The organism is Streptomyces sp. NPDC001781, assembly GCF_053596035.1.
Genome location: NZ_JBSFFI010000031.1, coordinates 1 through 57,333, shown reverse-complemented (window position 1 = coordinate 57,333; position 57,333 = coordinate 1). Strand labels below are relative to the sequence as shown.

Here is a 57,333-nt window from a genome sequence, read left to right as displayed (position 1 = left end):
ACCGAGCCCGGAACCCGGCGGCTAGCATTCCCGGACGAGCGTGGGACGCGCCGGGGTGTGGACCTGTGACCAGGTCCGGGAGGGGAGAACGACTTGAACGTGCGGCCGATATCGGGGGCTTCGGCAGGAACTCGGCACAGGAGTCGTAAGGGGCTGGCGCTCGTGGCGGGGGCGCTCGTGCTGTCGCTGGCCGCCTGCGGCGGCGGTGAGAGCGCGGACAGCGGGTCGGACAACGCCAGGAGCAAGGACGGCCAGGACAAGCAGTCCTCGGCGGCCGTCACCATCGCGCCGCGGTCCGGCGCCAAGTCCGTGGACACCAGCGGCGCGCTGCGCGTGAAGGTCGCCGGGGGTCGGCTGACCAGCGTGGTCGTCAAGGACGGCAAGGGCACCGAGGTCGACGGCACGCTCGCCAAGGGCGGCGCCGCCTGGACCCCGGCCCGTCACCTGGCCGCCGCCACCAAGTACACGGTGCACGCGGTCGCCGAGGACTCGCGGGGGCGCAAGGCCGCCGAGGACTCCAGCTTCACCACGCTGACGCCCGAGAACACGTTCATGGGCACCTTCACCCCGGAGGACGGCTCCACCGTCGGCGTCGGGATGCCGTTCTCGCTGCGTTTCACCCGCGGCATCACCGACCCGGCCGCCGTCGAGAAGGCGATCCGGATCAGGACCGAGCCCGCGGTGCCCGTCGAAGGCCACTGGTTCGGCAACGACCGCCTGGACTTCCGTCCGGAGAGCTACTGGAAGCCCGGCACCAAGGTCACCGTCGACCTCGACCTGGACGGCGTCGAGGGCCGCGACGGGGTCTACGGCAAGCAGCGCAGGACGGTGAGGTTCACCATCGGCCGCAGCCAGATCTCCTACGTCGACGCCAAGAAGCACACCATGAAGGTCGTGCGGGACGGCAAGCCCCTCAAGACCCTCCCGGTCACCACCGGCAAGTCCGGCTACGAGACCTGGAACGGCGAGATGGTCATGACCGAGAAGCTCGCCGTGACCCGGATGAACGGTGAGACGGTCGGCTACGGCGGCGAGTACGACATCAAGGACGTGCCGCACGCCATCCGTCTCACCGACTCCGGCACCTTCATCCACGGCAACTACTGGGGCGGCGACGCCTTCGGCAACTACAACGCCAGCCACGGCTGCGTGGGCCTGCGCGACGTGCGCGGCGGCTACGACGGCGGGGTCCCCGCGGCCTGGTTCTTCAACAGGTCCATGGTCGGTGACGTGGTCGTCGTGAAGAACTCCCACGACCGCACGGTCGCCCCGGACAACGGCCTCAACGGCTGGAACATGAGCTGGGCGGACTGGAAGAAGTAGGCGTCCCGCGCGACGGGCCCGGTGCTGTGGGGAACGGCACCGGGCCCGTCGGCGTCCGGGTCTCTCGTCCGGACCCCGCTCCCTGACCCGGCCTGGTCCGAACGAGTGTCCCTGGCGGCCGTTAACCTGCTGCGCATGACCGTGAATCTCGAAGTCGCCGAAGGCGTCGGCACGCTGCGCCTGGACCGGCCGCCGATGAACGCCCTGGACGTCGCCACGCAGGACCGGCTGAAGGAACTCGCCGAGGAGGCCACGCGCCGCGAGGACGTACGCGCCGTGGTGATCTACGGCGGGGAGAAGGTGTTCGCGGCGGGCGCGGACATCAAGGAGATGCAGGCGATGGACCACACCGCGATGGTCCTGCGCGCCCGCGGCCTCCAGGACGCCTTCACCGCCGTCGCCCGCATTCCCAAGCCCGTCGTCGCAGCCGTCACCGGGTACGCGCTCGGCGGGGGCTGCGAGCTGGCGCTGTGCGCGGACTACCGGATCGCCGGGGAGAACGCCAAGCTGGGCCAGCCCGAGATCCTGCTCGGCCTGATCCCGGGCGCGGGCGGCACCCAGCGGCTGCCCCGGCTGATCGGCCCCTCCAAGGCCAAGGACCTCATCTTCACCGGCCGCATGGTCAAGGCCGACGAGGCCCTCGCCCTCGGCCTGGTGGACCGGGTCGTCCCGGCCGGCGAGGTGTACGAGCAGGCGCACGCCTGGGCCGCCCGGCTCGCCCAGGGACCGGCGCTCGCGCTGCGTGCCGCGAAGGAGGCGGTCGACGCCGGTCTGGAGACCGACATCGACACCGGGCTCACGGTGGAGCGGAACTGGTTCGCGGGGCTGTTCGCCACCGAGGACCGCGAGCGGGGGATGCGCAGCTTCGTGGAGGAGGGGCCGGGGAAGGCCAAGTTCCTCTGAGAGGTCCGCGAAGGGCTCGGCGGATCTGAGGAAAACCCTGGCAGCCCTTGCGGCTGACGCGTCGTCTGGTTCGGGTCTCTCGGCGGGCCGGCTTATGGGAGCCTTAACGGCACCTTAAGCCTGCCTCGCCGAGGGAGCCGCACGATTGCCCGGAAACGAGCCGTCGCCGCAGGTCGACCGGGCTGCCGCCGACCGCTACCTGCCCCTGGCATATGCGCAGAGCAAGAAGCAGACCGGGGGCGCACGGGGGGCGTATTCCCTCGGATCGGCCCCGGAGGTGCACCGGGACGGCCATCATGGGTTCATGGCGGGGCTGGATGGCATCGATCAGCCACGGGGACACGGCCGTTCTGCCACGGCGCGTTGGTCGCCCGCGGTCGAGGACGAACAAGGGCTCAGAGCACTGGAGTTGTTCGGCAATCCCGCGGAGGCGGAGGTTCCGCTCCCGTCGCGTCCCGAGTCCGCCGCCACCGCGCGCAGGCTCGCCCAGATCGTCGTCCTGCGGCACTGGGGGCTGACCCCCAAGCTGACCGAGGACGCGGTGCTGCTCGTCTCCGAACTCGTGGGCAACGCCGTACGCCACACCGGTGCCCGGGTGTTCGGGCTGCGGATGCGCCGCCGGCGAGGCTGGGTCCGGGTCGAGGTGCGCGACCCCTCGCGGGGGCTGCCCTGTCTGATGCCGGTGCAGGAGACGGACGTCAGCGGACGGGGACTGTTCCTCGTCGACAGACTCGCGGACCGCTGGGGCGTCGACCTGCTGCCCCGGGGCAAGACCACCTGGTTCGAGATGCGCGTGGGCGACCGCTAGTGCGGTGACCGGAAAGGTTCACCGGCTCGCGGCGTCCGGCACGGCACCTCCAGTCACAGCACCTCCAGTCACAGCACCAGGGACCGCCCCGGGAGCCGTACCGTCACCGCGACCCGCGAATGTCCCCAGAGTGGGGAAATCGGCAGTTTTCTTACCTTATGCCCCTTAAATGGTGCGGGTGACCACGACCAACCGACGCGAAGTGCTGCGCGCGGGTGCCGGGCTCGTCGCCGGGGGTGCGCTCGCCGCCGGATGCGGAAGCGGCCAGGACACCCCGCCCGCCGCCGATGCCTCCGCGTCCGACCCACCCGCCGACGCGTCCGGCCGGCCCGCTGCCACCGCGCGCACCGCGCCCGCCCCCCGCGCCTACGCCGGGCAGCCCGCCCAGATCACCCACGGGCCGCGCAACCGCTCCCGGGTCGCCCTCACCTTTCACGGCCAGGGCGACCCCCACCTCGCCGAGTCCTTGCTCAGCACGGCCGAACAGCGCGGCGCCCGGCTCACCGTGCTCGCCGTCGGCACCTGGCTGGACGAACACCCCGCCCTCGCCCGCCGCATCCTCGACGGCGGCCACGACCTCGGCAACCACACCCAGCGGCACGTCGCCGTCAACGCCATGGCCGAGTCCGAGGCACGCCGCGAGATCACCGATTGCGCCGCACGCCTGAAGGCGCTCACCGGATCCGTCGGAACCTGGTTCCGCCCCTCCCGCTCCCCGACCGCCTCCCCGCTGGTCGCCGGGCTCGCCCGGGCCGCGGGCTATCCGCACGTGCTCTCCTACGACGTCGACTCGCTCGACTACACCCGTCCCGGTGCCGACGCCATCACCCGCAAGGTCCTGGCCGAGGTGCGTGCGGGGTCGGTGGTGAGCCTGCACTTCGGCTACCCCGACACGGTCGCCGCCCTCCCCGCCGTACTCCACGAACTCGGCCGGCGCCGGCTGCGCGCGGTCACCACTACGGAGCTGCTGAGCTGATGCAACCCACACGAGCCGCCCGCCTCTTGGCCGCCGGAGTCGCCCTGACGCTGCTGTCCGCGTGCGGAAGCGGCACCCGGCACCGCGAGGACGCGGCCCTCGCCAGCAAGCCGGCGGTCCAGCCGGAGCTGAAGAAGCAACAGGTGAGCGTGTTGCCCGGGATGCCCCCGGTGCAGGACGTGAACGATCTCTACGCTGCGGACCGACCCAACCGGCTCTCGCCCGTCGTGAAGGACTTCCCCTCCAGGGTCTACGTCCCCAACACCAACTCGAACACCGTCACCGTCATCGACCCGGCGACCTACCGGGTGCTGGAGACCATCCCGGTCGGCCGTCAACCGCAGCACGTGGTGCCGTCCTGGGACCTGAAGACGCTCTGGGTCAACAACGACCTCGGCAACAGCCTGACCCCCATCGACCCGCGCACCGGTAAGGCCGGCAAGCCGGTCGACGTGCACGACCCGTACAACCTGTACTTCACACCCGACGGCAAGTACGCCGTCGTCATGGCCTCCAAGGACCGCCAGCTCGTCTTCCGCGACGCGCACACCATGAAGATCGTCAAGACCGTTCCGGTGAGCTGCTCCGGCGTCAACCACGCCGACTTCTCCATCGACGGCCGGTACTTCGTGGTCTCCTGCGAGTTCAGCGGCGAACTGCTCAAGGTCGACACGGCGCGGATGGAGGTCATCGCCCAGCAGAAGCTGCCGCACAAGGGCGCCATGCCCCAGGACGTCAAGATCTCCCCGGACGGCAAGCTGTTCTACATCGCCGACATGATGGCCGACGGCGTGTGGATCCTGAACGGCGACACCTTCGACCAGCCGAAGCTGCTCCGCACCGGCAAGGGCGCCCACGGACTGTACGTCAGCCGGGACTCCCGGGTGCTGTACGTCTCCAACCGGGGCGAGGGCACCATCTCCCTGTTCGACCTCACCCGGAAACGGCTCACCAGGAAGTGGCGCCTGCCCGGTGGCGGCAGCCCCGACATGGGCGGCGTCTCGGCCGACGGCAAGGTGCTGTGGCTCTCCGGCCGCTACAACTCCGAGGTGTACGCCATCGACACCCGCACCGGTACCGAACTGGCCCGTGTCAAGGTCGGCAGCGGCCCGCACGGCCTCGCCGTCTACCCGCAGCCCGGACGCTACTCACTCGGCCACACCGGCGTCTTCCGCTGAACCGCCGCCGGCCGTCCGCGGGCGGGAAGACGCCCCGCGCCTCGAGCATCTCTGCCAAGGTCTCCGCCACCGCGCTCCTCCGCTCGTACCGGCCGCCGTCGGCCGGCGGGCCCGGACTCGCAGACGTGATCGACGTACGGCACCCGGCTCTCCCCGTCCGGGTGGCCGCGGTACGGGCCGCGTGCGGGGGCCGTTAATCTGACCAGCGGCAGTTTGCCGACACGGTATGAGAAGTACGAGCACAGAGGGGCGGATCGGTGGCGGACATCGAGGAAGCACGCAAGCAGTTCCAGCGGATCGACGCGGACGGCGACGGGTTCATCACCGCGGCCGAGTTCAAGTCCGCGCTCGCCCAGCAGGGCGACTTCAACGTCACCGAGACGGTCGCCGAGGCGATCATCAAGACCCGTGACATCGACGGCGACAAGGTGCTGACGTTCGACGAGTTCTGGGCCTACCTGAACAAGTGACGTGCCCGGCAGGGGTGTCCGCGCCGCGCGGACACCCCTGCCGTCACCTCCCGGTCGCCCACTCCCTGAGCGCGGCCTTGCTGGAGAAGTCCGCCACGTTCTTGTCGTGCGGCTCCGAGGTGTACTGGTGGAACCTCCAGTCCGCCTTGATCCGGGGCTTTCCGGCGCTCACGTAATCGGCGATCCACAGCCCGTCGCCCGCGTACGACGTGGTGTCGATGTTCAGCCAGTAGTCCCGGTTGGTGTACAGCACCACCCGGTTGTCCGGCCGCAGACCGCGCAGCTTGCGGATGAAGCTGTCCTTCTCCGCGTTGCTCGCGTGCGTGCCGTCACCGGTGACCTCCCAGTCGACGGCCAGGATGTCGCCCGGCCGGTCGGGGGCGTGGCTGAGGAAGTACTCGGCCTGGTCGGTGAGACTGCCCGGCCACAGGAAGTGGTAGAAGCCCGTGACCAGACCCGCGTCCCGCGCCGTCTTCGTCTGGGCCGCGAGTCTCGAGTTGACGTACGAGCGGCCCTCCGTCGCCTTGATGAAGGCGAACGAGAGTCCGTCGGTGTCGTACGACGAGGACTGATACGCGCTGACGTCGATCCCATGGAGCATGAAGGTGTTGTGCCCCCGGCGCCGCCGCTCGGAACATCCCGCTCCGCGCGTGTCGGCGACCCGCCCAAGGAGGCTTCGCCGCAGGCACGGTGACGGCCTTCGAGGATCCGGTCACAGCACTAGCGCGACCTGAGCACGTAGGCCACGAGGCCGGCGGCCAGTGCGGCGCCGACCACCGCGTACAGCGTGCTCCTGTCGCGCCGAGGGGTCTGGAGCGGGGCGCGGGAGACGACCGGAGCGGCGGGGGCCTCGCCCTGGACGACGTCGGCCACCACGACGGAGATGTTGTCCCTGCCACCCGCGCCGAGGGCCAGCTCCACCAGCCGGTCGGCGGCCTCCTCCCGGCCGGGCAGGCCGAGCGCGGCGGCGAGTTCCGCCTCGGGAACCAGGTCGGAGAGGCCGTCGGAGCAGAGCAGGAAGCGGTCGCCGGGCAGCGTCTGGAGGCGGCACAGGGCCGGGCTGAGCGACTCCCCGCCGACCAGCGCCTTCGTCACCATCGACCGCTGCGGATGCGCGAGCGCCTCGGCGGGGGTGATCCGGCCGTCGTCCAGCAGGGTCTGCACGAGGGAGTCGTCACGGGTCAGCAGCACCAGCTCACCGGCGCGCATCAGATACGTACGGGAGTCCCCGACGTTGGCCACGACGAACTGGTCGCTGTCCGCCTCCATCAGCACCGCGGTGAGCGTGGTCCCCATGCCCTCCAGCTCGGGCGAGGTCCGCACCGCGTCGGCGATGGCCCGGTTCCCGGCGAGTATCGCCCCGCGCAGCGCCTCCACGGGCTCCGCCCGCGTCCGCTCCGGCTCCAGCTCGGCCATGTGCGAGATCACCACGGAGCTGGCCACCTCGCCCGCGGCGTGCCCGCCCATCCCGTCCGCCACCACCAGCAGATGCGGCGCCGCGTACACGGAGTCCTCATTGACTTCCCGGACCAGTCCCTTGTCACTGCGGACCGTGAACCGAAGGCTCAGAGACATGCTTTCTCCTGGCAGGCGAACCCGCCCCGACGAGGACACCACTCATCGCTGCGGGACGGAAGAACAGGGGGAGTTGAACTACAGACACCATGCCCGGACACACCGCGTCGGACGCCTGTGAGTTCCTCCACTCCTCGGCTGCGACGGCGGGCCGGCAACGGCTGGGAAACGTTCGCAGGGAGGCACTCCGCTCCCGATGACCGTGGCGCCTGGCATGCCCACTCGGCGCGTTCCGCTGCCGATCCCCGACCTCGCACCCGTGGCCTCGGGCACGGACACGGTACGGCGGCACGGGGGCTGAGCAGCGGCGGCTGAGCGTCCGGAACGGCGTGGAGCGGGACTCAGCTCCGCTCGCCCTGCTGCCAGTCGCGCCAGCGGATGCGGGGCTTGTCCAGCACCTCGCCGAGCGTCCCCCACTCGTCGCGGCCCAGCCGGGACAGGGGGCGCAGCCGCCCGATGTCCGGCAGCCCGTCGTCGGCGAGCGCCTCCTCGCTGACCACCGCGTGGACCACCCGCCCGAACACCACCGTGGAGTCGCCCAGCGTGAGCAGGCTGTGCAGCTCGCACTCCAGCGCCGCCGGGGACGCCGCGACCCGGGGCGGCCTCACCCGCAGCGAGGGCTCGGGTTCCAGTCCCACCGCGCCGAACTCGCTGACGTCGGACGGGAAGTCCGTCCCGGTGTCGTTGATCTCCCTGAACAGCCCCTCCGGCGCGAGGTTGACCACGAACTCCCCGGTCTCCTCCACGTTCCGCAGCGAGTCCTTGCGGGTCACCGAGGTGAACTGCACGATCGGCGGCTGCACACAGGAGACCGAGAAGAACGAGTGCGGAGCGAGGTTCGGCCGGTCCGGGTGGTCCTTCGGGACCGTGGAGACCCACGCGATCGGGCGCGGAACCACCACCGAGGTGAGGAGCCGGTAGAACGCGTGCGGGGCCATGGCCGAGGGATCGAAGTCGGTGCGCATGATCCCCAGTATTCAGCCCCCTCCGGCCCCGCACACCAGGCGCCCCTCAGCACTCGATGATGTTCACCGCCAGCCCGCCCCGCGCCGTCTCCTTGTACTTGACGCTCATGTCCGCGCCCGTCTCCTTCATGGTCTTGATGACCTTGTCGAGGGAGACCTTGTGGGAGCCGTCGCCGCGCATCGCCATTTTCGCGGCGGTGACCGCCTTCACCGAGGCCATGCCGTTGCGTTCGATGCACGGGATCTGGACGAGGCCGCCGACCGGGTCGCAGGTCAGGCCCAGGTTGTGCTCCATGCCGATCTCGGCCGCGTTCTCCACCTGCTCGGGGGAGCCGCCCAGCACCTCGGCGAGCGCGCCCGCCGCCATCGAGCAGGCGGAGCCCACCTCGCCCTGGCAGCCGACCTCGGCGCCGGAGATGGAGGCGTTCTCCTTGAAGAGCATGCCGATCGCGCCGGCCGCCAGCAGGAAGCGGACCACGCCCTCCTCGTCCGCGCCGGGCACGAAGTCCATGTAGTAGTGCAGGACCGCCGGGATGATGCCGGCCGCGCCGTTGGTGGGCGCGGTCACGACCCGGCCGCCCGCCGCGTTCTCCTCGTTCACCGCCATCGCGTAGAGGGTGATCCACTCCATGGCGTGCGCGAGCGCGTTGCCCTCGGCGCGGAGCTGGCGGGCGGAGACGGCGGCGCGGCGGCGGACCCTCAGGCCGCCCGGCAGGATGCCCTCGCGGGACATGCCGCGGGCCACGCACTCGCGCATCACCCGCCAGATCTCCAGCAGGCCCGCCCGGATCTCCTCCTCGGTGCGCCAGGCCCGCTCGTTCTCCAGCATCAGCGCGGAGATCGACAGACCGGTCTCCCTGGTGAGCCGCAGCAGCTCGTCACCGGTGCGGAAGGGGTACTTCAGCACCGTGTCGTCCAGCTTGATCCGGTCGGCGCCGACCGCCTCCTCGTCCACGACGAACCCGCCGCCGACCGAGTAGTACGTCTTGGTCAGCAGCTCCCGGCCCGAGGCGTCGTACGCCCAGAGGGTCATGCCGTTGGCGTGGTAGGGCAGGGTCTCGCGGCGGTGCAGGACGAGGTCGTCGTCGAAGGAGAAGGCGATCTCGTGCTCGCCCAGCAGGCTGAGCCGGCCCGCCTTGCGGATCGCCTCCACCCGGTCGTCGGCGCCCTCCACATCCACCGTGCGCGGGGAGGCGCCCTCCAGGCCCAGCAGCACCGCCTTGGGGGTGCCGTGACCGTGGCCGGTGGCGCCGAGCGAGCCGTACAGCTCGCAGCGGACGGCGGCGACGGCGTCCAGCACTCCCTCGTTGCGCAGCCGGCGGGCGAACATGCGCGCCGCGCGCATCGGGCCGACCGTGTGGGAGCTGGACGGGCCGATGCCGATCGAGAACAGGTCGAAGACCGAGACGGCCACGGTGACTCCTCAATACGAACAGGTACAAAAAGTTATGCGGACACAGCACGGGTGCCCCGCCCACCGGCAGTGGGCGGGGCACCCGGACCACGGAATACGGGGTACTACTCGCCCAGCGCCGGATACAGCGGGTGCTTATCCGCCAGCACCCGCACCCGGGCCGCGAGCGCTGAAGCGTCGTAGGACGGCTTCAGCGTCTCCGCGATCACGTCCGCGACCTCGGTGAAGTCCTCGGCGGTGAAGCCGCGGGTGGCGAGGGCGGGCGTGCCGATCCTCAGGCCCGAGGTGACCATCGGCGGGCGCGGGTCGTTCGGGACCGCGTTGCGGTTGACCGTGATGCCGACCTCGTGCAGACGGTCCTCGGCCTGCTGTCCGTCCAGCTCCGACTCACGCAGGTCCACCAGGATCAGGTGCACGTCCGTGCCGCCGGAGAGCACGTTCACCCCGGCCTCGCGGGCGTCCGGCGCGGTCAGCCGCTCGGCCAGGATGCGGGCACCCTCCACCGTACGACGCTGACGCTCCGCGAATTCCGCCGAGGCCGCGACCTTGAAGGAGACCGCCTTGGCGGCGATCACGTGCTCCAGCGGGCCGCCCTGGAAACCGGGGAAGACCGAGGAGTTCAGCTTCTTGGCGAAGTCCTTCCTGGCCAGGATGATGCCGCCGCGCGGGCCGCCGAGCGTCTTGTGCGTGGTGGAGGTCACCACGTCCGCGTGCTCGACCGGGTTCGGGTGCAGCCCCGCCGCGACCAGACCGGCGAAGTGCGCCATGTCCACCCACAGGTACGCCCCGGCCTCGTCCGCGATCCTGCGGAACTCGGCGAAGTCGAGCTGCCGGGGGTAGGCCGACCAGCCGGCGATGATCACCTTCGGGCGGTGCTCCTTGGCGAGGCGCTCCACCTCGGCCATGTCGACCAGGCCGGTGTCGCCGTCCACGTGGTAGGCGACCACGTTGAACTGCTTGCCGGAGAAGTTCAGCCGCATCCCGTGGGTGAGGTGGCCGCCGTGCGCCAGGTCGAGCCCGAGGATGGTGTCGCCGGGCTGGGCCAGCGCGAACAGCGCCGCCTGGTTCGCGGAGGCCCCCGAGTGCGGCTGGACGTTGGCGTACTCGGCGCCGAACAGCTCCTTCACCCGGTCGATGGCGATCTGCTCGGCCACGTCGACATGCTCGCAGCCGCCGTAGTAGCGGCGGCCCGGATAGCCCTCGGCGTACTTGTTGGTCAGGACCGACCCCTGCGCCTCCATCACCGCGAGCGGTGCGAAGTTCTCGGAGGCGATCATCTCCAGGGTCGACTGCTGGCGGCGCAGCTCGGCGTCGACCGCGGCGGCGATCTCCGGGTCCAGCTCGTGCAGGGGCGTGTTCAGGACGTCAGTCATACGGCTTCTGGCTCCTCAGCCGGCGGTGTAGGCGGTGTACTCGTCGGCGGTCAGCAGGTCGGCGGGCTGCTCCGCGACGCGCACCTTGAACAGCCAGCCGCCCTGGAAGGGCTCGGAGTTCACCAGCGACGGGTCGTCCACGACGTCCTGGTTGACCTCGGTGATCTCACCGGAGACGGGCGAGTACAGCTCGGAGACCGACTTGGTGGACTCCAGCTCGCCGCACGACTCGCCCGCGGTGACCTCGTCGCCGACCTCGGGAAGCTGCACGAAGACCACATCGCCGAGCGCGTTGGCCGCGTGCTCGGTGATGCCGACCGTCGACGCGCCGCCCTCGGCGGCCGACAGCCACTCGTGCTCCTTGCTGTAGCTCAACTGCTGCGGGTTGCTCATGACCTGAATTCTCCTGTACGCGAGGACGTGCTCGTCGGGGGAAAAGGGCTCGAACCGCTGAAGAGCGGGTGAAATGTGCGCAGGGTCACGCCGGAGACCGGCCGGACCCGGGGCCAGTGTCTACTTGGCGCGCTTGTAGAAGGGCAGCGCCACGACCTCGTACGGCTCGTGGGTGCCCCGGATGTCCACGCCCACCCCCGCGCTGCCGGGGGCGGCGTGCGCGGCGTCGACGTAGGCGATGGCCAGCGGCTTGCCGAGGGTGGGGGAGGGGGCGCCCGAGGTGACCTCGCCGATCACCTTGCCGTCCGCGACGACGGCGTACCCGGCACGCGGCACCCGGCGGCCCTCGGCGACGAGGCCGACCAGCACGCGCGGCGGCTGTGCCTCGGCGCGCTCGGCGGCCTTCGCCAGTGCCTCGCGGCCGACGAAGTCGCCCTCCTTGCCGAACTTCACCACGCGGCCGAGACCGGCGTCGAAGGGGGTCAGCCCGGTGGTCAGCTCGTGCCCGTACAGCGGCATGCCCGCCTCCAGGCGCAGGGTGTCCCGGCAGGACAGCCCGCAGGGCACCAGGCCGGCGCCGGCGCCGGCCTCCATCAGCGCCTCCCAGAGCTGCGGCGCGTGCTCGGGCTTCACGAACAGCTCGAAGCCGTCCTCGCCGGTGTAGCCGGTACGGGCGATCAGCGCGGGGACGCCCGCGACGGTGCCGGGCAGCCCGGCGTAGTACTTCAGGCCGTCGAGGTCGGCGTCGGTGACGGCCTTGAGGATGCCGGGGGACTCCGGGCCCTGCACGGCGAGCAGCGCGTAGGCGTCGCGGTCGTCGCGGACCTCGGCGTCGAAGCCGGCCGCGCGCTCGGTCAGCGCGTCCAGCACGACCTGGGCGTTGGAGGCGTTGGCCACGACCATGTACTCGTGCTCGGCGAGCCGGTAGACGATCAGGTCGTCCAGGATGCCGCCGTCGGCGCGGCAGATCATGGTGTAGCGGGCGCGGCCCACGCCGACCGAGGCGAGGTCGCCGACGAGGGCGTGGTTCAGCAGCGCCGCCGCCCCGGGGCCGGTCACCGTGATCTCGCCCATGTGCGAGAGGTCGAACAGCCCGGCCCGGGTGCGCACCGCCAGGTGCTCGTCGCGCTCGGAGCCGTAGCGCAGGGGCATGTCCCAGCCGGCGAAGTCGGTCATCGTCGCGCCGAGCGAGCGGTGCACGGCGTCGAGCGCGGTATGACGGAGTTCGGTGCTACTCATCGGTCGTCTCCCAGGGGCAACGGGGGATGGGGCGAGGAACGTTCCTCCCCATCTGTCATCGGAACCTGAGAGGTTCGCCATGACCCTCCCCCGGCGGGGGGCGTCACTGACTTGCACCTTGGGTGGGGCCACCACGACAGCGGCCCGCTTTTCAGATGTGCCTCGCCCGCGCGGTAACGGTGCCTGAGAGATTCAAGGGAGGGACTTGCTCCTTCGGCGCCCCGGATGGGGACTCTCCCGCGCGGATTCAAACGGCCGGTATGCAGTTGGCGGGCACATCATCGCACGGCGGCGCCCGGCCCTGAAGGGGCCACCGGCTGTGACATGCCCGTAGCCGTTCCGGGACCCGTCCGGGCACCGCGCGCATTACCTTCTCTTTACACGGGCTGGGCAGGGACGACCCGAGCCCACTGGGGGAGGGACGATCACGGTGAACAGGAGCACGGTGTACGCCACGACCACCGGCATCCCGGTGCGGCAGCGGCTCGGCGCGAGGGCCCGGGAAGGGGCGGAGCGCCCCGCGCCGGCCGTCCGCGACCTGCGCGACCGCCCCGGCGGCGGCCCCCGCACCCTCCGCTTCGGCCCGCGCGACCTCGCCGTCGTCACCGGCCTGCCCGGCAGCGGCAAGTCCACCCTGATGCGCCGTACGGTCCCCGGCCGCCGCGTCGACTCCCAGGACGCCCGCGACCGCTGGGCCGCCCGTCTGCCCGCCGCGCTGCCCTACGCGCTCTACCGCCCACTGGTCCGCCTCGCCCACTACGCCGGGCTGCGCCGCGCGCTGGCCTCCGGCGAGGGCGTCGTGGTGCACGACTGCGGCACCCAGCCCTGGGTGCGCTGCTGGCTCGCCCGCGAGGCGCGCCGCAGAGGCGGCACCCTGCACCTGATCCTGCTCGACGTGTCCGCCGACACCGCCCGGCGCGGCCAGCGCGAGCGCGGCCGGGGCGTCTCCCGGTACGCCTTCCGCCGTCACCGCGGCACCACCGCCCGCCTGCTGGACGCCGTGGCGCGCGGCGGGAGTCCCGCCGGCTGCGGCTCGGTCGTCCTGCTGGACCGCGCCTCGGCGGACGGCCTGCGGCGGATCGAGTTCGCCGCGTGAGCGCGCGGCCGCACCGGATAGCCTTCTGCACCACAGCATGACTCCCAGCAGGCGGTAGGCACATGGACTTCCCGGCGGACCTTCCCGCGGACCTCCCGGCACAGGCACACCCCCACCCGCACGGCGGTTGGCCCGGCAACGAACTGGAGGAGGTCCTCTCCGCCTCGCTCGGCATACCCGCGGCCGCCGCCCGTCTCATCGAGGTGCTGGCCCGAAGCTTCGTCTGGATACCCCTGCCCAACGGCGGCGGCCCGCACAGCGGTCCGCTCGACCTGCCCACCGTCGAGATCGACGGCCAGGTGTACGTCCCGGTGTTCAGCTCCGAGGAGCAGTTCCGGCAGTCGCCCGGCGGGCACCTCCCGCACACCGTCGCCCCCGCCGTGGAGTTCGCGCGCGGACTGCCGCCGCAGGCGGGCGTCGTCATCAACCCCGGTGGCGTGGTCGGGCTCCCGCTGCCGCCGGACGCGGTGGCCGCGCTGTGCCGGGCCGGGGGCACCCCGCTGGACGGTCCGGCCTCCGGCGGCCGGGTGCGGCTCTTCGAGCCCGACTGGCAGGAGGACCCGGTGGACTTCCTCGCCGGCGCCTCCGCCGAGTTCGCCGCGACCGGCGTGGTCCTCAGCGCCCGGCGCTGCCTCGCCGTCATCGAGAACGCCGACCCGGTGCTCTTCGTCGGCGTCGAACTCGCCCACTGGGAGGGTGACGCGCGGGCCGTCCCGCTGGACGCCCTCGGCAGGGCCCTCGGCCGCGCCCCGGCCCCCTGGCCCGTCAACCTGGTCCTGCTGGACGCCACCCAGGACCCGGTGGCCGACTGGCTGCGGATGAACGTGCGCCCCTTCTACCAGTTCGGCAACTGAGGCCCCGAGGCTCGCGGGGCCCGCGCCGGTGGCGCTTAAGCTGTCCCCACACGCGGGGAACTTGCAATGAAGGGGCGGTAGGACAGGTGAGCGCGAGCCCAAGCGGCAGCGTCGAGCGCATGCTGCGCCAGGTCACTCCCGGACGCTACGACGCCTACGAGGCACTGCTGCGCGCCCTCGCCACCCCTTCGTCCGGCCAGGTCTGGATGCTCCTGTGGCACGGCCAGTCCGGCTCCCCGGACGCGCAGTACGGGAATATGCAGGTCGGCGGCTTCGGCTACGCCCCCTGCGTGACCTCCGCCCAGGAGCTCTCCGCCAGCGGCTGGAGCCGGTCCTACGAGGTGGTCGACAGCCTCGACGTCGCCCGCACCCTCTACCCGGAGCACTACGGCCTCTGGCTCAACCCGCACGCCCCCGGCGGCGGCGTCGGTGTCCCCTGGCTCGACCTGCGCCGCATCGCCACCGGCCTGGACCGCCAGCCGGCCGGCCCGCTGCGGCTGTCCGAACCAGCCATCGAGGTACCGCAGTTCTACGCCCTGCTCGCGCAGAACGCCCACCGCACCCCGGCCCTGCGCTCCCTGCGCCGCGCCTGGGTCCAGCCGGCTCTGGGCGCCCCCTACCTCGCCCTCGGCCTGGACGTGTACGAGTCGACCCCGGCCGCGGTGGACTCCGTCCGCGCGATGATGCAGCAGTCGGTCGGCGCGGTGCCCGAGGGCCTGCCGGTCTCCACGGTCGCCATGACCGACGACTTCGACCCCGTCGTCCTCTGGATGCGCGCCAACTCCCGCCCGTTCTACGACCGCGAGGCCCACGGCGCGGTGGCTCCGGTGGGCGGGGCGTACTGATCCCCGCTCCTGGCCAGCGTGTTCGCGACGGCCACGGAGCAACACAACGCGTGTGAAGCAAATGTGACGACTCATGGGCGCCCGCGGGTGTCCACGGCGCCTCCGCCCGCGTAGACGGGCGCTGCTACGAACCCATCCGCGCCGAATGGCCGGTGTGCCCCAACTGGCCACTATTCGATAATAGTTACCCGCGGATCGGATAACGGAATCCGCTGGAACGCATCACAGTTGCGCATACTTTCGCGGTCAGCTCTGGCGGGTGATCGCGACCAGGTTGAAGACTCCCGGTTCAGAGCACGAAGTGAAGACTTCGTGATCGAGGCAAAGCGACAAAGCCGCGATCAGCGGCAGGCACAGGCCGGTCACCACCGGCGAGAGGGGTCAGGTCACTGTGACCGCACCGATCGAGACCACCGGAGCCGAAGCCGAGGTACAGCCCGAGGCTGTGCTCGACGGCGCCGGCAAGGGACGGATCGAGGGTCGTTCTCTCGGGCAGATCGCCTGGTCCCGTTTCAAGAAGGACAAGGCGGCCGTCGCCGGAGGTGTCATCGTCATCCTCCTGGTCCTGATGGCGGTGCTCGCCCGGCCGATCCAGGCCGCCTTCGGGCTCGACCCCAACGCGTTCAACCAGGACCTGATCGACCCCAACACCTCGCTGCCCAAGGGCGCTTGGGGTGGCATGAGCCTCGACCACCCGCTGGGCGTGGACCCGAAGTTCGGCCGTGACACCGCCACCCGCATCCTCGAGGGATCCTGGGTGTCGCTGGTGGTCGCCTTCGGCGCCACCATCCTGTCCAACGTGATCGGCGCGATCCTCGGTGTGGTCGCCGGCTACTACGGCGGCCGGGTCGACTCGGTCATCAGCCGGCTGATGGACACCTTCCTCGCCTTCCCCCTGCTCCTCTTCGCCATCGCGATCTCGGCCACCCTCCAGGGCGGCGCGTTCGGCCTCACCGGCCTGCCGCTCCACCTGAGCGTGCTGATCTTCGTCATCGGCTTCTTCAACTGGCCCTACCTGGGCCGGATCGTGCGCGGCCAGACCCTCGCCCTCCGCGAGCGCGAGTTCGTCGACGCCTCGCGCGGCATGGGCGCCAAGGGCCCGTACATCCTCTTCCGCGAGTTGATGCCGAACCTGGTCGGCCCGATCATCGTCTACTCGACGCTGCTGATCCCGACCAACATCCTCTTCGAGGCGTCCCTGAGCTTCCTCGGCGTCGGCATCCAGCCCCCGCAGGCCTCCTGGGGCGGCATGCTCCGCGACGCGGTGAACTTCTACCAGGTCGATCCGCAGTACATGATCGTTCCCGGTCTCGCCATCTTCCTGACCGTCCTGGCGTTCAACCTGCTGGGCGACGGTCTCCGCGATGCTCTCGACCCGCGCAGCCGCTGACGTCTGCCGCGACGAGTCCACCAGATTTCCGACAGTGAAGGGGAAAGCGCCCATCATGCGAAGGTCAGCGCTGGCCGCGATAGCGGCCATTGGCTCCGCGAGTCTGCTCGTTGCAGGCTGCAGCAAGGCCGATGACAACAAGAACGACGCCAAGTCGGCCGGGGCCAACGCCGCGACCAAGGGTGTCGTCAACGCCTCGGACAAGAAGGGCGGGACGGTCACCTACGAGCTGACCGACGTCCCGGACTCCTTCGACCCCGGCAACACGTACTACGCGTACATGTACAACCTCAGCCGGCTGTGGGCCCGCCCCCTCATGACCTTCCAGCCCGCGCCGGGCGAGAAGGGCAACACCCTGGTCCCCGACCTCGCGGCCGGCAAGGGCACCCCGAGCGACGGCGGCAAGACCTGGACGTACAAGCTGCGTGCGGGCCTGAAGTACCAGGACGGCACGCCGATCACGTCGAAGGACGTCAAGTACGCCGTCGAGCGCTCCAACTTCGCGCGTGACGTGCTCTCCCTCGGCCCGAACTACTTCCAGCAGCTCCTGGCCGGCGGTGACAAGTACAAGGGCCCCTACAAGGACAAGAGCGACAAGGGCCTGTCCTCCATCGCCACGCCGGACGACACCACGATCGTCTTCCACCTGAAGCAGGCGTTCCAGGAGTTCGACTACCTGGTCGCCGCGCCGCAGACCGCGCCGGTGCCGAAGGCCAAGGACAACGGCGTCGACTACGTCAAGAACATCGTCTCCTCGGGCTCCTACCAGTTCCAGAGCTACGACGACGGCAAGCAGGCCGTCCTCGTCCGCAACAAGAACTGGGACGCGAAGAACGACGCGCTGCGCAAGCAGCTCCCGGACAAGATCGTCGTCAAGCTGAAGGTCAACGCCGAGACGATCGACAAGGACGTCCTGGCGGGCAACGCGATCGACCTGGCCGGCGCTGGTGTCCAGTCCTCGACCCAGGCCCAGGTCCTCGCCGACCAGAACAAGAAGGCCGGCACGGACAACACCTACGGTGGCCGTCTCGTCTACCTGGCGATCAACACCAAGGTGAAGCCGTTCGACAAGGTCGAGTGCCGCAAGGCCGTGCAGTACGCGATCGACAAGGTCTCGGTGCAGACCGCCGAGGGCGGCCCGATCCGCGGTGAGATCGCCTCCACCGTCCTGCCGCCCGACATCACGGGCTACAAGAAGGCCGACACCTACGCCACCGCCGGCAACAAGGGCGACGTGGCGAAGGCCAAGGAGCAGCTCAAGGCCTGCGGCAAGTCGACCATCTCGACCAACATCTCGGCGCGTTCCGACCGTCAGCCGGAGATCGACGCCGCCACGGCGATCATCAACTCGCTGAAGAAGGTCGGCATCGACGCCACCCTCAAGCAGTACCCGTCGGGCAAGTACTTCACCGACTACGCGGGCGTGCCGAAGTTCACCGAGAAGCAGAACATCGGCCTGGAGATGATGCAGTGGGGTGCCGACTGGCCCTCCGGCTACGGCTTCCTCCAGCAGATCCTGAACGGCAAGGCGATCAGCCAGTCCGGCAACACGAACCTGTCGCAGTACGACAACAAGGACGTCAACAAGCTGCTGGGCAAGTCCATCGCGACCCAGGGCGAGTCCGACCGCAACGCGTTGTACGCGCAGATCGACAAGAAGACCATGGATGACGCGGTCATCGTCCCGCTGACCTACTTCAAGGTCCTGCTGGCCCGCCCGGCCAACTACACCAACCTGGTCTCCACGGCTGCCTTCAGCGGTCAGTACGACTACCTCAACATCGGCTCCACCCAGAAGTAGCAGCCCCGGAAGGCAGGTGAAGGCATTGGTGCCCGCGGGTCCCCCGACCCGCGGGCACCAGCGCCGATCCCCGTGATCTCGTACATCCTCCGCCGGACGTTCGCGGCAGTGATCCTGCTGCTGGTCGTCTCCGCGGTCACCTTCGCCATCTTCTTCCTGCTGCCACGGCTGGCCGGCCAGACAGCGGACCAGCTGGCGCAGCAGTACATCGGCAAGAGCCCCTCGAAGGCGGACATCGCCGCGGTCAAGCACAACCTCGGTCTGGATCAGCCGATCTACGCGCAGTACTGGCATTTCATCAAGGGGATCGTGTCCGGCGCGACCTACGACCTCGGCCCGACGACGGTGCACTGTGACGCGCCGTGCTTCGGTTACTCCTTCAAGAACCACCAGGCGGTGTGGCCGGAGCTGACCTCCCGCCTTCCGATCACCCTCTCGCTGGCGCTGGGCGCCGCGGTGCTGTGGCTGGTCTCGGGTGTGATCGCCGGTGTCATCTCGGCGCTGAAGCCCCGCTCCTTCCTCGACCGCACCTTCATGGGTGTGGCGCTGGCCGGCGTCTCGCTGCCCATGTTCTTCACGGGCAACCTCGCGATCCTGCTCTTCGTGTACCAGTGGCCGATCTTCGGCAGCACCTACGTCCCGTTCACCGAGAACCCCGGTCAGTGGGCCAACACCCTGTTCCCGGCCTGGTGTTCGCTGGCGCTGCTGTACTCGGCCATCTATGCGCGCCTGACCCGGTCGGGCATGCTGGAGACGATGAACGAGGACTTCATCCGCACCGCCCGCGCCAAGGGCCTGCGGGAGAAGCGGGTCGTGGTCCGGCACGGACTGCGGGCCGCCCTCACCCCGATCATCACGGTCTTCGGCATGGACATCGGTCTGCTGCTCGGCGGCGCGGTGATCACGGAGTCGGTGTTCTCGCTGCCCGGTATCGGCCAGTACGCGGTGCAGGGCATCACCGACAACGACCTTCCCAAGATCCTCGGCGTGACCATGCTCGCCGCCTTCTTCGTCGTGATCGCAAATCTCCTGGTGGACGTGGTGTACGCGGCCGCCGACCCGCGCGTGAGGCTCTCGTGACCGAACTTTCCAAGACCGGCGCCGCCGTGGGGGAGAAGGGTTCGCCCAATTCCCCCGCCCCGGCTTCCGAGGCGTTCCTGGAGGTCCGCGACCTCAAGGTGCACTTCCCGACCGACGACGGCCTCGTCAAGTCCGTCGACGGGCTCAGCTTCTCGCTGGAGAAGGGCAAGACGCTCGCCGTCGTCGGCGAGTCCGGCTCCGGCAAGTCCGTCACCTCACTGGCGATCATGGGCCTGCACCGGCTCGGCGCGCGCGGCAAGAACGTCCAGATGTCCGGCGAGATCCGCCTGGCCGGCCAGGAACTGGTCTCCGCCTCCCCGGACGAGGTGCGCAAGCTCCGCGGCCGCGAGATGGCGATGATCTTCCAGGATCCGCTGTCCGCGATGCACCCGTACTACACGATCGGCAACCAGATCGTGGAGGCGTACCAGGTCCACAACAAGGTGAGCCGGAAGGTGGCGCGCAAGCGTGCCATCGAGATGCTCGACCGGGTCGGCATCCCCGAGCCCGGCAAGCGGGTGGACAGCTACCCGCACGAGTTCTCCGGCGGTATGCGCCAGCGCGCCATGATCGCCATGGCCCTGGTCAACGACCCCGAGCTGCTCATCGCGGACGAGCCGACCACAGCGCTCGACGTGACCGTGCAGGCGCAGATCCTGGACCTGATCCGGGACCTGCAGAAGGAGTTCGGCTCCGCGGTCATGATGATCACCCACGACCTCGGTGTGGTCGCCGAGATCGCCGACGACGTGCTGGTGATGTACGGCGGCCGGTGCGTGGAGCGCGGCCCGGTCGACGAGATCTTCGACAAGCCGCAGCACCCCTACACCTGGGGCCTGCTCGGCTCGATGCCCCGCATCGACCGGGTGACCGAGGAACGGCTGATCCCCGTCAAGGGCCAGCCGCCGAGCCTCATCAACGTCCCCTCGGGCTGTGCGTTCAACCCGCGCTGCCCCTACGCGGACATCCCCAAGGGGAACGTCACCCGTACCGTGCGCCCCGAGCTGGAGCTGGTGGACGCCGGGCGGCACTGGACCGCCTGCCACCTCTCGGCCGAGGACCGCGAGCGGATCTGGACCGAAGAGATTGCGCCGAAGCTGTGACTGAGACCAACAAAACCGACGGGGCCGTGATCCCGCAGCAGTCGCCGGCTCCCGAGACCGGCCGGGAAGACCGGGACGTGCTGCTCCGCGTCGAGGGGCTGACCAAGCACTTCCCGATCAAGAAGGGCATCCTGCAGCGCCAGGTCGGTGCGGTGAAGGCCGTCGACGGCATCGACTTCGAGGTGCGCAGGGGCGAGACCCTGGGCGTGGTCGGCGAGTCGGGCTGCGGCAAGTCCACCATGGGCCGGGTCATCACCCGCCTCCAGGACCCGACCGGCGGCAAGATCACCTTCGACGGCCAGGACATCACGCGGCTGGGCACCGGCCGGATGCGTCCGCTCCGGCGCGACATCCAGATGATCTTCCAGGACCCGTACGGCTCCCTGAACCCCCGGCACACCATCGGCTCGATCGTCTCGGCGCCCTTCCGGCTCCAGGGCGTGGAGCCCGAGGGCGGGGTGAAGAAGGAGGTCCAGCGGCTGCTGGAGCTGGTCGGTCTGAGCCCCGAGCACTACAACCGCTACCCCCACGAGTTCTCCGGCGGCCAGCGCCAGCGCATCGGCATCGCCCGTGCGCTCGCGCTGAAGCCGAAGCTGGTCGTGGCGGACGAGCCGGTCTCCGCGCTGGACGTGTCGATCCAGGCCCAGGTCGTCAACCTCATGGACGACCTCCAGGAGGAGCTGGGCCTGACGTACGTGATCATCGCGCACGACCTCTCGGTCGTCCGGCACGTGTCGGACCGGATCGCGGTGATGTACCTCGGCAAGATGGTCGAGATCGCGGACCGCACCTCGCTCTACGAGGCGCCGATGCACCCGTACACCAAGGCGCTGATGTCGGCCGTGCCCGTTCCCGACCCCAAGCGCCGGGGCGCCAAGAGCGAGCGCATCCTGCTCCGCGGCGACGTGCCCTCGCCGATCTCGCCGCCGTCGGGCTGCCGGTTCCACACCCGGTGCTGGAAGGCGACAAAGATCTGCAAGACCACCGAGCCCCTGCTCCTGGAGCTGCGGCCGGGTCAGCGGGTCGCCTGCCACCACCCGGAGAACTTCGCCGACCAGGCCCCGCAGGACACCGTCCTGCTGACGGCGGCGAAGGAAGCCTCCGCGCTGGTGCCGGACGCGGTGCTGGAGGAGTCGGCGGAGAGCTCTGCCACCGTCGCGGCGGAGGCCGCGGAGACCGTCACCGCCAAGGAGCCGGCGGCCGCGAAGTCCCCGGTCACCAAGGTCGAGAAGACCGCTGAGCCTGCCGGGGCAGCCCCGGTCGATAAGGCCGTCACGGTCGAGAAGACCGCTGAGCCTGCCGAGGCCGTCGCGGTCGAGAAGGCCGCTGACCCTGCCGGGGCCGCCGTGGTCGACGAGGCCACGACGGTCGAGAAGGTCAGCAAGGTCGAGGCCGCCGAGCCCGCCGAGGCCGTCACGACCGGGAAGGCCGGTACGGAAAAGGCCGCCGAGGCCGGCACGGCCGACGCCGCCAGGACCGACGCGGCCGGCGCGGGGAAGCCCGCCACGGTCGGGAAGACCGAGGCCGACGGCACCGAGCAGGCCGCCGACGAGAAGTGAGCCGGCGGCCGCCGTTCATCCGGCGGCCGCCTCTCCCGCCTTGCTTCGCAAGGTGTGCGCCCCGCGACAGGTCAGAATGTGCGGGTGCAGCTCGATCAGATCTTCAGTCCCTCCGTCCAGCACACGCTGGATGTCATCGGCATCTTCGTGTTCGCCATCTCCGGCGCACTGCTGGCCGTCCGCAAGAACTTCGACGTCTTCGGCATGGCCGTGCTCGCCGAGGTGACCGCGCTGGGCGGAGGGCTCATCCGTGACCTGATCATCGGGGCCGTGCCCCCGGCCGCCTTCACCGACCTCGGGTTCTTCGTCACCCCGCTGCTCGCCACCGTCGTGGTCTTCTTCCTTCACCCGCACGTGGAGCGCATCCAGGCGGCGGTGCTCGTCTTCGACGCGGCCGGACTCGGCCTGTTCTGCGTCACCGGCACCACCAAGGCGTACAGTCACGGGCTCGGTCTGACCGCCTCCGCCACCCTGGGCCTGGCCACCGCCGTCGGCGGCGGTGTGCTGCGCGACGTGCTCGCCAACGAGGTGCCCTCGCTGCTGCGCTGGGACCGCGACCTGTACGCGGTGCCCGCGATCGTCGGCGCCACGATGGTGGTGCTGTGCATCCGCTTCGACGCGCTGACCTCCCTCACCAGCGGGCTCGCGGCGGCGACCGCGTTCATCCTGCGTCTGCTGGCCATGAGGTTCCACTGGCGGGCGCCGCGTGCCTGGAACCGGCGCTCCACGGTCACGGAGGAGTGAGCCGCACTGTTCACGCGCTCGCAATGCAAAAAGCTACCGCTTAGTAATTGGCTGTTGTACCGTTCAGCCATGCCAGAAGCAGCCTCCGCCCCCGCCACTGAAGCCGTGATCGGCGACAGCGAGTTCGACCGTGACACCGAGGTCGTCCGGCGCGCCCCCGGCGTCTACGACATCGACCTCTCGGCCGGCTGGACCATCATCAGCGCCGTCAACGGCGGCTATCTGCTGGCCGTGCTCGGCCGGGCCCTCGCCGACACCCTTCCGCATCCGGACCCGTTCACCGTCTCCGCGCACTACCTGACCGCGTCCCAGCCCGGTCCCGCGGTCATCCGTACCGAGACCGTGCGCACCGGCCGCACCCTCTCCACCGGCCAGGCGTCCCTGTTCCAGTACGACGCCGAGGGCAACGAGGTGGAGCGCATCCGCGTCCTCGCCTCGTACGGCGATCTCGCGGCGCTCCCCGACGACGTGCGGACGAGTGCGGTGCCGCCCGCGATGCCGCCCCTGGAGCGCTGCTTCGGCCCGGCCGACGGTCCGGCGCCGGTGGACGGCAGCTCGGCCATCACCGAGCGGCTGATGCTCAGGCTGGACCCGGCCACCGTCGGCTGGGCGGTCGGCGCGCCCTCCGGCAAGGGGGAGATGCGGGCCTGGTTCGGGCTGGCCGACGGCCGGGACGCGGACCCCCTCTCGCTGCTGCTCGCGGTGGACGCGCTGCCGCCGACCGCGTTCGAGATCGGGCTCACCGGCTGGGTGCCGACCGTCGAGCTGACCGTGCACGTGCGGCACCGGCCCGCGCCGGGTCCGCTGCGGGTGTCCATCACCACCCGCAACCTGGCCGGCGGCTTCCTGGAGGAGGACGCCGAGGTCTGGGACAGCGACGACCGGCTGGTCGCCCAGTCCCGCCAGCTCGCCCGCGTCCGCCTGGGCTGAACCGGCCGGACCTCACCCCCCGGAGAGCGTCTCCTGGTCCATCCAGTGCCTGCTGCCCAGCGTGATCAGGCGCAGCTGCCGGACGGCCAGCCGGGTCACCCGCTCCCACTCGCCCCGCGGCGCCTCCAGCGACTCCAGGAAGAGCTGGGCCGTGATGAGCATCTGGTCGACGTAGAGATGCGCGAGCATCGTCATGTCGTCGTCGCCCCAGCCCTCCGCCTCGCGGTCCCGGGCCAGTTCGGCCTTCACCTCCTCGGTGAAGCGCGCGAGCTGGTCCCGGATCGCCTCGCGCACCGGCTGCACCCCGCCGTGCCGCTCGCGGGCGATGAAGCGGACGTGCGCCGGGAAGGCCCGGACGTGCTGGGCGATCAACTCGACCGCGCGGCCGATGCGCTCCTCCGAGTCGTTCGCCGCCGACACCGTCGGCCCCACCATCGGGTGCAGGCTGCCCAGCGCCTCGTCCACCAGGGCCACCCCGAGATCCGCCGTGGACGGGAAGTGCCGGTAGAACGCGGTCGGCGCCACTCCCACGGCACGGGTCACCTCGCGCAGGCCCAGGCTGCTCAGGCTCTGCTCCTCCAGCAGTGTCAGGGCCGCGTCCAGGAACGCCTGACGGGTCTTCTGCTTCTGGGCCTGCCGGACGCCGAGGGTGTGACTCATGTCATCCAGTTAACAACTGTTCTCCGGAATTGAAAAGCGGTGCGGAGGGTTAGACTCGAAGTCAGTGAACAACTGTTACTACAACTGTTCACCGAGACGACCCTGAGGGGGGATCGAAACCATGATGTTCCTCGTTGCCGCACTCATGCTGCTCGGTGTCGCGCTCGGCACCGTGGCGCACGTGCCGGTGGGCGTCAGCGCCGCCGTCGCCGCCTTCATCGGTGTCTGGCTCCTGATCTTCGCCGTCCGTGAGCGCCATGGCCGACGCCGCACCACCAGTCACTGACCCGAACGCCCGCACCGACCATCAGGAGCTGAGCACCATGCATCTCACCGCACCTGCCACCGGTCAGGTCGAGGCGACGCCCCGGCCGCGCGACGCCGACGGGATGGCCGTCGCGTCCTTCATCCTCGGACTGCTCGGACTGCTCGTCCTCAACCTCTTCCTGGGCCCCGTCGCCATCGTCCTCGCGGGTGTCTCGCTGTGGCGCGGCACGCACCGCCGGGGCCGCGCCTGCCTCGGTCTGGCGCTCGGCGTGGCCGACCTCCTGGTCCTGTTCGCCGCCATGCAGTTCACCGACACGGTGTCCTGGAGCCTGTGACCCACCCGTGCGGAGCCGTGAGCGGCTCCGCGCGGCCCGTAGAATCGGCGTCACCATGGCTTACCTCGACCACGCGGCCACCACGCCGATGCTTCCCGAGGCGGCGCGGGAGCTGACCGACCGGCTCGGCGCCACCGGCAACGCGTCCTCCCTGCACGCCTCCGGCCGCCGGGCCCGGCGCACCGTCGAGGAGTCCCGCGAAACCCTCGCCGAGGCCCTCGGCGCCCGCCCCAGCGAGGTGGTCCTCACCTCCGGCGGTACCGAGGCCGACAACCTCGCCGTCAAGGGCCTGTACTGGGCCCGCCGCGCCGCCGACCCGAACCGGGTCCGGGTGCTGGCCAGCCCCGTCGAGCACCACGCGGTACTGGACGCCGTGCACTGGCTGGGCGAGCACGAGGGCGCCACGGTGGAGTACCTCCCCGTCGACGCGCACGGCCGCGTCCACCCCGAGGTGCTGCGCGAGGCCATCGCCCGCAACCCCGACGACGTCGCGCTGGCCACCGTGATGTGGGCCAACAACGAGATCGGCACCCTGATGCCGGTCCGTGAACTCAGCGATGTGGCCGCCGAGTTCGGGGTGCCGCTGCATGCCGACGCGGTGCAGGCGTTCGGCCAGGTGCCGGTCGGCTTCGCCGCCTCCGGGCTCGCCGCGATGACCGTCTCCGGCCACAAGATCGGCGGCCCCTACGGCATCGGCGCCCTGCTGCTCGGCCGCGAGTACAGTCCCGTACCCGTGCTGCACGGCGGCGGCCAGGAGCGCCACGTCCGCTCGGGCACGCTGGACGTGCCCGCCATCGCCTCCTTCGCCGTCGCCGGGCGCCTCGCCGCCGAACGGCAGGAGTGGTTCGCCCGCGAGATCGGCACCCTGCGCGACCGCCTGGTGGAGGCCGTACGGGCCGCCGTCCCGGACGCGCTGCTGGGCGGTGACCCGGCACCCGGCGGCCGGCTGCCCGCCAACGCGCACTTCACCTTCCCCGGCTGCGAGGGCGACTCCCTGCTCCTGCTGCTGGACGCCCAGGGCATCGAGTGCTCCACCGGCTCCGCCTGCACCGCCGGCGTGGCCCAGCCCAGCCACGTCCTGCTCGCCACGGGCACCGACCCCGACCTGGCGCGCGGCACCCTGCGCTTCTCGCTGGGCCACACCTCGACCCAGGACGACGTGGACGCCGTCGCCAAGTCCATCGGCCCCGCCGTGGAACGCGCCCGCGCGGCGGGACTCGTCTAGTGCTGTGACCGGCAAGGTTCACCGGCTCGCGGCGTCCGGCACGGCACCTCGCCGCGTTGTCGCGTCGCCCGAGTACATCCAGTACGCGGGCGATGGTCCGCCTTGCGATGCACCGCACCGGACGCCGCGAGCTTTCCGGCAGACCTTTCCGGTCACAGCACCTGGGAAGTCCTGCCGAGCGCCGTACGCGCCCTGCCCGCCAGCCGCATGTACCGGTCCCAGTCCCAGTGCGGGCCGGGGTCCGTGTGGTCCGTGCCCGGCACCTCGACGTGGCCGACTACGTGCTCCCGGTCCACCGGGATGCCGTACCGCGCGCATATGGCGGCCGTGAGGCGGGCCGAGGCGGCGTACATCGCGTCCGTGAAGGACTTGGGGTCGTCCACGAAGCCGACGTGCTCGATGCCGACGCTGCGCTCGTTGAAGGACCGGTTGCCCGCGTGGAAGGCCACGTCCAGCTCGCGGATGAGCTGGGTGACGCGGCCGTCCGCGCGCACGATGTAGTGCGCCGCCGCCCGGTGCGCCGGGTCCTGGAACACCTTCACCGCCGACGCGTACCCGCCCTGGGTGACATGGACGACCACCCGGTCCACCGGGTAGTCGTCCGGGCGGTCGGCGTGCCGGTAGTTGGCGGGGGAGGCCGCCACCCAGCGGGCGCCCGCGAAGTCCACCGCGCCCGGCACCCGCCGCCGCTCCACCCCCGGCAGCCGCCAGTACAGCCGGGCCAGCTCGCCGTGCGCCAGCGCGGCCGCCCCCGCGGCGGCCGCCGCGCCGCCGATGATGAGCGCGCGCCGCCCGAGCCGCCGATCCCCGTCGTCCATCTCCACCCCGTACGCCCCGGTTCCTGCGGACCCCTCGCGATCACCAACGCACACCCGGCGTTCCCGGTTCCCGCCGCCCCGTACCCTGGAAGGGCTATGACTGAGACCTCGCCGCGCCCCCTCCGCGTCCTCGCCGCCATGTCCGGTGGCGTGGACTCCGCCGTCGCCGCCGCGCGTGCCGCGGAAGCCGGTCACGACGTGACCGGTGTCCACCTCGCGCTCTCCGCGAACCCGCAGTCGTTCCGGACCGGCGCGCGGGGCTGCTGCACCATCGAGGACTCCCGCGACGCCCGCCGCGCCGCCGACGTCATCGGCATCCCGTTCTACGTCTGGGACCTCGCCGACCGCTTCCGCGAGGACGTGGTCGAGGACTTCGTCGCCGAGTACGAGGCCGGCCGCACGCCCAACCCCTGCCTGCGCTGCAACGAGAAGATCAAGTTCGCCGCGCTGCTGGACAAGGCGCTCGCGCTCGGCTTCGACGCGGTCTGCACCGGCCACTACGCCAAGGTGCTGGTGGACGAGGACGGCAACCGCGAGCTGCACCGCGCCTCCGACATGGCCAAGGACCAGTCCTACGTGCTCGGCGTGCTGGACGACCGCCAGCTCGCGCACGCCCTGTTCCCGCTCGGCGACACCGTCACCACCAAGGACGAGATCCGCGCCGAGGCGGAGCGGCGGGGCCTGGCCGTCGCCAAGAAGCCCGACTCCCACGACATCTGCTTCATCGCCGACGGCGACACCCAGGGCTTCCTCGCCGACCGGCTCGGCAAGGCCGAGGGCGACATCGTGGACGAGGACGGCAACCGGCTCGGCACCCACGAGGGGGCCTACGGCTACACCATCGGCCAGCGCAAGGGCTTGCGCATCGGCACTCCCGCCCCCGACGGCAAGCCGCGCTACGTGCTGGACATCTCGCCGGTCACCAACACCGTCACCGTCGGCCCGGCCGCCGCCCTCGACGTCACCGCGCTCACCGCCATCAAGCCCCGCTGGTGCGGCACCGCCCCCGAGGGCCCCGGCACCTACACCGCCCAGCTCCGCGCCCACGGCGGCGAGACCGAGGTCGACGCCGAGCTGGTGGACGGCGAACTGCGCGTCACCTTCGCCGAGCCCGTCCGGGGCGTCGCCCCCGGCCAGGCGATCGTGCTGTACGACGGCACGCGCGTGGTCGGCTCGGCGACCATCGCCACCACGACCCGGGCCACGGCCGCAGCGGTCTGATCCCCGGCCGGGCTCATCCGGTGACGAAGTCGGCCAGCACCGGAGCGAGGAAGGCCGGCTCGACCGCGTGCGTCTGCCCCTCCAGCACCGCGTACGCGCCGTCCGGCACCGCCCCCGCGACCGCCCGGGCGCCCGCCTGGACCCACTGCGGGCTCAGGCCGCCCGCCAGCGACAGCACCGGCGCGGGGACGCGGGACAGCGGCTCCGCCGGGAGCAGCCCGTCGCCCATCAGGGCGGCGTCGTACGCAAGGCTCGGCGCGACCTGCTCCAGACCGGGCCACATGGGGGACTGACGGGCCCGCTGGATCATCTCCTCGCCCAGCCCGGTCAGCCGCAGGAACAGCTCCACCGCCCCGCCCCGGTCGCCCGCGGCCAGCGCCGCGTCCAGGGCGGCCGCGTACGCCACCTGCCGCTCGGGGCCCTCGGGCAGGAAGTCCGTGAACGGCACCTCGTACACCGCCGTCCGCGCCACCGGCAGCCCGCTCGCGGCGGCCAGCAGCGCCAGCGCGCCGCCCGACGACAGCCCGAAGAGCGCCGCCTCGCCGCCCTCCGCCGCCATGAGCGCCGCCAGGTCCTCCACCTCGCGCCCGACCGCGTAGGGAGCCGTGTCGCCGCTCTCGCCCCGGCCCCGGCGGTCGTAGACGACGGCCCGGCAGCGGTCCGCGAGTGCCGCCGCCAGCGGGGCGAGCGTCGGCCCGGTGGACATCGCGCCGCTGACCAGGATGACCGTGGGCCCCTCGCCGGTCACGCGGTACGCGAGCGAGGTCCCGTCGACGGAAGTCGTCTTCTTGTCCATGCCCGTGGAGACTGCCGTACGGGCGCCCGAGTCACCGGTCACGACACGGCACGCCGTGCGGTCAGGCCACTTCGGGGGAGTAGAAGCAGTAGTGGTCCCTGATCCGGGCCACCTCCGGCTTCGGGTCCGGGTACGCCCACACCAGATCGGGCGCGTCCGGCAGCGACCAGTAGGACGCCGTGCCCTTGAAGGGGCAGTTCGTGCGGGTGTCCGACGGGGTCAGCAGATCGAGCCGGACGTCCTCGGCGGGGAGGTAGTACCGGGGCGGACAGCCCGTCTCGCGCAGGACGAGGGGGCGGCCGGTCTCCGCGAGCACCTGGCCGTCGTGCACGACGCGCACGCGCTGCTCGCTCTCTTCGATGGTGATCGTGTGTCCGTGTGCCATACCCGGACAGCACGGGCGGGGCCGCCGATGTTCCCGCGTACCGTGGGCCGCATGAGAATCTGCGTCTTCCTCTCCGCCGCCGAACTCGACGAGCGCTACACGCGCCCCGCGCGGGAGTTCGGGGAGCTGATCGGCAAGGGCGGCCACACGCTCGTCTGGGGCGGCTCCGACTCCGGCCTGATGAAGGTCGTCGCGGACGGCGTGCAGGAGGCCGGAGGCAGGCTGGTGGGCGTCTCCGTGGACTTCCTCTCGGCGGTCGCCCGGCCCGGCGCCGACGAGATGGTGATCGCCGCCGACCTCGCCGAGCGCAAGCGGCTGCTGCTCCAGAAGGCCGACGCCGTGGTCGTCATGGTCGGCGGCACCGGCACCCTGGACGAGGCCACCGAGATCCTGGAGCTGAAGAAGCACGGCCGCACCGCCAAGCCCGTGGTGCTGCTCAACACCGCCGGCTTCTACGACGGCCTGGAGCAGCAGTTCCGCCGCATGGAGGCCGAGGGCTTCCTGCCGCGCCCGCTGTCGGAGCTGATGTACTTCGCCGACGGACCGGCCGCCGCCCTGGCCCACCTGGAGGAGTCCCTCGCCGCGGGCTGATGCGACCATGGCGGGCATGGCTACTCATGTGATCACCGGCGCCGGTTCCGGCATCGGCGCCGCCGTCGCCCGCCGGCTGCACGCGCGCGGGGACGACCTCGTACTGCACGCTCGCGACGCGGGCCGCGCCAAGGAGCTGGCGGCAGGATTCCCCGGCGCGACGACCCTGGTGGGCGACCTCGCCGACCCCGACAGGCTGTCCTGGGCCTTCTCCCACCAGTCGCTGCCGGACCGGGTGGACTCGCTGCTGCACATCGCCGGGGTCGTCGACCTCGGTGACGTCGGGGACCTCACCCCCAAGTCCTGGCGCCACCAGCTCAACGTCAACCTGATCGCGCCCGCCGAGCTGACCCGGCACTTCCTGCCCCAGCTCCGCACCGCCCGCGGCCAGGTGCTCTTCGTCAACTCCGGCGCCGGACTCGACGCCCACGCCGGCTGGTCGGCGTACGCCGCCTCCAAGCACGGGCTGAAGGCGCTCGCGGACTCGCTGCGCCGGGAGGAGCACGGCAACGGCGTCCGGGTCAGCTCCGTCTACCCCGGCCGCACCGCCAGCCCCATGCAGGCCAAGGTGCACCAGCAGGAGGGCAAGGAGTACGACCCCGCGCGGTTCATCGACCCCGAGTCGGTCGCGGACACCGTCCTGCTCGCCCTCGACCTGCCCAGGGACGCCGAGATCAACGACCTGACCGTGCGCCCCGGCCGCTGACACGGCGGCCCGCCGCACGGCATACCCTGCCGGGGTGAGTGAGAACACCCAGGTCACCTTCCCCGCGGCCACCGGCGTCGGTTCGATGCCTGACGGGGACGCGCGCGAGGCCGCCAAGACCGTCACCGGCAGCCTGGAGGACTTCCCGTACCTCGCCGAGCTGCCCGCGCGCGGCCCCGGCGCCGACATGATCGGCCGCACCGCCGGGATGCTCGTCGAGCTGTACGCGCGCGTGGAGCCCAGCGGATGGCGGCTGTCCGACCGGCCCGGCCGCGACACCCGGCGCGCACACGCGTGGCTCCGCGAAGACCTCGACACCCTGGAGGAGTTCACCCAGGGCTACGAGGGCGACCTCAAGGTGCAGGCGGTCGGCCCCTGGACACTCGCCGCCGCGCTGGAGCTGCGGGGCGGCGAGGCGGCGCTGTCCGATCCCGGCGCCTGCCGCGACCTCACCGCCTCGCTCGCCGAGGGCCTGCGCCTGCACCTGGCCGACGTCCGCCGCCGCGTCCCCGGCGCCCGCGTGGTGCTCCAGCTCGACGAGCCCTCCCTCACCGCCGTGCTGCGCGGGCAGATCCGCACCGCCAGCGGCTACCGCACCCACCGCGCCGTGGACCGGCAGGTCGTGGAGTCCGCGCTGCGCGAGGTGCTCGGCGCGAGCGGCGAGGGCCCCACCGTCGTCCACTCCTGTGCCCCCGACGTGCCGTTCACGCTGCTGCGCCGAACCGGCACCGACGCCGTCTCCTTCGACTTCGGCCTTCTCACCGAGCGTGACGACGAAGCGATCGGGGAGGCCGTCGAGGGCGGCACCCGGCTGTTCGCCGGTGTCGTGCCGGGCACGGACGGCCCGTTGTCGGACCCTGCCGGTAGCGTCATGGGTGTCAGGACGCTGTGGCGCAGGCTGGGGCTGCGGCCGGGGCTGCTCGCGGAGGCGGTCACGGTCACGCCCTCGTGCGGTCTCGCGGGTGCTTCCCCCGCCTACGCCCGCCAGGCGCTCGCCCACTGCGTCCGGGCGGCGAGATCCCTCGCGGACAACCCTGAGTAACGGGAGGACACTACGGTGGCCGGCGACAAGCAAGCGGCGACGACGGCGGTGCCCGCCGAGGCGCGCGAGAGGCACGGGCGGCTCGCGGAGCAGGTCGAGGAGCACCGCTTCCGGTACTACGTGAAGGACGCTCCCGTCGTCAGCGACGCGGAGTTCGACCAGCTCCTGAAGTCCCTGGAGGCCCTGGAGGAGGAGTTCCCGGAGCTGCGCACCCCGGACTCGCCCACCCAGAAGGTCGCCGGGTCCTACGAGACCGAGTTCACCGCGGTCGCGCACCGCGAGCGGATGCTGTCCCTGGACAACACCTTCAACGACGAGGAGCTCGCCGCCTGGGCCGACCGCATCGCCCGCGAACTCGGCGAACAGGCCTACCACTTCCTGTGCGAGCTGAAGGTCGACGGACTCGCCGTCAACCTCACCTACGAGCACGGCCGCCTCACCCGCGCCGCCACCCGCGGCGACGGGCGCACCGGTGAGGACATCACGCCCAACGTCCGCACCATCAGCGACATCCCCGACCGGCTCCGGGGCGACGACGTGCCCGACCTCGTGGAGATCCGAGGCGAGGTCTACTTCCCGATGGACAAGTTCCTGGAGCTGAACGAGCGGCTGGTCGCCGCCGGGGACAAGCCCTTCGCCAACCCCCGCAACGCGGCCGCCGGTTCGCTCCGCCAGAAGGACCCGCGCGTCACCGCCAGCCGCCCGCTGCACATGGTCGTCCACGGCATCGGCGCCCACGAGGGCTTCACCGGGCTGACCCGGCTGTCCGGGGCCTACGACCTGCTGAAGACCTGGGGCCTGCCCACCTCCCCGCACAACCGCGTGGTCGACGGCCTCGACGGGGTACGGGAGTTCATCGCGTACTACGGCGAGAACCGGCACTCCGTGGACCACGAGATCGACGGTGTCGTCGTCAAGCTCGACGAGATCCGCCTCCAGGGCCGGCTCGGCTCCACCGCGCGCGCCCCGCGCTGGGCCATCGCGTACAAGTACGCGCCGGAGGAGGTCAACACCAGGCTGATCGACATCAAGGTGGGCGTCGGCCGCACCGGCCGCGTCACCCCGTACGCCCAGGTCGAGCCGGTCACGGTGGCGGGCAGCGAGGTCGAGTTCGCCACCCTGCACAACCAGGAGGTCGTCAAGGCCAAGGGCGTGCTCATCGGGGACACCGTGGTGCTGCGCAAGGCCGGTGACGTCATCCCGGAGATCCTCGGGCCCGTCGCCGACCTCCGGGACGGCAGCGAGCGGGAGTTCGTGATGCCGGGCGAGTGCCCCGAGTGCGGCACCCCGCTACGGCCCATGAAGGAGGGCGACATCGACCTCCGCTGCCCCAACGCCCGCGCCTGCCCGGCTCAGTTGCGCGAGCGGGTCGCCTACCTCGCGGGGCGCGAGTGCCTGGACATCGAGCACTTCGGCACAGTCGCCGCCGCCGCGCTCACCCGTCCCCTGGAGCCCGCCGACCCGCCGCTGGTGGACGAGGGCGACCTGTTCGACCTCACGGTGGAGAAGCTGCTGCCCATCAGGGCGCACGTGCTGGACCCCGACAGCGGCCTGCCCAGGCGCGACCCGAAGACCGGCGAGGAGAAGGTCGTCACCGTCTTCGCCAACCAGAAGGGCGAGCCGAAGAAGAACACCCTCTCCCTGCTGGAGCACATCAAGGCGGCCAAGCAGCGCCCGCTCGCCAGGTTCATCAACGGCCTCTCCATCCGGCACGTCGGCCCTGTCGCCGCCCAGGCGCTCGCCCGCGAGTTCCGGTCCGTCGACCGCATCGAGGCGGCCACGGAGGAGGAGCTGGCCGCCACCGACGGCGTGGGCCCGATCATCGCGGCCGCGCTCAAGGAGTGGTTCGCCGAGGACTGGCACCGCGAGATCGTGCGCAAGTGGAAGGCGGCCGGCGTCCCGCTGGAGGAGGAGTCCGCCGGTGAGGACGAGGGCCCGCGCCCGCTGGAGGGGATGACCGTCGTCGTCACCGGCACGCTGGATAACTTCACCCGTGACGGCGCCAAGGACGCGCTCCAGAGCCGGGGGGCGAAGGTGACCGGTTCCGTCTCCAAGAAGACCTCCTTCGTGGTCGTCGGCGACAACCCCGGCTCGAAGTACGACAAGGCGACGCAGCTCAAGGTGCCGGTGCTGGACGAGGACGGATTCGCCGTCCTGCTGGAGCGCGGACCCGAGGCGGCGGCCGAAGTCGCGCTTCCGACCGGGGAGTAGCGGTTGAAGGCCACCCGTACGGCGCATACCAGATGCATACGGGTGGCCCGTACCCATTCGGGCGACCGTCCACGACCGCTGCCCGAGGAAGCCCTCCGCGGCCTACTGTTGAGGGGTGCGCCCGCCGTGCCCAGCCGCGGCCGGTGCATCCCCGTGCCCGACAGCCGGCGCGGGGAAGGGCTTTCCACCGCCGAGCCGCTGAGGGTCCTCGGGGCCAGGGCCGCGTGGCGTGGGCACCGCCGGCTGTGAGAGGGACGGGAATGGAACCGACCGAGAGCGCCGCCCCCGGCTCGTGGCCACGCCTGCGCCGCCGCGCGGGCGCGTGGCGGGGGATCCGGTGGACCGGGCACGGCAAGGACCGTGCGGGACCCGACTCCGGTACCGGCGGCGTCGATTCGCACGCGGCGCTGGTCCTCGCCGCCGACCTGGGCCCGTCCCCCGACGGCCAACGGCGCCCGAGGAAACCGACGTTGCCCGCCGTGCTCATCGGAGCGGCCGCGCTCGCCATCGGCGCCGGGCTGTACGGCGCCTTCAGCGGCGGCCACGCGCTCTTCCCCGCCGGTACGGCCGGGTGGGCGCTGGCCCTTCTCACGGGCCTCGTCGTCGGTCATCTCGTCATGCTGGGCCGGGCCCGCTGGAGCGGCGGCACCGCCTCCGGAGCCGCCGTCACCCTCGCCACCCTGTTGCTGTACGGCTGGGTGCCGGCCGGGCTGGTCAGCCTCACCGTCGTCGTACTGGTCGGCGCCGCCCGGCGCAACTGCCGCCGCGAGGGCCTGCTGCACGGCTCGGTGGACATCCTCGCCATCGGCGCCGGCGCCCTGGTGCTCGGTGCCTTCGGCCGGGCCGGCAGCGTCGAGGAGCCCTGGCTCCCGGGCAGTTGGGGAATCGGCACCATCTGGGAGGTCGTGCTCGCCGCGGGCGCGTACCTCGTCGTCAGCCGGGGGCTGCTCTGGTACCTGCATGCCCCGCGCGGGGGCGGGGTGCCCACCATCGCCCGGACCGCGCTGGTCCGGCAGGGCCTCGTCGCGGTCGCGCTGCTCGGCATCGCGCCGCTGGTGTGCGTGGTCGCGGACGCCAGGCCGGTGCTGCTGCCGCTGTTCGTCATCCCGCTGATCGCGCTCGACTCCACCCTGTGGATGGCGCGGGCCCGCGCGGAGGAGCAGTTGCGCGACCCGCTGACCGGGCTGCCCAACCGGCAGTGGCTGCTGGAACGGATCTGGACCGCGCTGGACGACGCCGAACGCATCGGCGCCCGCTCGGCGTTGATGCTGATCGACCTCGACCGCTTCCGGTCGGTCAACGACACCCTCGGCCATCTCGCCGGTGACCGGCTGCTGTTGCAGATCGCGGACCGGCTCAGGAACGCCCTGCCCGACGGGGCGGAGGCCGCGCGGCTGGGCGGGGACGAGTTCGCCGTCTTACTGCCGGTGGCCGACTCCACCACGTCGGCCACCCGGATCGCGCGCGGGCTGGTCAGCACGCTCGGCTCGCCCCTCGACCTCGACGGACTCACGCTCGTGCTGGAAGCCAGCGCGGGCGTCGCCGTCTTCCCCGATCACGCGCTGGACGCCGAGGGCATGCTGCGCCGCGCGGACGTGGCGATGTACCAGGCCAAACGGGACCGCTCCGGCGTGGAGGCGTACGAGTCCAAGCGGGACTCCAACACCCCCGACCGGCTCGCCCTGCTGGGCGATCTGCGCCGGGCGCTGGACGCGCACGAGGTCCAGTTGCACTACCAGCCCAAGGTCCGCTTCGACGGCCAGGTGGCCGGCCTGGAGGCGCTGGTGCGCTGGGTGCACCCGGAGCGGGGCAGGGTCCCGCCGGACGAGTTCATAGCCATAGCCGAGTCCTCCGGCCTGATGCCGCACCTCACCGAGTACGTGCTGGAGACCGCCCTCGCCCAGGTCGCCCGCTGGCGCGAGCAGGGGCTCAGGGTGCCGGTCGCGGTGAACGTCTCCCCGCGTGACGTGCACACCCCCGGCTTCGCCGGTTCCGTCGCCGCCCGGCTGGCCCGGCACGGGGTCCCGGCGGGGGCGCTGCAGCTGGAGATCACCGAGCACGTGCTGCTGGAGGACCCGCAGCGCGCCGCCGACACCCTGGCCGCGCTCGCCGGACACGGCGTGAAGATGTCCCTGGACGACTTCGGCACCGGCTACTCCTCCCTGGTCCACCTGCGGCGGCTGCCGGTCAGCGAACTGAAGATCGACCGTTCCTTCGTGGCCCGGCTCGCGGTGGACGCCGAGGACGCGGCGATCGTGCGCTGCACGGTCGACCTCGCCCACTCGCTCGGCCTGGTGGTCGTCGCCGAGGGCGTCGAGGACGACGAGACCTGGGAGCACCTGCGGGACCTGCGCTGCGACGCCGTGCAGGGGTGGCTGGTGGCCGCCGCGATGCCGCCCGAGGAGACCACGGCCTGGCTGAAGGCCCGCGGCCCGCGCGGCTGGCAGCGGCCCCGCGCGGCGCTGCCCGCGGCGGAATAGTCCCGGCCTGTGACGGGGGAACGTTTCCCCCGGCGATCACCTCGCCGGGCCGCGCCGCCCCCTGCCGTGACGCCCCGGCCGGGGGGTCCGGCGAAACCGTTTAACGGTGACCGGTCCCCGCCCCATAGGATTGGGCCCAAACCGCACTCACTCACCCCAGAGGATCGCTGCATGCCTGGCATCACGCGCGAGGAGGTCGCCCACCTCGCCCGGCTGGCGCGTCTGGAGCTGAAGCCCGAAGAGCTCGACCACTTCGCCGGCCAGCTCGACGACATCATCGGCGCGGTCGCCCGCGTCAGCGAGGTCGCCGACCAAGACGTACCGCCGACCTCGCACCCGCTCCCGCTGACGAACGTCATGCGGGCGGACGAGGTCCGTCCCTCGCTCACCCCCGCGCAGGCGCTCTCCGGCGCCCCCGCCCAGGAGCAGCAGCGTTTCAAGGTGCCGCAGATCCTGGGGGAGGACTAAGAAGTCATGACCGACATCATCAAGCTCACGGCCGCCGAGACCGCCGAGAAGATCGCCTCCGGCGAGCTGACGGCCGTCGAGGTCGCCGAGGCACACCTGGCGCGCATCGAAGCCGTCGACGAGAAGGTGCACGCCTTCCTGCACGTCGACCGCGAGGGCGCCCTCGCCCAGGCGCGCGAGGTGGACGCCAAGCGCGCCCGCGGCGAGAAGCTCGGCCCGCTGGCCGGCGTCCCGCTCGCGCTCAAGGACATCTTCACCACCGAGGGCGTGCCGACCACGGTCGGTTCCAAGATCCTCGAGGGCTGGCTCCCGCCGTACGACGCGACGCTCACCAAGCGGCTGAAGGCCGCCGACGTGGTCATCCTCGGCAAGACCAACATGGACGAGTTCGCCATGGGGTCCTCCACCGAGAACAGCGCCTACGGCCCGACGGGCAACCCCTGGGACCTCACCAGGATCCCCGGCGGCTCCGGCGGCGGTTCCTCCGCCGCGCTGGCCTCCTTCCAGGCCCCGCTCGCCATCGGCACCGACACCGGCGGTTCCATCCGCCAGCCGGCCGCCGTCACCGGCACCGTCGGCGTCAAGCCGACGTACGGGTCGGTCTCCCGCTACGGCATGGTGGCCTTCTCCTCCTCCCTGGACCAGGGCGGTCCCTGCGCCCGCACGGTCCTGGACGCGGCCCTGCTGCACGAGGTCATCGCCGGGCACGACCCGCTGGACTCCACCTCCATCGACGCCCCCGTGCCGCCGGTCGTGGAGGCCGCGCGCAACGGCTCGGTCGCGGGCATGCGGGTCGGTGTCGTCAAGCAGTTCCGCGGCGAGGGCTACCAGGCCGGTGTCGTCCAGCGCTTCGACGAGTCCGTCGAGCTGCTCAAGGAACTGGGCGCCGAGATCGTCGAGCTGGACTGCCCGTCCTTCGACCTCGCGCTGTCCGCGTACTACCTGATCGCGCCGTCCGAGTGCTCCTCCAACCTCGCCCGCTTCGACGGCCTGCGCTACGGCCGCCGCACCGGCGACGACGGCACCCACTCGGCCGAGGAGGTCACCTCCCTCACCCGTGAGGCCGGCTTCGGCGACGAGGTCAAGCGCCGCATCATGCTCGGCACGTACGCCCTCTCCAGCGGCTACTACGACGCCTACTACGGCTCCGCCCAGAAGGTCCGCACCCTCATCACGCGGGACTTCGAGAAGGCGTTCGAGCAGGTCGACGTGATCGTCTCCCCGACGACCCCGACCACCGCCTTCCCGATCGGCGAGCGCGCCGACGACCCGATGGCGATGTACCTCGCGGACCTGTGCACCATCCCGACGAACCTCGCGGGCAACGCGGCCATGTCGCTGCCGTGCGGTCTCGCTCCGGAGGACAACCTCCCCGTCGGCCTCCAGATCATCGCCCCGGCACTGAAGGACGACAGGCTGTACAAGGTCGGCGCCGCTGTGGAGGCCGCCTTCGTGGAAAAGTGGGGTCACCCGTTGATCGAGGAGGCGCCGTCGCTGTGAGCGCACTGAACAAGGCCAAGGGCTTCAAGCAGTCGAGGTCCGGCACGTACCTGTCCATGGCCGGCACCGCGTTCAGCGCGGTCGGCGTGGCCAAGCAGATGAGGAAGGCCCGGTCGGAGCAGGACACACTGCGGCTGATCGACGCCGCCGTGTCCGCCGTCGCCATCGTCACCGGCCTCGCCATCCTCTACCGCGAGCTGAAGCGGCTGGGCGACGACGACGTCCTGCTGGGCTGAGAGGGAAGTTTTCACCGTGACCACCACGACCGACCTGGTGTCGTACGAGGACGCGCTGTCGTCGTACGACCCCGTCATGGGCCTCGAGGTCCATGTCGAACTCGGCACCCGCACCAAGATGTTCTGCGGCTGCTCGACCGAGCTGGGCGCCGAGCCCAACTCGCAGACCTGCCCCGTCTGCCTCGGCCTGCCCGGCGCGCTCCCGGTCGTCAACGCGACCGGCGTCGAGTCCGCCGTCAAGATCGGCCTCGCGCTGAACTGCTCGATCGCCGAGTGGTGCCGCTTCGCCCGGAAGAACTACTTCTATCCGGACATGCCGAAGAACTTCCAGACCTCCCAGTACGACGAGCCGATCGCCTTCGACGGTTACCTCGACGTGCAGCTGGAGGACGGTGAGACCTTCCGCGTGGAGATCGAGCGCGCCCACATGGAGGAGGACACCGGCAAGTCGACGCACGTCGGCGGCGCCACCGGCCGTATCCACGGCGCGTCCCACTCGCTGCTGGACTACAACCGCGCGGGCATCCCGCTCATCGAGATCGTCACCAAGCCCATCGTGGGCGCGGGCGAGCGGGCCCCCGAGGTCGCGCGCGCCTACGTCCGCGAGCTGCGTGAGGTCATCCGGGCCCTCGGTGTCTCCGAGGCGCGGATGGAGATGGGCCAGATGCGCTGCGACGTGAACCTGTCGCTGCGCCCGCACGGCCGGGACAGGTTCGGCACGCGCTCCGAGACGAAGAACGTCAACTCGCTGCGTTCGGTCGAGCGGGCCGCCCGCTTCGAGATCATGCGCCACGCGGCCGTGCTCGACGGCGGCGGCACGATCATCCAGGAGACCCGCCACTTCCACGAGGACACCGGGTCCACGACCTCGGGCCGCGTGAAGGAGGAGGCCGAGGACTACCGGTACTTCCCGGAGCCCGACCTCGTCCCGGTGGCGCCCTCGCGCGAATGGGTCGAGGAGATCCGCGCCGCGCTCCCCGAGCTGCCGCTGGCCCGCCGTACCCGCCTGCTGGCGGAGTGGGGCATCTCGGCCACCGACATGCAGTCGATCACCAACGCCGGTGCGCTGGACCTGATCGTCGCCACCATCGACGCCGGTGCCGACGCTGCCTCCGCCCGCAAGTGGTGGATGGGCGAGCTGGCGCGCAGCGCCAACGAGTCGGGCACCTCGCTGGACGAGCTGGTGATCACGCCGGTGCAGGTCGCGCGGGTCACCGAGCTGGTGAACTCCGGCGACCTGAACGACAAGCTGGCCCGCCAGGTCATCGAGGGCGTCCTCGCCGGTGAGGGCACGCCGGACGAGGTCGTGGAGAAGCGCGGCCTGAAGGTCGTCTCCGACGAGGGTGCGCTGACCACCGCCGTCGACGAGGCCATCGCCGGCAACCCGGCCATCGCGGACAAGATCCGCGGCGGCAAGGTGGCGGCGGCCGGCGCGCTGGTCGGCGCGGTCATGAAGGCCACCCGTGGCCAGGCCGACGCCGCCCGTGTCAAGGAGCTGATCCTGGACCGGCTGGGCGTCGCCGAGGGCTGAGCCCCGCCCTGACGACGTGGCCCCGGAGGCGAGTCCTCCGGGGCCACGTTCTCTTTCCAGGGGCCGCGAGAAGGCACCCGGGGCGGAGGCGCTACGCTCGCCCGCCATGAGTGGACGCACCGATTCCGTCGCCGGTCCCGCCGAGGCCGAGGAGGCGGAGCGGGCGGAGCCGGTCGTACGGCCCGAAGAGGACGCCGACGACGACGCCGAGTTCCACGACGAGGCCCGCAGCGCCCGCCGGCTCGCCACCGGCACCGGTGCCCTCCTCGTCCTCGCCGGGGCCGCCGCCGCCCTGCTCCGCCTGACCGGTCCCGCGCCCGCCGTGGTCCCCGCCGCGTACGCCACCGGCGCCGCCGTCTGCGCGGCCGCCGCACTCTTCGGCGCCCGGGGCCGCACCCGCCGGGCCCTCTGGCTGCTGATAGCCGGGACGATGATCATGGCCCTCGGCGACCAGTTCGACTGAGTCCGTGAAGGCCCGGCCGGCCACCGCGGAAGGGACCACGGCACGACGTACGCGACACCACCGGCCGCGGACGGCGGCCTGATCTCCCGGCTGCGGGACAACGGGACCGGGGTCGCCGAGGCCGGCTGCCGGCGGGCGCGTACGCACCGGCACCGAGATCTGGGCAGTGCGCGCACCGCGGTGGCGCGCGGCCCGCGACGCCGCGGCCCCACGGTGCACAGCGGGCGTTAAGAAGCCTCTCAGACTCCGTCCGTACGGTGCCGGGCATGGCTACGAAGACAGCGGAAGGCGCCGGGGCCGAGACCGGCGCGCAGCACGACGAGACGGTCGCGGAGACCGCCGTGACCGAGGAAGCCCAGGCCCCCGAGCAGCGCGAGACCGGCGAGGAGACGGCCGCCGCCGAGCCGCGCCGCCCGTCCGGCGTCGGCCAGGGCGCCGGTGCCGTGGTGTCCGCCGCGCTCGGCCTGGTCTCGCTCGACGGCGGCTGGGTCGGCACCGTCGCCTCGGCCCGCGCTCAGCTCATGGGCCAGCTCAAGACCTCCTCGCAGGCGAACGTCGCCCAGCAGATCAAGGCGGTCTACGGCGACGCCTGGCACGCCACCGCTCTGTGGGCCGGCCTCTTCGCGGCCGCCGCGCTGCTGGTGGGTGTGGCCGTACTCGCCCGTCCCGCGTTCGGCGCGCCGGGCCGGCCGCAGGCCCCGTGGATCAAGTCGGTCGCCTGGGGCGGCGTCGCGCTCGGCGTCGTGGGCCTGCTGCTGGCCGTGCTGAAGTACTCCGACGCGCTGCTCGGCCTGCCCTCGGCCGGCTGACCCGCACACGGGCGGGGGCGGTGTGCCGGCCGCCCCCCGTCAGCGGACCCGGAGCTCCAGCAGCCGGTCGTCGCCCTTCGCGGGCTCGCCGCGGCCGTCGGTGTTGCTGGTCAGCAGCCACAGCCGGTCCTGTCCGGCCGGGGCCACCGTGCGCAGCCGGCCGTACTCCCCGTCCAGGAACGCCTGCGGCGGGGCCGACGCCGAGGTGGAGCGCAGCGGGACGCGCCACAGGCGCTCACCCCGCAGGCCGGCCATCCAGATCACTCCGTCCACCTGGGCGATGCCGCTCGGGGACGCGTCGTCGGTGTGCCACTGGGCCAGCGGGTTCTGCAGGCGCGCGTCGGTGCCCTTGCCCTCGGTGCCGGGCCAGCCGTAGTCGCCGCCGGGCCTGATCGCGTTCAGCTCGTCCCAGGTGTCCTGCCCGAACTCCGAGGCGAACAGCCGCTGTCGCCCGTCCCAGGCGAGACCCTGCACATTGCGGTGGCCGTAGGAGTACACCGGGGAGCGGCCGAAGGGGTTGCCCGGCGCGGGCTCGCCCTCCGGGGTGATCCGGAGGATCTTGCCTCCGAGCGACTTCCTGTCGGGGGCCAGCCGGCTCTCGCCGCTCTCGCCGGTGCCGACGTACAGCATGCCGTCCGGGCCGAAGGCGATCCGGCCGCCGTTGTGGATGCGGCCCTTGGGAATGCCCCTGAACACCGTGTCCGGGGCGCCCAGTTGGTCGCCGGCCGCCCGCCTGTCGTCGTACCGGACGCGGACGACGCGGTTGTCGGAGGCGGACGTGAAGTAGGCGTAGACCATGTGGTCCGAGGCGAAGCCGGGGGAGAGTGCGATGCCCAGCAGGCCGCCCTCGCCGGCGGGCTCGACCCCCAGGACGCGGCCGGCCACCGTCTTCTTGCCGGTCCTGGCGTCGATCCGGGTGAGGGTGGCGTCGTCGCGCGAGGAGACCAGCAGGTTCCCGTCGGGCAGCGGGGCCAGCCCCCAGGGGCTCCTCAGGCCCTCGGCCACCGTCCGCAGCACCCTCACCGAACCCTTGGCTGGCGGCGCGGTCTCGGAGGGGGACTGGGCCGAGGCGGTCACCGTGCCCGCGGAGGGCGACCCCCGCCCGTCACCCCCGCCCGAGGAGCAGCCCGCGGCCAGCAGCAGCGTGGCGGCGGCGAGTACGGCGGGCACGGTTCGGCTTCGCACGGTCATGGTCCCTTCGAAGGGGTCGCACCGACTCTGCTACCCCACCGGACGCGCACCGTGCGCGTCCCCGGTTCGGTGTCTCGATCCCAGTGCCCGGGGCGGCACGGCCACCTCGGCGAGGTTCCCGGGGGCCGGCGTCCGCGAGCCTGGCCTGATCCAGACGAGAGGCCCCAAGGGCTGTCCCGTGATCTCCGGCGGGCGCGCGACGACGGCTACGGCGCCTCGCCGCGTTGTCGGATCGCCCGCATACGCCCAGTATGAGGGCGATCCTCCGCCTCGCGACGCACCGCATCTGCCGCCGCGCGCTGATCCACCGGGCATTACGGGACAGTTAGCCTCCTGACCATGACCAACGACGTGTGGCTGCCGATCCCGCCCGAGGAGATCAAGGGCCTTCCCGCGGGCCCGGCCTACCTGTTCTTCGACGGCGGGGACTTCCCCGGTGACCCCGCCGACTGCGCGGTGTACGCGGTGCCCTACATGAAGCCGCTGGAGGTCCGCACGCGTCCGCTGGAGCGGATGAGCGGGCTGCGCGTGATCCAGACGCTCACCGCGGGGGTCGACGACATCGCGGGCGCCCTCGGCGACGTGCGGCCCGGCGTCCAGCTCTGCAACGCCCGCGGGGTCCACGACACCAGCACCGCGGAGCTGGCCCTCACCCTCACGCTGGCCTCGCTGCGCGGGATTCCGGGGTTCGTGCGGGCGCAGGAAGAGGGGCACTGGCAAGGGGAGTTCCGGCCCGCTCTGGCCGACCGGAACGTGCTCATCCTCGGCTACGGCGCCATCGGCTCCGCCATCGAGGACCGGCTCGCGCCCTTCGAGGTGGAGCGCGTGCTCCGGGTGGCGCGCTCCGGGCGCACCACCGCGCGCGGGGTCGTGCATCCGCTCACCGAACTTCCCCGACTGCTCCCCGAGGCGGACGTGGTGATCCTCGCGACACCCCTCACCGACGAGACGCGGGGCCTGGTGGACGCCGGCTTCCTCGCCCGCATGAAGGACGGCGCCCTGCTGGTCAACATCGCACGGGGGCCGGTGGTCGACACCGACGCCCTGCTCGCCGAGCTGGAGCGCGGGCGCCTCACCGCCGCGCTGGACGTCACCGACCCCGAACCGCTGCCGCCGGCCCACCCGTTGTGGCGGGCGCCCGGCGTGCTGATCACCCCGCATGTGGGCGGCCCCAGTTCGGCGTTCCGGCCGCGCGCCGAGCGGCTCCTGGTGGACCAGCTGACCAGGTTCGTGAACCATGAGCCGATGCGCCACGTGGTCCTCACCACCGGGGCGTGAGCCGCCAGTCGGCACCCTCCGCCACCCTTCGGGCGCGGTGCGTGGCCGCATAGTCGCTGGTCGTCACGGAGAGTAGAGAAGCTATGTCCCTGAGTGACGATCCTGGTGTATCGTCCCGACAGGGGTGCGCCGCCGACCCATCGGCGCCGGGGACGAACATTTCAGCTCTGTGAGGGGGGCGACGGGCGATGCACGGCCTATGGACGAACGATCCGACGCGGCGGAGCCGCCGATGGCGACCCTGGCGCACGACAGCGCGCAGGCGGGAGCGGCCGACGAGCCGGCTCGCCCTGCACCCCCGGCCGGGTGCCCGGCACCGGCACCCGCACCGGCCCCCGAAGGGTACCGGCGCGAACCGCACCGGGAGGGTGCGGTGAGCGCGCCGCCGGTGACCACGACCGCGCTCGACGGGGCGCCCCGCACGCCGCGCCGGCCCGTCCGTACGCCCCCCGCCCGGCCGCCGGCAGCGGCCGGCGACCGACCGCGGCTCACCCAGCAGCTCACCCTCGCCCTGATCTGCGCGGCCTACGCCGTCGGTTCGGCCTTCGACTGGGGCAACGAACAACTCGCTCTTTTCATGGGCGACTTCGGCCTCAGTGCGGCGGCCGGCACCGCCGCCGTCTCCTGCTTCCTCTACGCCCGCACCCGCCGCGTCCGCTTCCGTCCCGCCTGGCTGCTCTTCGCCCTCTCCTCCGCCATGGCCGCCCTCGGGAACGCGGTCTGGGGCTGGTACGAGGTCGTCCTCGAACGCGCCGTGCCGAGCCCCAGCTACGCCGACCTGTTCTTCCTCTGCTTCGCGCCGCCCGCCATCGTGGGCCTGCTGGTCCTCGCCAAACGCCCGGCGAGCCGGGCCGGCTGGATCTGCCTGACGCTGGACGCCTGGCTCATCGGCGGCTCGCTGCTCACCCTCTCCTGGAGCCTGGCGCTCGCCCAGACCGCCCGGATCGACGGACCGAGCGTCGAGCACACCGCCCTCTCGCTGGCCTACCCGCTGCTCGACATCGTCCTGGTCAGCATGGTGCTCGCGCTGCACTTCCGGCGCGGTCCGGGCAACCGCACGGCCGTCAACACCGCGATCGGCGCCCTGGCGCTCACCGTGATGTGCGACGCGCTCTTCACCTCCCCCCTGCTGCACAGCAGTTACCGCTCCGGGCAACTGCTGGACGCGGGCTGGTTCGCGGGCTCCCTGCTGCTCGCCTACGCCCCCTGGGCCGCCCCCGGGGGGCGCGAGAGCGACCGGGGCGCGACCGGGACCCGCGCGGTGCACGACCACGTACCCGGCCGGCGCGGGCCGGGTACCGCGCAGCCGCACCCGCCGGGCACCGAGAGCCACCGGTACCCGTCCGGGCGGCCGCTGACCGGCTCGCTGGCCGCCCTCACCCCCTACCTCGCCGCCGCCGTCTGCACGCTGGGCATCCTGTACAACGTGCTCAACGGGCGCCGGCCCGACCACGTGGTGCTGATCACCGCGGGCGCCGTGGTGCTGGCCCTCGTCATCCGCCAGGGCATCATGCTGCTGGACAACATCACCCTCACCCAGGAACTGGCGCAGAAGGAGAACCACTTCCGCTCCCTGGTGCAGGGCTCCAGCGACGTCATCATGATCGCCGCCCCCAACGGCGTCCTGCGCTACGTCTCCCCGGCCGCCGCCGGGGTGTACGGCAGCAGCGCCGAGGCCCTGATCGGCACCGAACTGGCCGCGCTGATCCACCCCGAGGACCTGGGCTGCGTGGTGCACGAGGTGCGCCGCTTCCTCGCCGCCGACCCGCTGGCCGAACCCACCACCCGCATCGAGTGCCGCTTCCGCTCCGGCCGGGGCGGCTGGCTCAACGTGGAGTCCACCGTCAACCGGCACCACGGCGGCCTGATCTTCAACAGCCGGGACGTGACCGAACGGGTCCGGCTCCAGGCCCAGCTCCAGCACAACGCCGAGCACGACCCGCTCACCGACCTGCCCAACCGCGCCCTGTTCACCCGGCGCGTCCAGCAGGCCCTGTCCGGACGCCGGTCCACCGACCGGGGTGCCGCCCTGCGCGGCACCGCCGTGCTCTTCATCGACCTCGACGGCTTCAAGGCCGTCAACGACACCATCGGCCACCAGGCCGGGGACGAGCTGCTGATCCAGGCCGCCCGCAGACTCCAGGACTCCGTGCGCCAGGGGGACACCGCCTCCCGGCTCGGCGGGGACGAGTTCGCGGCCCTGATCACCGGCGACGGCACCCGCGACCGCGCCGCCCGCGAGCGGCACATCCTGGAGCTGGCCGACCGGCTGAGGCTCACCCTGTCCCAGCCCTACGCCATCGACGGCAACGATGTCCGGGTCAATGCCTCCATCGGCGTGGCCTTCGCCGAACCCGGCCTCGGCGCCGGCGAGTTGCTGCGCAACGCCGACCTGGCGATGTACCGGGCCAAAGCCGGCGGCAAGGGCCGGGTGGAGCTGTACAAGCCGCAGATGCAGCAGGACGTGGTCCGCAAGGCCGAGCTGGCCGGCCGGCTGCGCGCCGCGCTGCACGACGGCGAGTTCGCGCTGCTGCACCAGCCGGTGGTGTGCCTCAGCGGCGGCCGGATCGCCTCGGTCGCCACCCACGCGCGCTGGCGCTCGGCCCAGGGGGTGCTGTTCACCCCGGCCGAGTTCCTGCGGGTGGCCGAGGACGGCGACCGTACGGCCGAGCTGGAGCGCTGGATACTCCGGGAAGCCGTCGAGCAGGCCGCCGAGCGCGCCGCGGGCGGCCTCGTCGTCCCGGTGTCCGTGCGGATGAGCGCCCGGCGGCTGCTGGACCGCTCCCTGCCGCTCGGCTCCGTCGAGGCGCTGCTGACCCGGCACGGGCTGCCGCCCGGCGCGCTCATCATCGAACTGTCCGGCACCGACCCGCGGATCTCCCTGGACGAGCTGGAGCGCCGCCTGACCGCGCTCAGCCGCCTCGGGGTCCGCATCGCGCTCGACGGCTTCGGCAGCGGCCACGCGGCCATCACGGCGCTGCGCAGGCTCCCCGTGGACATCCTCAAGCTCGACCGGGGGCTGATCGAGGGCGTCGTGGAGTCCGCCCGGCTGCACAAGATCACCGGTGGGCTGCTGCGCATCGCGGGCGACCTCGGCCTCCAGACCGTCGCCGAGGGCGTGGACCTGCCGGAGCAGGTGGTCGCGCTGCGTGCCATGGGCTGCACCCACGGACAGGGCATGGCGTTCGCCGGGCCGGTGGACGAGTACCGGCTGCGCCGGGCGCTCGCCTCCAGCCGCTTCCCGGTGCCGCATGCCCCCGCCGAGCCGGTCTTCGCCGGCAAGGGCGCCGGGCTCTACTCCGGGACCGTGTCCACCGTCTTCGGCGGGACGGTGCTCCGCTCACATGATGAGACGGCCGTCCCACCCACTTGACACATGGTGCGCGCCGGGGGGAGGGTCAATGCCATGCGCACCCGAATTCTCGTACTTGGAAAGCGCGTCGGCTGAGCTGGGGCTCCATCGGACACAGTCCGGGAAACCCGGCACCCCCCACCGACGCGCTCCCCTCGCTTGCCTCGCGGCACGAGGGGTTTTTTGTTGCACGAGCGACCCTCGTGCGGCCCCCGCTCCGCACCCACACCGCCCGAACCTCGCAAACCCTCAAGCTCGAGAAGAGAATGACGATGACCGAGCAGGCCACCGGGGCCCACCATCCGCAGCCGCGGCCCCGATCCGGAGGACAGCACTCCGCCCCCGTCGAGCACGTCACGGGTGCGCAGTCCCTCATCCGCTCGCTCGAGGAGGTCGGGGTCGACACCGTATTCGGCATCCCCGGGGGCACGATCCTTCCCGCGTACGACCCGCTGATGGACTCCCAGCGGGTGCGCCACGTCCTCGTCCGCCACGAGCAGGGCGCGGGCCACGCGGCCACCGGGTACGCGCAGGCCACCGGCAAGGTCGGCGTCTGCATGGCGACCTCCGGCCCCGGCGCCACCAACCTGGTCACCCCGATCGCCGACGCCAACATGGACTCGGTGCCGCTGGTCGCGATCACCGGCCAGGTGGTCTCCAAGGCGATCGGCACGGACGCCTTCCAGGAGGCGGACATCGTCGGCATCTCCATGCCGATCACCAAGCACAGCTTCCTGGTCACCAAGGCCGAGGACATCCCGAGGACGATCGCGGAGGCGTTCCACATCGCCTCGACCGGCCGCCCCGGCCCGGTCCTGGTCGACATCCCCAAGGACGTGCTCCAGACGCGGACGACCTTCTCCTGGCCGCCCGCGACCGACCTGCCCGGCTACCGCCCGGTGACCAAGCCGCACGCCAAGCAGATCCGCGAGGCCGCCAAGCTCATCACCAGCGCCCGCCGTCCCGTCCTCTACGTCGGCGGCGGAGTGCTCAAGGCGGGCGCCACCGCCGAGCTGAAGGTCCTCGCCGAGCTGACCGGCGCCCCCGTCACCACCACCCTGATGGCACTGGGCGCCTTCCCCGACAGCCACCCGCAGCACGTGGGCATGCCCGGCATGCACGGCTCCGTCACCGCCGTCACCGCGCTGCAGAAGGCCGACCTGATCGTGGCCCTCGGCGCCCGCTTCGACGACCGCGTCACCGGCAGGCTGGACAGCTTCGCGCCGTACGCCAAGATCGTGCACGCCGACATCGACCCCGCCGAGATCGGCAAGAACCGCGAGGCCGACGTGCCGATCGTGGGCGACGCCCGCGAGGTGCTCGCCGACCTGATCCAGGCCGTGCGGAGGGAGCACGACGAGGGCCACCGGGGCGACCACACCGCATGGTGGAGCGACCTGAACCGCTGGCGGGAGACCTACCCGCTCGGCTACGAGACGCCCGAGGACGGCTCGCTCTCCCCGCAGGCGGTCATCGAGCGCATCGGGCAGCTCGCCCCGGACGACACGATCTTCGCGGCGGGCGTCGGCCAGCATCAGATGTGGGCCGCCCACTTCATCCAGTACGAACAGCCCGCGACCTGGCTCAACTCCGGCGGCGCCGGAACCATGGGGTACGCGGTCCCGGCCGCGATGGGCGCCAAGGCCGGCCGGCCCGGCCGCACGGTCTGGGCGATCGACGGCGACGGCTGCTTCCAGATGACCAATCAGGAGCTCACCACCTGTGCCCTGAACAACATCCCGATCAAGGTCGCCATCATCAACAACGGCGCCCTCGGCATGGTCCGCCAGTGGCAGACGCTGTTCTACAACCAGCGGTACTCCAACACCGTGCTGCACTCCGGTCCCGACGGACCCACCGGTCCCAGCGCCGGCACCCGCGTCCCCGACTTCGTGAAGCTGGCCGAGGCGATGGGCTGCCACGCCATCCGCTGCGAGCGCCCCGAGGACCTGGACAAGGTCATCGAGGAGGCCAACGCGATCAACGACCGCCCGGTCGTCGTCGACTTCATCGTCCACGAGGACGCGATGGTGTGGCCGATGGTCGCGGCCGGGACCTCCAACGACGAGGTCATGGCAGCCCGGGGCGTCCGTCCCGACTTCGGCGACAGCGACCAGGACTGACCGAGGATACGAGCGAGAGAGACCACGACCATGTCCAAGCACACGCTCTCCGTCCTGGTGGAGAACACCCCGGGCATCCTCGCCCGCATCGCCGCCCTCTTCTCCCGGCGCGGCTTCAACATCGACTCCCTCGCGGTGGGTGTCACCGAGCACGCCGACATCTCCCGCATCACCATCGTGGTGAACGTCGAGGACCTGCCGCTGGAGCAGGTCACCAAGCAGCTCAACAAGCTCGTCAACGTGCTGAAGATCGTCGAACTGGAACCCGGACAGGCCGTCCAGCGTGAACTCGTTCTGGTGAAGGTCCGCGCGGACAACGAGACCCGGTCGCAGATCGTGGAGATCGTCCAGCTGTTCCGCGCCAAGACCGTCGACGTCTCCCCGGAGGCCGTCACCATCGAGGCCACCGGCTCCGGCGACAAGCTGTCCGCGATGCTGAAGATGCTGGAGCCCTTCGGCATCAAGGAGCTGGTGCAGTCCGGCACCATCGCCATCGGGCGCGGCGCCCGCTCCATCACCGACCGCTCCCTGCGCGCCCTCGACCGCACCGCGTGACCCCCGGCCCGGCCGCCCCCGGGGGCGCCCGGATGCCGAGACCCCGAAACCTTCCGTCCCCCCACCGCAATACGGTGGGGCGCAGCACCCGCACCTCAAGGAGAGAACCAGTGGCCGAGCTGTTCTACGACGCCGACGCCGACCTGTCCATCATCCAGGGCCGCAAGGTCGCGGTCATCGGCTACGGCAGCCAGGGCCACGCCCACGCCCTGTCGCTGCGGGACTCGGGCGTCGACGTCCGCGTCGGCCTGCCCGAGGCCTCCAGGTCCCGCGCCAAGGCCGAGGAGCAGGGCCTGCGCGTGGTCACCGCGGCCGAGGCCGCCGCCGAGGCCGACGTCATCATGATCCTGGTCCCGGACCCGCTGCAGGCCCAGGTCTACGAGGAGTCCATCGCCCCGCACCTGAAGGACGGCGACGCGCTGTTCTTCGGCCACGGCTTCAACATCCGGTTCGGCTTCATCAAGCCCCCGGCCGAGGTCGACGTCTGCATGGTCGCCCCCAAGGGCCCGGGCCACCTGGTCCGCCGCCAGTACGAGGAGGGGCGCGGCGTGCCCTGCATCGTCGCGGTCGAGCAGGACGCCTCCGGCAACGCCTTCCCGCTGGCCCTGTCGTACGCCAAGGCCATCGGCGGCACCCGCGCCGGCGTCATCAAGACCACCTTCACCGAGGAGACCGAGACCGACCTGTTCGGTGAGCAGGCCGTGCTCTGCGGCGGTACCGCCGCCCTGGTCAAGGCGGGCTTCGAGACGCTGACCGAGGCCGGCTACCAGCCGGAGATCGCCTACTTCGAGTGCCTGCACGAGCTGAAGCTGATCGTCGACCTCATGTACGAGGGCGGCCTGGAGAAGATGCGCTGGTCCATCTCCGAGACCGCCGAGTGGGGCGACTACGTCACCGGCCCGCGCATCATCACCGACGCCACCAAGGCCGAGATGAAGAAGGTCCTCGCCGAGATCCAGGACGGCTCCTTCGCCAAGAACTGGATGGACGAGTACCACGGCGGCCTGAAGAAGTACGACGACTACAAGAAGCAGGACTCCGAGCACCTGCTGGAGACCACCGGCAAGAAGCTGCGCAAGCTGATGTCCTGGGTCGACGAAGAGGCGTGAGCCTCATGGCGGCCGGCGGCGGCACCCCCGGGCGGGGTGCCGCCCGCCCGGCCGCCGCGCCACTACACTGCTGCACAACAAACGCGTCAGGCCCACAGTGTCGTGCGTCTTCCACGCGGCTAGCACCCCTCCACCGCCAGCGGCCGTCGGGACGGCCGTCCGCATTGGACTTGTGAGGACTCACGTGAGCTCGTACCCCAGTCGAAAAGCCACGGTACTCATCGCTGAAGAGCTGTCGCCCGCCACCGTGGACGCACTCGGGCCGGACTTCGAGATCCGGCACTGCAACGGAGCCGACCGCGCCGAACTGCTCCCCGCCATCGCCGACGTGGACGCGATCCTCGTCCGCTCCGCCACCAAGGTGGACGCCGAGGCGATCGCCGCGGCCAGGAAGCTGAAGGTCGTCGCACGAGCCGGCGTCGGCCTGGACAACGTCGACGTCTCCGCCGCCACCAAGGCCGGCGTGATGGTCGTCAACGCCCCCACCTCCAACATCGTCACCGCCGCCGAACTGGCCTGCGGTCTGCTCGTGGCCAGCGCGCGCAACATCCCGCAGGCCAACACCGCCCTGAAGAACGGCGAGTGGAAGCGCAGCAAGTACACCGGTGTCGAGCTGGCCGAGAAGACCCTCGGCGTGGTCGGCCTCGGCCGCATCGGCGCCCTGGTCGCCCAGCGGATGTCCGCCTTCGGCATGAAGGTCGTCGCCTACGACCCCTACGTGCAGCCGGCGCGGGCGGCGCAGATGGGCGTCAAGGTGCTGTCGCTGGACGAGCTGCTGGAGGTCTCCGACTTCATCACCGTCCACCTGCCCAAGACCCCCGAGACCCTCGGCCTGATCGGCGACGAGGCGCTGCGCAAGGTCAAGCCGACCGTGCGCATCGTGAACGCCGCGCGCGGCGGCATCGTCGACGAGGCCGCGCTGTACGCGGCGCTGAAGGAGGGCCGGGTCGCCGGCGCCGGCCTCGACGTCTACGCGAAGGAGCCGTGCACCGACTCCCCGCTGTTCGAGCTGGACCAGGTGGTCTGCACCCCGCACCTGGGTGCCTCCACCGACGAGGCCCAGGAGAAGGCCGGTATCGCGGTGGCCCGCTCGGTGCGCCTCGCCCTCGCCGGTGAGCTGGTGCCGGACGCGGTCAACGTCCAGGGCGGTGTCATCGCCGAGGACGTGAAGCCCGGTCTGCCGCTGGCCGAGCGCCTCGGCCGCATCTTCACCGCGCTGGCGGGCGAGGTCGCGGTCCGCCTCGACGTCGAGGTGTACGGCGAGATCACCCAGCACGATGTGAAGGTGCTCGAACTCTCCGCGCTCAAGGGCGTGTTCGAGGACGTGGTGGACGAGACCGTCTCCTACGTCAACGCCCCGCTGTTCGCGCAGGAGCGCGGTGTCGAGGTCCGCCTCACCACCAGCTCCGAGTCGGCCGACCACCGCAACGTGATCACCGTGCGCGGCACCCTCGCGGGCGGCGAGGAGGTGTCGGTCTCCGGCACGCTGGCCGGTCCCAAGCACGTCCAGAAGATCGTCGCGGTCGGCGACTACGACGTGGACCTCGCGCTCACCGAGCACATGGTCGTCCTGAGCTACGAGGACCGTCCCGGTGTCGTCGGCACCGTCGGCCGGGTCCTCGGCGAGGCGGGCATCAACATCGCCGGCATGCAGGTGGCCCGCTCCACCGCCGGCGGCGAGGCGCTGGCCGTGCTGACCGTGGACGACACGGTCAACCCGGCCACGCTGGGCGAGCTGGCCCAGGAGATCGGGGCGACCTCCGCCCGGTCGGTCAACCTGGACTGAGCCGCACTCCCGACACGCCGGAGCGCCGGGCGGCCCCCTCGCGGGCCGCCCGGCGCTCCGGCGTTGGCTGGACGCTCAGCCCAGCCGGGCCCGCTTCAGGGCCATGTGGAGCAGGAGGCGGTCCTCGCCGTCGTCCAGGTCCAGGCCGGTGAGGCGCTCCACGCGGCCCAGACGGTAGTAGAGCGTCTGGCGGTGGACGCCCAGTTCGGCCGCCGCCCGGCCGGCCTGGCCCGCGCAGTCGAGGTAGACCTCGGCGGTGCGGGCCAGCTCCTGGTGGGCGGGGGAGAGCAGCGGTGCCGCCACCGGGTCCTGCGCCGATCCCGGCGGCAGCGCGGACAGCAGCCGGTACGGTCCGATGCCCCGCCACTCGGCCACCGGCGCGAACCTCGGCTCCGCCAGCGCGGCCCGCGCCGCCGCCGACGCCTCCCGCCACACCGTGCCCAGCTCGGCCAGCCCCGCACGGGGCTCACCGACCCCCACCCCGACGACGGCGCCCTCCGCCTCCTTGATCAGCCGCGCGGCCGCGACCAGCGCCGGGGCCGTCACCTCCGTACTGCGCAGCCGCACCAGTACCGCCAGACTCTGCGCCGTCGCGCCCCACGGCACCGTGCACAGGGCGGTGGCGTGCGGGACGGTGCGCACCGAGGGGGCGTCGTCGGGGTCGGCGGAGAACCAGGGGGCGACGCAGACCACGGTGTGCGGGCCGTCCGCGCGGGGGCCCAGCGCGGTGCGCAGCTCGGTGACGGCCATGTCCCGCTGCCAGCCGTCCTCCGCCGTGAGTACCGCCCGCAGCTCCCGGCCCAGCCCGGCGCCGGCCCGCGCCTCGTCGGCCAGCAGCGCGCCGATCCGCCCGGTCACCCGCATGGCGGCGGCGAGCTGGGCGTCGCTCGGGCCGGGATCGTCGTCCAGCAGCCACACGTAGCCGAGCACGACACCCCGATGGCGTACCGGCAGGCAGATCCGGCCCCGGTAGACGCCCGCCTCCGGGGTGGGCGGGATACGGACCGGTTCCGTCGCGCGGGTGATGCCGAAGCCCTCGAACCACGCCCGCACCGCCGAGGTGGAGCGCCGGGTCAGGATCGAGCGGGCCCGCACCGGGTCCAGCGCGGTGGGGTCCAGCTCGCCCTCGCTGTCGTACGCGCCGAAGGCGATCAGCTCGAAGTCCCGGTTCTCCAGGGTCGCCGGGGCGCCCAGCAGCTCGGAGATCTCGTCCACCAGCTCCTGGTAGTCATCTCTGTAATCGGCCGCCACCCGGGCATTCTGCCGCATATCCGAGTGCGCTTCATACATCTGTCTGAGAACCGGTGATCGGATGCGTGACGTCTGTCGATGGCCCACCATCGAAGAGATCCCTAGGTTTCACGGTGGTTCTCCGTGCCGTCCCCGAATCGTCGGGTCCCGGCCTCTTTGGTGCTTTTGTTGTGGAGGTGCCCCGTGCTGGGTCCCGTGATTCTCGCCGCCTCGCGCAGCGACCGGATGCGTCGCCTGATATCGGCCGCGCCGGTGACCAAGCAGGTCGTCGACCGGTTCATCCCCGGTGAGACCGTGGACGACATCGTCCCGATCATCGCGGAACTGACCGCCAAGGGCCTGCAGCTCACCATGGACGTCGTCGGCGAGGACATCACCACCCCCGAGCAGGCCGCCGCCGCCCGCGACGCCTACCTCTCGCTGGTCGAGCACCTCAAGGACCTCGGCCTGGGCGAGCGGGTCGAGATGTCGGTGAAGCTCTCCATGTTCGGCCAGGCGCTGGAGGGCGGCCACGAGCTGGCCCTCGCCAACGTCCGTCCGGTCGTCGAGGCCGCCGCCGCCATCGGCACCACGGTCACCCTGGACGCCGAGGACCACACCACCCTGGACTCGATGTTCGCCATCCACGAGGAGCTGCGGAAGGACTTCCCGCAGACCGGCTGCGTCATCCAGGCGTACCTGTTCCGCACCGAGGCCGACGCCCGCCGCCTGGCCGCCGCCGGCAGCCGGGTCCGCCTGGTCAAGGGCGCCTACAAGGAGCCCGCCGAGGTCGCGTACCAGCAGAAGCACGAGATCGACAAGGCGTACGTGCGCGTCCTGAAGACGCTGATGGAGGGCGAGGGGTACCCGATGATCGGGTCCCACGACCCCCGCCTCATCTCCATCGCCCAGGAACTCGCCCACCGCGCGGGCCGTAAGCTCGACGAGTACGAGTTCCAGATGCTCTACGGAATCCGCGGCGACGAGCACCTGCGGCTGGCCGCCGAGGGGCACCGCATGCGCGTCTACACCGCCTACGGCACCGACTGGTACGGCTACTTCATGCGCCGCCTCGCCGAGAAGCCGGCGAACCTCCAGTTCTTCGTCCGCAGCATGATCACCAAGGGCTGAGCCCGAACACCCGCTCAACGTAAAGGAGTTACGGTTCTCATGGACGCTGTGACCCAGGTCCCCACCCCCGTCAACGAGCCGGTGCACGGCTACGCCCCCGGCAGCCCCGAGCGCGCCCGGCTGGAGGCCAAGCTGAAGGAGCTGGCCGAGAACCCGGTCGACCTGCCGATGACCATCGGCGGCCAGAAGCGGATGGGCGGCGGCGAGACCTTCCAGGTGGTCCAGCCGCACAACCACAAGGCCGTCCTCGGCACCCTGCGCAACGCCACCCGCGAGGACGCCCAGGACGCGATCGACGCCGCCCTGGCCGCCGCCCCGGCCTGGCGCGCGATGTCCTTCGACGACCGCGCCGCGATCATCCTGCGCGCCGCCGAGCTGCTCTCCGGCCCCTGGCGCGAGACCATCGCCGCCTCCACCATGCTGGGCCAGTCCAAGACCGCCCAGCAGGCCGAGATCGACAGCCCCTGCGAGCTGGTCGACTTCTGGCGCTTCAACGTGCACTACGCCCGCCAGATCCTCGCCGAGCAGCCCCCGGCCAACTCGCCGGGCGTGTGGAACCGCATGGACCACCGCCCGCTGGAGGGCTTCGTCTACGCGATCACGCCGTTCAACTTCTCGGCCATCGCCGCCAACCTGCCCACCGCGCCCGCCCTCATGGGCAACGTGGTGGTCTGGAAGCCGTCCCCGACGCAGACCCACGCCGCCGTGCTGCTCATGAAGCTGCTGGAGGAGGCCGGGCTGCCCAAGGGCGTCATCAACCTGGTCACCGGCGACGGCATCGCCGTCTCCGAGGTCGCCCTGGAGCACCGCGACCTCGCGGGCATCCACTTCACCGGCTCGACCAAGACCTTCCAGTACCTGTGGAAGACGGTCGGCAACAACATCGAGAAGTACCGCGCCTACCCGCGCCTGGTCGGCGAGACCGGCGGCAAGGACTTCGTGGTCGCGCACCCCTCCGCCGACCCCGCCGTGCTGAAGACCGCGCTGACCCGCGGTGCCTTCGAGTACCAGGGCCAGAAGTGCTCGGCCACCTCCCGCGCCTACATCCCGGCCTCCATCTGGAACTCCGGTTTCAAGGAGGAGTTCGCGGCCGAGGTCGACGGCATCACCATGGGTGACGTCACCGACCTGTCGAACTTCATCGGCGCGGTCATCGACGAGCGTTCCTTCGCCAAGAACAAGGCCGCCATCGACCGGGCCGCCGAGGACGCCACCTGCCGGATCGTCGCGGGCGGCTCCTACGACGACTCGGTGGGCTACTTCGTCCGCCCGACCGTCATCGAGTGCAGCGACCCCGACAACGAGGTCTTCCGCACCGAGTACTTCGGCCCGATCCTCGCCGTGCACGTCTACGAGGACGACAAGTACGACGAGATGCTGACCCAGATGGAGTCGGTGTCCGACTACGCCCTCACCGGTTCGGTCATCGCCAATGACCGCGCGGCGGCGGCGTACACGATGGAGAAGCTGCGCTACGCGGCGGGCAACTTCTACATCAACGACAAGTCCACCGGTGCCGTCGTCGGCCAGCAGCCCTTCGGCGGCGGCCGTGCCTCCGGCACCGACGACAAGGCCGGTGCCCCGCAGAACCTGATGCGCTGGACCCTGACCCGCGCCATCAAGGAGACGCTGGTCCCGCCGACCGAGTACGGCTACCCGCACATGGGCTGACCGCCCTCACGATCCGGCCCGGCGAACCCGCCCCGAACGGGTTCGCCGGGCCGGCGGGGGGGGGGCCGCCGCCGCCGCCCCGCCCCGCAACGTAGATCACAACGCTTAAAACCACATACACACTCTAATAAATTGTTTTAGGGT

52 protein-coding genes and 2 riboswitches are annotated in these 57,333 nt (G+C 71.6%); of the genes, 39 read left to right on the top strand and 13 right to left on the bottom strand.

Annotated elements, in window-relative coordinates:
- Window positions 1-93 precede the first annotated feature (93 nt).
- The 6 genes from ACWCV3_RS24375 (at window position 94) to ACWCV3_RS24350 (ending at window position 5,658) form a co-directional block, all read left to right on the top strand.
- Window positions 94-1,323: a L,D-transpeptidase gene (locus tag ACWCV3_RS24375; RefSeq protein ID WP_451227907.1), complete on the top strand. Its 1,230-nt coding sequence runs from the start codon at window positions 94-96 to the stop codon at window positions 1,321-1,323.
- Between the two features lie 135 nt (window positions 1,324-1,458).
- Window positions 1,459-2,226: an enoyl-CoA hydratase/isomerase family protein gene (locus ACWCV3_RS24370; protein ID WP_451227904.1), complete on the top strand. Its 768-nt coding sequence runs from the start codon at window positions 1,459-1,461 to the stop codon at window positions 2,224-2,226.
- A gap of 304 nt (window positions 2,227-2,530) precedes the next feature.
- Entirely contained in the window at window positions 2,531-3,034 is a 504-nt protein-coding gene (locus ACWCV3_RS24365) for an ATP-binding protein (RefSeq protein ID WP_451227901.1), read from the top strand.
- A gap of 169 nt (window positions 3,035-3,203) precedes the next feature.
- Entirely contained in the window at window positions 3,204-4,010 is an 807-nt protein-coding gene (locus tag ACWCV3_RS24360) for a polysaccharide deacetylase family protein (protein WP_451227898.1), read from the top strand.
- A complete protein-coding gene (locus tag ACWCV3_RS24355) occupies window positions 4,010-5,188 on the top strand; it encodes a YVTN family beta-propeller repeat protein (RefSeq protein WP_451227896.1) in 1,179 nt (392 codons plus the stop codon). Before ACWCV3_RS24360 ends, ACWCV3_RS24355 begins: the two co-directional genes overlap by 1 nt.
- A gap of 257 nt (window positions 5,189-5,445) precedes the next feature.
- Window positions 5,446-5,658 carry an EF-hand domain-containing protein gene (locus tag ACWCV3_RS24350; RefSeq protein ID WP_451227893.1) on the top strand — a complete coding sequence of 71 codons (213 nt, stop codon included), beginning with the start codon at window positions 5,446-5,448 and terminating at the stop codon, window positions 5,656-5,658.
- 43 nt (window positions 5,659-5,701) lie between these two features.
- Here ACWCV3_RS24350 and ACWCV3_RS24345 read toward each other — a convergent pair whose 3' ends face one another.
- The 7 genes from ACWCV3_RS24345 to gcvT form a co-directional block, all read right to left on the bottom strand.
- Entirely contained in the window at window positions 5,702-6,259 is a 558-nt protein-coding gene (locus ACWCV3_RS24345; RefSeq protein WP_451227890.1) for a glycoside hydrolase family 25 protein, read from the bottom strand.
- 119 nt (window positions 6,260-6,378) lie between these two features.
- Window positions 6,379-7,233, bottom strand: coding sequence for a PP2C family protein-serine/threonine phosphatase (locus ACWCV3_RS24340; protein WP_451227888.1), 855 nt, complete (start codon window positions 7,231-7,233; stop codon window positions 6,379-6,381).
- Between the two features lie 341 nt (window positions 7,234-7,574).
- Window positions 7,575-8,198: a flavin reductase family protein gene (locus tag ACWCV3_RS24335; protein WP_451227885.1), complete on the bottom strand. Its 624-nt coding sequence runs from the start codon at window positions 8,196-8,198 to the stop codon at window positions 7,575-7,577.
- 46 nt (window positions 8,199-8,244) lie between these two features.
- Window positions 8,245-9,612 (bottom strand): L-serine ammonia-lyase, encoded by a 1,368-nt coding sequence (locus ACWCV3_RS24330; RefSeq protein ID WP_451227882.1) that lies wholly within the window; start codon window positions 9,610-9,612, stop codon window positions 8,245-8,247.
- Window positions 9,613-9,716: 104 nt separating this feature from the next.
- On the bottom strand, window positions 9,717-10,985 hold the full coding sequence (glyA, locus tag ACWCV3_RS24325; RefSeq protein ID WP_451227879.1) for a serine hydroxymethyltransferase: 1,269 nt from the start codon (window positions 10,983-10,985) through the stop codon (window positions 9,717-9,719).
- 15 nt (window positions 10,986-11,000) lie between these two features.
- Complete coding sequence (gene gcvH, locus ACWCV3_RS24320) at window positions 11,001-11,378, bottom strand: glycine cleavage system protein GcvH (protein ID WP_451227876.1); 378 nt, start codon at window positions 11,376-11,378, stop codon at window positions 11,001-11,003.
- Between the two features lie 120 nt (window positions 11,379-11,498).
- Window positions 11,499-12,617 carry a glycine cleavage system aminomethyltransferase GcvT gene (gcvT, locus tag ACWCV3_RS24315; protein ID WP_451227873.1) on the bottom strand — a complete coding sequence of 373 codons (1,119 nt, stop codon included), beginning with the start codon at window positions 12,615-12,617 and terminating at the stop codon, window positions 11,499-11,501.
- A gap of 42 nt (window positions 12,618-12,659) precedes the next feature.
- Window positions 12,660-12,778: riboswitch (glycine riboswitch) on the bottom strand.
- A riboswitch (glycine riboswitch) is annotated at window positions 12,779-12,867 on the bottom strand.
- A gap of 180 nt (window positions 12,868-13,047) precedes the next feature.
- On the opposite strand from gcvT, the gene ACWCV3_RS24310 reads away from it, so the two are divergent.
- The 10 genes from ACWCV3_RS24310 to ACWCV3_RS24265 all read left to right on the top strand — a co-directional run bounded on the left by ACWCV3_RS24310 (window position 13,048) and on the right by ACWCV3_RS24265 (window position 24,019).
- Window positions 13,048-13,713, top strand: coding sequence for an AAA family ATPase (locus ACWCV3_RS24310; protein ID WP_451227870.1), 666 nt, complete (start codon window positions 13,048-13,050; stop codon window positions 13,711-13,713).
- A 62-nt stretch (window positions 13,714-13,775) separates the two neighbouring features.
- Window positions 13,776-14,567 (top strand): enhanced serine sensitivity protein SseB, encoded by a 792-nt coding sequence (locus tag ACWCV3_RS24305; protein ID WP_451227868.1) that lies wholly within the window; start codon window positions 13,776-13,778, stop codon window positions 14,565-14,567.
- 119 nt (window positions 14,568-14,686) lie between these two features.
- Complete coding sequence (locus ACWCV3_RS24300; protein ID WP_451227940.1) at window positions 14,687-15,412, top strand: enhanced serine sensitivity protein SseB C-terminal domain-containing protein; 726 nt, start codon at window positions 14,687-14,689, stop codon at window positions 15,410-15,412.
- A 391-nt stretch (window positions 15,413-15,803) separates the two neighbouring features.
- Window positions 15,804-16,802 (top strand): ABC transporter permease, encoded by a 999-nt coding sequence (locus ACWCV3_RS24295; protein ID WP_451227865.1) that lies wholly within the window; start codon window positions 15,804-15,806, stop codon window positions 16,800-16,802.
- A 55-nt stretch (window positions 16,803-16,857) separates the two neighbouring features.
- A complete protein-coding gene (locus tag ACWCV3_RS24290) occupies window positions 16,858-18,603 on the top strand; it encodes an ABC transporter substrate-binding protein (protein WP_451227863.1) in 1,746 nt (581 codons plus the stop codon).
- Between the two features lie 72 nt (window positions 18,604-18,675).
- Window positions 18,676-19,683 (top strand): ABC transporter permease, encoded by a 1,008-nt coding sequence (locus ACWCV3_RS24285; RefSeq protein WP_451227860.1) that lies wholly within the window; start codon window positions 18,676-18,678, stop codon window positions 19,681-19,683.
- The gene (locus ACWCV3_RS24280; RefSeq protein ID WP_451227857.1) at window positions 19,680-20,786 is read left to right on the top strand and encodes an ABC transporter ATP-binding protein; all 1,107 of its coding nucleotides are present in this window, start codon (window positions 19,680-19,682) and stop codon (window positions 20,784-20,786) included. Before ACWCV3_RS24285 ends, ACWCV3_RS24280 begins: the two co-directional genes overlap by 4 nt.
- Complete coding sequence (locus ACWCV3_RS24275; protein ID WP_451227855.1) at window positions 20,783-22,345, top strand: ABC transporter ATP-binding protein; 1,563 nt, start codon at window positions 20,783-20,785, stop codon at window positions 22,343-22,345. The genes ACWCV3_RS24280 and ACWCV3_RS24275 overlap by 4 nt, the downstream gene beginning before the upstream one ends.
- 84 nt (window positions 22,346-22,429) lie before the next feature.
- A complete protein-coding gene (locus ACWCV3_RS24270) occupies window positions 22,430-23,089 on the top strand; it encodes a trimeric intracellular cation channel family protein (protein WP_451227852.1) in 660 nt (219 codons plus the stop codon).
- 69 nt (window positions 23,090-23,158) lie between these two features.
- The gene (locus ACWCV3_RS24265) at window positions 23,159-24,019 is read left to right on the top strand and encodes a thioesterase family protein (protein ID WP_451227849.1); all 861 of its coding nucleotides are present in this window, start codon (window positions 23,159-23,161) and stop codon (window positions 24,017-24,019) included.
- A 12-nt stretch (window positions 24,020-24,031) separates the two neighbouring features.
- Here ACWCV3_RS24265 and ACWCV3_RS24260 read toward each other — a convergent pair whose 3' ends face one another.
- Window positions 24,032-24,679 (bottom strand): TetR family transcriptional regulator, encoded by a 648-nt coding sequence (locus tag ACWCV3_RS24260; RefSeq protein ID WP_451227846.1) that lies wholly within the window; start codon window positions 24,677-24,679, stop codon window positions 24,032-24,034.
- 121 nt (window positions 24,680-24,800) lie between these two features.
- Between ACWCV3_RS24260 and ACWCV3_RS24255 the strand changes: the two genes are divergently transcribed.
- Genes ACWCV3_RS24255 through ACWCV3_RS24245 form a run of 3 tightly spaced genes read left to right on the top strand, consistent with a single transcriptional unit; the run spans window position 24,801 to window position 26,506 of the window.
- Window positions 24,801-24,965 carry a hypothetical protein gene (locus ACWCV3_RS24255; protein WP_451227843.1) on the top strand — a complete coding sequence of 55 codons (165 nt, stop codon included), beginning with the start codon at window positions 24,801-24,803 and terminating at the stop codon, window positions 24,963-24,965.
- A gap of 37 nt (window positions 24,966-25,002) precedes the next feature.
- A complete protein-coding gene (locus ACWCV3_RS24250) occupies window positions 25,003-25,281 on the top strand; it encodes a DUF4190 domain-containing protein (protein WP_451227841.1) in 279 nt (92 codons plus the stop codon).
- A 55-nt stretch (window positions 25,282-25,336) separates the two neighbouring features.
- Window positions 25,337-26,506, top strand: coding sequence for a cysteine desulfurase family protein (locus tag ACWCV3_RS24245; RefSeq protein WP_451227838.1), 1,170 nt, complete (start codon window positions 25,337-25,339; stop codon window positions 26,504-26,506).
- Window positions 26,507-26,658: 152 nt separating this feature from the next.
- On the opposite strand, the gene ACWCV3_RS24240 is transcribed toward ACWCV3_RS24245, so the two are convergent.
- Window positions 26,659-27,324, bottom strand: a complete 666-nt coding sequence (locus ACWCV3_RS24240; RefSeq protein ID WP_451227835.1) for an N-acetylmuramoyl-L-alanine amidase — start codon at window positions 27,322-27,324, stop codon at window positions 26,659-26,661.
- Between the two features lie 96 nt (window positions 27,325-27,420).
- On the opposite strand from ACWCV3_RS24240, the gene mnmA reads away from it, so the two are divergent.
- Window positions 27,421-28,545, top strand: coding sequence for a tRNA 2-thiouridine(34) synthase MnmA (gene mnmA / locus ACWCV3_RS24235; protein WP_451227832.1), 1,125 nt, complete (start codon window positions 27,421-27,423; stop codon window positions 28,543-28,545).
- A gap of 13 nt (window positions 28,546-28,558) precedes the next feature.
- Here mnmA and ACWCV3_RS24230 read toward each other — a convergent pair whose 3' ends face one another.
- A complete protein-coding gene (locus tag ACWCV3_RS24230) occupies window positions 28,559-29,341 on the bottom strand; it encodes an alpha/beta fold hydrolase (RefSeq protein ID WP_451227937.1) in 783 nt (260 codons plus the stop codon).
- A 61-nt stretch (window positions 29,342-29,402) separates the two neighbouring features.
- Window positions 29,403-29,726 (bottom strand): DUF427 domain-containing protein, encoded by a 324-nt coding sequence (locus tag ACWCV3_RS24225; protein WP_451227829.1) that lies wholly within the window; start codon window positions 29,724-29,726, stop codon window positions 29,403-29,405.
- A 51-nt stretch (window positions 29,727-29,777) separates the two neighbouring features.
- Between ACWCV3_RS24225 and ACWCV3_RS24220 the strand changes: the two genes are divergently transcribed.
- From ACWCV3_RS24220 to ACWCV3_RS24170, 11 genes are all read left to right on the top strand, one after another.
- Window positions 29,778-30,317 (top strand): LOG family protein, encoded by a 540-nt coding sequence (locus ACWCV3_RS24220; RefSeq protein WP_451227826.1) that lies wholly within the window; start codon window positions 29,778-29,780, stop codon window positions 30,315-30,317.
- Window positions 30,318-30,324: 7 nt separating this feature from the next.
- Window positions 30,325-31,023, top strand: a complete 699-nt coding sequence (locus ACWCV3_RS24215; protein ID WP_451227823.1) for an SDR family oxidoreductase — start codon at window positions 30,325-30,327, stop codon at window positions 31,021-31,023.
- Window positions 31,024-31,057: 34 nt separating this feature from the next.
- A complete protein-coding gene (locus tag ACWCV3_RS24210; RefSeq protein WP_451227820.1) occupies window positions 31,058-32,065 on the top strand; it encodes a methionine synthase in 1,008 nt (335 codons plus the stop codon).
- Between the two features lie 15 nt (window positions 32,066-32,080).
- Window positions 32,081-34,276, top strand: a complete 2,196-nt coding sequence (gene ligA, locus ACWCV3_RS24205) for an NAD-dependent DNA ligase LigA (protein ID WP_451227817.1) — start codon at window positions 32,081-32,083, stop codon at window positions 34,274-34,276.
- Window positions 34,277-34,536: 260 nt separating this feature from the next.
- Window positions 34,537-36,756 carry a putative bifunctional diguanylate cyclase/phosphodiesterase gene (locus tag ACWCV3_RS24200; protein WP_451227814.1) on the top strand — a complete coding sequence of 740 codons (2,220 nt, stop codon included), beginning with the start codon at window positions 34,537-34,539 and terminating at the stop codon, window positions 36,754-36,756.
- A gap of 171 nt (window positions 36,757-36,927) precedes the next feature.
- Window positions 36,928-37,224, top strand: a complete 297-nt coding sequence (gatC, locus tag ACWCV3_RS24195; RefSeq protein ID WP_018544665.1) for an Asp-tRNA(Asn)/Glu-tRNA(Gln) amidotransferase subunit GatC — start codon at window positions 36,928-36,930, stop codon at window positions 37,222-37,224.
- Between the two features lie 6 nt (window positions 37,225-37,230).
- Window positions 37,231-38,724, top strand: a complete 1,494-nt coding sequence (gatA, locus tag ACWCV3_RS24190) for an Asp-tRNA(Asn)/Glu-tRNA(Gln) amidotransferase subunit GatA (RefSeq protein WP_451227811.1) — start codon at window positions 37,231-37,233, stop codon at window positions 38,722-38,724.
- Window positions 38,721-38,960 carry a hypothetical protein gene (locus ACWCV3_RS24185; RefSeq protein ID WP_451227808.1) on the top strand — a complete coding sequence of 80 codons (240 nt, stop codon included), beginning with the start codon at window positions 38,721-38,723 and terminating at the stop codon, window positions 38,958-38,960. The genes gatA and ACWCV3_RS24185 overlap by 4 nt, the downstream gene beginning before the upstream one ends.
- Window positions 38,961-38,976: 16 nt before the next feature.
- Entirely contained in the window at window positions 38,977-40,491 is a 1,515-nt protein-coding gene (gene gatB / locus ACWCV3_RS24180; RefSeq protein WP_451227806.1) for an Asp-tRNA(Asn)/Glu-tRNA(Gln) amidotransferase subunit GatB, read from the top strand.
- Between the two features lie 106 nt (window positions 40,492-40,597).
- Window positions 40,598-40,954 (top strand): hypothetical protein, encoded by a 357-nt coding sequence (locus tag ACWCV3_RS24175; protein WP_451227803.1) that lies wholly within the window; start codon window positions 40,598-40,600, stop codon window positions 40,952-40,954.
- 266 nt (window positions 40,955-41,220) lie between these two features.
- Window positions 41,221-41,763, top strand: coding sequence for a hypothetical protein (locus ACWCV3_RS24170; protein ID WP_451227800.1), 543 nt, complete (start codon window positions 41,221-41,223; stop codon window positions 41,761-41,763).
- Window positions 41,764-41,802: 39 nt separating this feature from the next.
- On the opposite strand, the gene ACWCV3_RS24165 is transcribed toward ACWCV3_RS24170, so the two are convergent.
- A complete protein-coding gene (locus ACWCV3_RS24165; protein WP_451227797.1) occupies window positions 41,803-42,954 on the bottom strand; it encodes a PQQ-dependent sugar dehydrogenase in 1,152 nt (383 codons plus the stop codon).
- A gap of 339 nt (window positions 42,955-43,293) precedes the next feature.
- Here ACWCV3_RS24165 and ACWCV3_RS24160 point away from each other — a divergent pair, with 339 nt between their 5' ends.
- The 6 genes from ACWCV3_RS24160 (at window position 43,294) to serA (ending at window position 53,157) form a co-directional block, all read left to right on the top strand.
- Window positions 43,294-44,232 carry a 2-hydroxyacid dehydrogenase gene (locus ACWCV3_RS24160; protein ID WP_451227795.1) on the top strand — a complete coding sequence of 313 codons (939 nt, stop codon included), beginning with the start codon at window positions 43,294-43,296 and terminating at the stop codon, window positions 44,230-44,232.
- Window positions 44,233-44,605: 373 nt separating this feature from the next.
- The gene (locus ACWCV3_RS24155; RefSeq protein WP_451227792.1) at window positions 44,606-47,605 is read left to right on the top strand and encodes a putative bifunctional diguanylate cyclase/phosphodiesterase; all 3,000 of its coding nucleotides are present in this window, start codon (window positions 44,606-44,608) and stop codon (window positions 47,603-47,605) included.
- Window positions 47,606-47,856: 251 nt separating this feature from the next.
- Window positions 47,857-49,707: an acetolactate synthase large subunit gene (locus ACWCV3_RS24150; protein WP_451227790.1), complete on the top strand. Its 1,851-nt coding sequence runs from the start codon at window positions 47,857-47,859 to the stop codon at window positions 49,705-49,707.
- 30 nt (window positions 49,708-49,737) lie between these two features.
- Window positions 49,738-50,262, top strand: a complete 525-nt coding sequence (gene ilvN / locus ACWCV3_RS24145; protein WP_030808356.1) for an acetolactate synthase small subunit — start codon at window positions 49,738-49,740, stop codon at window positions 50,260-50,262.
- 110 nt (window positions 50,263-50,372) lie between these two features.
- Window positions 50,373-51,371, top strand: a complete 999-nt coding sequence (ilvC, locus tag ACWCV3_RS24140) for a ketol-acid reductoisomerase (RefSeq protein ID WP_451227788.1) — start codon at window positions 50,373-50,375, stop codon at window positions 51,369-51,371.
- A gap of 184 nt (window positions 51,372-51,555) precedes the next feature.
- Window positions 51,556-53,157, top strand: coding sequence for a phosphoglycerate dehydrogenase (serA, locus tag ACWCV3_RS24135; RefSeq protein WP_451227786.1), 1,602 nt, complete (start codon window positions 51,556-51,558; stop codon window positions 53,155-53,157).
- 75 nt (window positions 53,158-53,232) lie between these two features.
- On the opposite strand, the gene ACWCV3_RS24130 is transcribed toward serA, so the two are convergent.
- A complete protein-coding gene (locus tag ACWCV3_RS24130) occupies window positions 53,233-54,426 on the bottom strand; it encodes a PucR family transcriptional regulator (protein ID WP_451227783.1) in 1,194 nt (397 codons plus the stop codon).
- Between the two features lie 165 nt (window positions 54,427-54,591).
- Between ACWCV3_RS24130 and ACWCV3_RS24125 the strand changes: the two genes are divergently transcribed.
- Window positions 54,592-55,518, top strand: coding sequence for a proline dehydrogenase family protein (locus ACWCV3_RS24125; protein WP_451227780.1), 927 nt, complete (start codon window positions 54,592-54,594; stop codon window positions 55,516-55,518).
- Window positions 55,519-55,557: 39 nt separating this feature from the next.
- Window positions 55,558-57,189, top strand: a complete 1,632-nt coding sequence (gene pruA, locus ACWCV3_RS24120; RefSeq protein WP_451227777.1) for an L-glutamate gamma-semialdehyde dehydrogenase — start codon at window positions 55,558-55,560, stop codon at window positions 57,187-57,189.
- The last annotated feature ends 144 nt before the right edge of the window (window positions 57,190-57,333 follow it).

Coding starts and splice junctions, on each gene's coding strand:
- ACWCV3_RS24245 (WP_451227838.1), top strand. CDS start 25,337: ATGGCTTACCTCGACCACGCGGCCACCACGCCGATGCTTCCCGAGGCG.
- ACWCV3_RS24370 (WP_451227904.1), top strand. CDS start 1,459: ATGACCGTGAATCTCGAAGTCGCCGAAGGCGTCGGCACGCTGCGCCTG.
- ACWCV3_RS24260 (WP_451227846.1), bottom strand. CDS start 24,679: ATGAGTCACACCCTCGGCGTCCGGCAGGCCCAGAAGCAGAAGACCCGT.
- ACWCV3_RS24175 (WP_451227803.1), top strand. CDS start 40,598: ATGAGTGGACGCACCGATTCCGTCGCCGGTCCCGCCGAGGCCGAGGAG.
- ACWCV3_RS24220 (WP_451227826.1), top strand. CDS start 29,778: ATGAGAATCTGCGTCTTCCTCTCCGCCGCCGAACTCGACGAGCGCTAC.
- ACWCV3_RS24240 (WP_451227835.1), bottom strand. CDS start 27,324: ATGGACGACGGGGATCGGCGGCTCGGGCGGCGCGCGCTCATCATCGGC.
- glyA (WP_451227879.1), bottom strand. CDS start 10,985: ATGACTGACGTCCTGAACACGCCCCTGCACGAGCTGGACCCGGAGATC.
- ACWCV3_RS24305 (WP_451227868.1), top strand. CDS start 13,776: ATGGACTTCCCGGCGGACCTTCCCGCGGACCTCCCGGCACAGGCACAC.
- ACWCV3_RS24130 (WP_451227783.1), bottom strand. CDS start 54,426: ATGCGGCAGAATGCCCGGGTGGCGGCCGATTACAGAGATGACTACCAG.
- ACWCV3_RS24340 (WP_451227888.1), bottom strand. CDS start 7,233: ATGTCTCTGAGCCTTCGGTTCACGGTCCGCAGTGACAAGGGACTGGTC.
- ACWCV3_RS24335 (WP_451227885.1), bottom strand. CDS start 8,198: ATGCGCACCGACTTCGATCCCTCGGCCATGGCCCCGCACGCGTTCTAC.
- ACWCV3_RS24300 (WP_451227940.1), top strand. CDS start 14,687: ATGCTGCGCCAGGTCACTCCCGGACGCTACGACGCCTACGAGGCACTG.
- gatA (WP_451227811.1), top strand. CDS start 37,231: ATGACCGACATCATCAAGCTCACGGCCGCCGAGACCGCCGAGAAGATC.
- ACWCV3_RS24150 (WP_451227790.1), top strand. CDS start 47,857: ATGACCGAGCAGGCCACCGGGGCCCACCATCCGCAGCCGCGGCCCCGA.
- ACWCV3_RS24215 (WP_451227823.1), top strand. CDS start 30,325: ATGGCGGGCATGGCTACTCATGTGATCACCGGCGCCGGTTCCGGCATC.
- ACWCV3_RS24250 (WP_451227841.1), top strand. CDS start 25,003: ATGCATCTCACCGCACCTGCCACCGGTCAGGTCGAGGCGACGCCCCGG.
- ACWCV3_RS24365 (WP_451227901.1), top strand. CDS start 2,531: ATGGCGGGGCTGGATGGCATCGATCAGCCACGGGGACACGGCCGTTCT.
- ACWCV3_RS24200 (WP_451227814.1), top strand. CDS start 34,537: ATGGAACCGACCGAGAGCGCCGCCCCCGGCTCGTGGCCACGCCTGCGC.
- ACWCV3_RS24160 (WP_451227795.1), top strand. CDS start 43,294: ATGACCAACGACGTGTGGCTGCCGATCCCGCCCGAGGAGATCAAGGGC.
- gcvH (WP_451227876.1), bottom strand. CDS start 11,378: ATGAGCAACCCGCAGCAGTTGAGCTACAGCAAGGAGCACGAGTGGCTG.
- ACWCV3_RS24360 (WP_451227898.1), top strand. CDS start 3,204: ATGGTGCGGGTGACCACGACCAACCGACGCGAAGTGCTGCGCGCGGGT.
- ACWCV3_RS24170 (WP_451227800.1), top strand. CDS start 41,221: ATGGCTACGAAGACAGCGGAAGGCGCCGGGGCCGAGACCGGCGCGCAG.
- ACWCV3_RS24265 (WP_451227849.1), top strand. CDS start 23,159: ATGCCAGAAGCAGCCTCCGCCCCCGCCACTGAAGCCGTGATCGGCGAC.
- ACWCV3_RS24290 (WP_451227863.1), top strand. CDS start 16,858: ATGCGAAGGTCAGCGCTGGCCGCGATAGCGGCCATTGGCTCCGCGAGT.
- gcvT (WP_451227873.1), bottom strand. CDS start 12,617: ATGAGTAGCACCGAACTCCGTCATACCGCGCTCGACGCCGTGCACCGC.
- gatC (WP_018544665.1), top strand. CDS start 36,928: ATGCCTGGCATCACGCGCGAGGAGGTCGCCCACCTCGCCCGGCTGGCG.
- ACWCV3_RS24355 (WP_451227896.1), top strand. CDS start 4,010: ATGCAACCCACACGAGCCGCCCGCCTCTTGGCCGCCGGAGTCGCCCTG.
- ACWCV3_RS24255 (WP_451227843.1), top strand. CDS start 24,801: ATGATGTTCCTCGTTGCCGCACTCATGCTGCTCGGTGTCGCGCTCGGC.
- ACWCV3_RS24165 (WP_451227797.1), bottom strand. CDS start 42,954: ATGACCGTGCGAAGCCGAACCGTGCCCGCCGTACTCGCCGCCGCCACG.
- ACWCV3_RS24345 (WP_451227890.1), bottom strand. CDS start 6,259: ATGCTCCATGGGATCGACGTCAGCGCGTATCAGTCCTCGTCGTACGAC.
- ACWCV3_RS24230 (WP_451227937.1), bottom strand. CDS start 29,341: ATGGACAAGAAGACGACTTCCGTCGACGGGACCTCGCTCGCGTACCGC.
- ACWCV3_RS24225 (WP_451227829.1), bottom strand. CDS start 29,726: ATGGCACACGGACACACGATCACCATCGAAGAGAGCGAGCAGCGCGTG.
- ilvN (WP_030808356.1), top strand. CDS start 49,738: ATGTCCAAGCACACGCTCTCCGTCCTGGTGGAGAACACCCCGGGCATC.
- mnmA (WP_451227832.1), top strand. CDS start 27,421: ATGACTGAGACCTCGCCGCGCCCCCTCCGCGTCCTCGCCGCCATGTCC.
- pruA (WP_451227777.1), top strand. CDS start 55,558: ATGGACGCTGTGACCCAGGTCCCCACCCCCGTCAACGAGCCGGTGCAC.